General features: G+C 71.0%; 48 protein-coding genes and 1 pseudogene (1 of these 49 only partly in view). 22 read left to right on the top strand and 27 right to left on the bottom strand.

What is annotated here, in order from left to right; translation table 11 throughout:
• The 4 genes in view from AB0K28_RS06225 to AB0K28_RS06240 are tightly spaced (each overlapping or abutting the next) and all read right to left on the bottom strand, a layout consistent with a single transcriptional unit that may run on beyond the window.
• A protein-coding gene (locus AB0K28_RS06225) for a DUF6807 family protein (RefSeq protein WP_364365744.1) crosses the window boundary here: on the bottom strand, window positions 1-1,917 show its 5' portion. 12 nt of this gene lie to the left of the window's left edge; only the first 1,917 of its 1,929 coding nucleotides appear in the window; the start codon lies at window positions 1,915-1,917; the stop codon falls past the left edge of the window.
• Window positions 1,917-2,969, bottom strand: a complete 1,053-nt coding sequence (locus AB0K28_RS06230) for a mandelate racemase/muconate lactonizing enzyme family protein (RefSeq protein WP_364365747.1) — start codon at window positions 2,967-2,969, stop codon at window positions 1,917-1,919. The genes AB0K28_RS06225 and AB0K28_RS06230 overlap by 1 nt, the downstream gene beginning before the upstream one ends.
• The gene (locus tag AB0K28_RS06235; RefSeq protein ID WP_345397176.1) at window positions 2,966-3,838 is read right to left on the bottom strand and encodes a 5-dehydro-4-deoxyglucarate dehydratase; all 873 of its coding nucleotides are present in this window, start codon (window positions 3,836-3,838) and stop codon (window positions 2,966-2,968) included. Before AB0K28_RS06235 ends, AB0K28_RS06230 begins: the two co-directional genes overlap by 4 nt.
• Window positions 3,838-4,728 carry an NAD(P)-dependent oxidoreductase gene (locus tag AB0K28_RS06240; protein WP_364365750.1) on the bottom strand — a complete coding sequence of 297 codons (891 nt, stop codon included), beginning with the start codon at window positions 4,726-4,728 and terminating at the stop codon, window positions 3,838-3,840. The genes AB0K28_RS06235 and AB0K28_RS06240 overlap by 1 nt, the downstream gene beginning before the upstream one ends.
• 192 nt (window positions 4,729-4,920) lie before the next feature.
• Here AB0K28_RS06240 and AB0K28_RS06245 point away from each other — a divergent pair, with 192 nt between their 5' ends.
• The 6 genes from AB0K28_RS06245 (at window position 4,921) to AB0K28_RS06270 (ending at window position 11,612) form a co-directional block, all read left to right on the top strand.
• Window positions 4,921-5,874, top strand: coding sequence for a LacI family DNA-binding transcriptional regulator (locus AB0K28_RS06245; protein WP_345397178.1), 954 nt, complete (start codon window positions 4,921-4,923; stop codon window positions 5,872-5,874).
• A 194-nt stretch (window positions 5,875-6,068) separates the two neighbouring features.
• Window positions 6,069-7,031, top strand: coding sequence for a sugar ABC transporter permease (locus AB0K28_RS06250; protein ID WP_364365753.1), 963 nt, complete (start codon window positions 6,069-6,071; stop codon window positions 7,029-7,031).
• Window positions 7,015-7,881, top strand: coding sequence for a carbohydrate ABC transporter permease (locus AB0K28_RS06255; protein WP_345397181.1), 867 nt, complete (start codon window positions 7,015-7,017; stop codon window positions 7,879-7,881). The genes AB0K28_RS06250 and AB0K28_RS06255 overlap by 17 nt, the downstream gene beginning before the upstream one ends.
• Before the next feature lie 43 nt (window positions 7,882-7,924).
• Complete coding sequence (locus tag AB0K28_RS06260) at window positions 7,925-9,208, top strand: extracellular solute-binding protein (RefSeq protein ID WP_364365757.1); 1,284 nt, start codon at window positions 7,925-7,927, stop codon at window positions 9,206-9,208.
• Window positions 9,209-9,216: 8 nt separating this feature from the next.
• A complete protein-coding gene (locus AB0K28_RS06265) occupies window positions 9,217-10,497 on the top strand; it encodes a Gfo/Idh/MocA family oxidoreductase (protein ID WP_364365760.1) in 1,281 nt (426 codons plus the stop codon).
• 50 nt (window positions 10,498-10,547) lie between these two features.
• Window positions 10,548-11,612 (top strand): hypothetical protein, encoded by a 1,065-nt coding sequence (locus AB0K28_RS06270; RefSeq protein ID WP_364365763.1) that lies wholly within the window; start codon window positions 10,548-10,550, stop codon window positions 11,610-11,612.
• Here AB0K28_RS06270 and AB0K28_RS06275 read toward each other — a convergent pair.
• Genes AB0K28_RS06275 through AB0K28_RS06300 form a run of 6 tightly spaced genes read right to left on the bottom strand, consistent with a single transcriptional unit; the run spans window position 11,584 to window position 17,552 of the window.
• Window positions 11,584-13,368, bottom strand: coding sequence for an ABC transporter substrate-binding protein (locus AB0K28_RS06275; protein WP_364365766.1), 1,785 nt, complete (start codon window positions 13,366-13,368; stop codon window positions 11,584-11,586). The genes AB0K28_RS06270 and AB0K28_RS06275 overlap by 29 nt on opposite strands.
• An 18-nt stretch (window positions 13,369-13,386) precedes the next feature.
• Window positions 13,387-13,662, bottom strand: a complete 276-nt coding sequence (locus AB0K28_RS06280; protein WP_345397202.1) for a DUF2160 family membrane protein — start codon at window positions 13,660-13,662, stop codon at window positions 13,387-13,389.
• Window positions 13,663-14,484, bottom strand: a complete 822-nt coding sequence (locus tag AB0K28_RS06285; protein ID WP_364365769.1) for a carbohydrate ABC transporter permease — start codon at window positions 14,482-14,484, stop codon at window positions 13,663-13,665. It abuts the gene before it with no gap.
• Window positions 14,485-14,489: 5 nt separating this feature from the next.
• Window positions 14,490-15,404: a sugar ABC transporter permease gene (locus tag AB0K28_RS06290; RefSeq protein ID WP_345397208.1), complete on the bottom strand. Its 915-nt coding sequence runs from the start codon at window positions 15,402-15,404 to the stop codon at window positions 14,490-14,492.
• On the bottom strand, window positions 15,401-16,495 hold the full coding sequence (locus AB0K28_RS06295; RefSeq protein ID WP_364365772.1) for an ABC transporter ATP-binding protein: 1,095 nt from the start codon (window positions 16,493-16,495) through the stop codon (window positions 15,401-15,403). Before AB0K28_RS06295 ends, AB0K28_RS06290 begins: the two co-directional genes overlap by 4 nt.
• Window positions 16,488-17,552 carry an ABC transporter ATP-binding protein gene (locus tag AB0K28_RS06300; RefSeq protein WP_364365775.1) on the bottom strand — a complete coding sequence of 355 codons (1,065 nt, stop codon included), beginning with the start codon at window positions 17,550-17,552 and terminating at the stop codon, window positions 16,488-16,490. Before AB0K28_RS06300 ends, AB0K28_RS06295 begins: the two co-directional genes overlap by 8 nt.
• 338 nt (window positions 17,553-17,890) lie before the next feature.
• Here AB0K28_RS06300 and AB0K28_RS06305 point away from each other — a divergent pair, with 338 nt between their 5' ends.
• Window positions 17,891-19,030: an FAD-dependent oxidoreductase gene (locus tag AB0K28_RS06305; protein ID WP_364365778.1), complete on the top strand. Its 1,140-nt coding sequence runs from the start codon at window positions 17,891-17,893 to the stop codon at window positions 19,028-19,030.
• Between the two features lie 25 nt (window positions 19,031-19,055).
• Here the strand turns inward: AB0K28_RS06305 and AB0K28_RS06310 are convergent, their stop codons facing one another.
• The gene (locus AB0K28_RS06310; RefSeq protein WP_364365780.1) at window positions 19,056-19,484 is read right to left on the bottom strand and encodes a MarR family winged helix-turn-helix transcriptional regulator; all 429 of its coding nucleotides are present in this window, start codon (window positions 19,482-19,484) and stop codon (window positions 19,056-19,058) included.
• A gap of 64 nt (window positions 19,485-19,548) precedes the next feature.
• Between AB0K28_RS06310 and AB0K28_RS06315 the strand changes: the two genes are divergently transcribed.
• Window positions 19,549-19,923 (top strand): VOC family protein, encoded by a 375-nt coding sequence (locus tag AB0K28_RS06315; protein ID WP_364365783.1) that lies wholly within the window; start codon window positions 19,549-19,551, stop codon window positions 19,921-19,923.
• Between the two features lie 5 nt (window positions 19,924-19,928).
• On the opposite strand, the gene AB0K28_RS06320 is transcribed toward AB0K28_RS06315, so the two are convergent.
• Entirely contained in the window at window positions 19,929-20,753 is an 825-nt protein-coding gene (locus AB0K28_RS06320; RefSeq protein ID WP_364365786.1) for an SDR family oxidoreductase, read from the bottom strand.
• Window positions 20,754-20,836: 83 nt separating this feature from the next.
• Here AB0K28_RS06320 and AB0K28_RS06325 point away from each other — a divergent pair, with 83 nt between their 5' ends.
• The 3 genes from AB0K28_RS06325 (at window position 20,837) to AB0K28_RS06335 (ending at window position 23,994) form a co-directional block, all read left to right on the top strand.
• Window positions 20,837-22,399 (top strand): hypothetical protein, encoded by a 1,563-nt coding sequence (locus tag AB0K28_RS06325; protein ID WP_364365789.1) that lies wholly within the window; start codon window positions 20,837-20,839, stop codon window positions 22,397-22,399.
• A 69-nt stretch (window positions 22,400-22,468) separates the two neighbouring features.
• On the top strand, window positions 22,469-22,765 hold the full coding sequence (locus tag AB0K28_RS06330) for a hypothetical protein (protein WP_364365791.1): 297 nt from the start codon (window positions 22,469-22,471) through the stop codon (window positions 22,763-22,765).
• Window positions 22,765-23,994: a DUF6745 domain-containing protein gene (locus AB0K28_RS06335; protein WP_364365794.1), complete on the top strand. Its 1,230-nt coding sequence runs from the start codon at window positions 22,765-22,767 to the stop codon at window positions 23,992-23,994. Before AB0K28_RS06330 ends, AB0K28_RS06335 begins: the two co-directional genes overlap by 1 nt.
• A gap of 6 nt (window positions 23,995-24,000) precedes the next feature.
• Here AB0K28_RS06335 and AB0K28_RS06340 read toward each other — a convergent pair whose 3' ends face one another.
• The 10 genes from AB0K28_RS06340 to AB0K28_RS06385 all read right to left on the bottom strand — a co-directional run bounded on the left by AB0K28_RS06340 (window position 24,001) and on the right by AB0K28_RS06385 (window position 34,462).
• Window positions 24,001-24,828 carry an STM4011 family radical SAM protein gene (locus tag AB0K28_RS06340; RefSeq protein WP_364365797.1) on the bottom strand — a complete coding sequence of 276 codons (828 nt, stop codon included), beginning with the start codon at window positions 24,826-24,828 and terminating at the stop codon, window positions 24,001-24,003.
• A complete protein-coding gene (locus tag AB0K28_RS06345; protein ID WP_364365800.1) occupies window positions 24,822-26,090 on the bottom strand; it encodes an STM4012 family radical SAM protein in 1,269 nt (422 codons plus the stop codon). The genes AB0K28_RS06340 and AB0K28_RS06345 overlap by 7 nt, the downstream gene beginning before the upstream one ends.
• A complete protein-coding gene (locus tag AB0K28_RS06350) occupies window positions 26,077-26,913 on the bottom strand; it encodes an STM4013/SEN3800 family hydrolase (RefSeq protein WP_345397232.1) in 837 nt (278 codons plus the stop codon). Before AB0K28_RS06350 ends, AB0K28_RS06345 begins: the two co-directional genes overlap by 14 nt.
• Window positions 26,900-27,946, bottom strand: a complete 1,047-nt coding sequence (locus AB0K28_RS06355; RefSeq protein WP_364365803.1) for an STM4014 family protein — start codon at window positions 27,944-27,946, stop codon at window positions 26,900-26,902. The genes AB0K28_RS06350 and AB0K28_RS06355 overlap by 14 nt, the downstream gene beginning before the upstream one ends.
• A 70-nt stretch (window positions 27,947-28,016) precedes the next feature.
• Window positions 28,017-29,069, bottom strand: coding sequence for an STM4015 family protein (locus tag AB0K28_RS06360; RefSeq protein WP_364365806.1), 1,053 nt, complete (start codon window positions 29,067-29,069; stop codon window positions 28,017-28,019).
• A 6-nt stretch (window positions 29,070-29,075) separates the two neighbouring features.
• Window positions 29,076-30,041: an STM4015 family protein gene (locus tag AB0K28_RS06365; protein ID WP_345397243.1), complete on the bottom strand. Its 966-nt coding sequence runs from the start codon at window positions 30,039-30,041 to the stop codon at window positions 29,076-29,078.
• 72 nt (window positions 30,042-30,113) lie between these two features.
• Window positions 30,114-31,481 (bottom strand): cellulase family glycosylhydrolase, encoded by a 1,368-nt coding sequence (locus AB0K28_RS06370; RefSeq protein WP_364365809.1) that lies wholly within the window; start codon window positions 31,479-31,481, stop codon window positions 30,114-30,116.
• A 4-nt stretch (window positions 31,482-31,485) separates the two neighbouring features.
• A complete protein-coding gene (locus AB0K28_RS06375; protein ID WP_345397249.1) occupies window positions 31,486-32,334 on the bottom strand; it encodes a carbohydrate ABC transporter permease in 849 nt (282 codons plus the stop codon).
• Window positions 32,331-33,203, bottom strand: coding sequence for a sugar ABC transporter permease (locus AB0K28_RS06380; RefSeq protein ID WP_345397252.1), 873 nt, complete (start codon window positions 33,201-33,203; stop codon window positions 32,331-32,333). Before AB0K28_RS06380 ends, AB0K28_RS06375 begins: the two co-directional genes overlap by 4 nt.
• 83 nt (window positions 33,204-33,286) lie before the next feature.
• Window positions 33,287-34,462: an extracellular solute-binding protein gene (locus tag AB0K28_RS06385; RefSeq protein ID WP_364365813.1), complete on the bottom strand. Its 1,176-nt coding sequence runs from the start codon at window positions 34,460-34,462 to the stop codon at window positions 33,287-33,289.
• Between the two features lie 251 nt (window positions 34,463-34,713).
• Here AB0K28_RS06385 and AB0K28_RS06390 point away from each other — a divergent pair, with 251 nt between their 5' ends.
• Entirely contained in the window at window positions 34,714-35,724 is a 1,011-nt protein-coding gene (locus AB0K28_RS06390; protein WP_345397261.1) for a LacI family DNA-binding transcriptional regulator, read from the top strand.
• Window positions 35,725-35,788: 64 nt separating this feature from the next.
• Window positions 35,789-36,535, top strand: a complete 747-nt coding sequence (locus AB0K28_RS06395; protein ID WP_364365817.1) for a maleylpyruvate isomerase family mycothiol-dependent enzyme — start codon at window positions 35,789-35,791, stop codon at window positions 36,533-36,535.
• Window positions 36,536-36,625: 90 nt separating this feature from the next.
• Here AB0K28_RS06395 and AB0K28_RS06400 read toward each other — a convergent pair whose 3' ends face one another.
• Entirely contained in the window at window positions 36,626-37,057 is a 432-nt protein-coding gene (locus AB0K28_RS06400; protein WP_364365820.1) for a MarR family transcriptional regulator, read from the bottom strand.
• A gap of 50 nt (window positions 37,058-37,107) precedes the next feature.
• Here AB0K28_RS06400 and AB0K28_RS06405 point away from each other — a divergent pair, with 50 nt between their 5' ends.
• From AB0K28_RS06405 to AB0K28_RS06415, 3 genes are all read left to right on the top strand, one after another.
• Window positions 37,108-37,464: a nucleotide pyrophosphohydrolase gene (locus AB0K28_RS06405; RefSeq protein ID WP_364365823.1), complete on the top strand. Its 357-nt coding sequence runs from the start codon at window positions 37,108-37,110 to the stop codon at window positions 37,462-37,464.
• Window positions 37,465-37,667: 203 nt separating this feature from the next.
• Window positions 37,668-40,235, top strand: a complete 2,568-nt coding sequence (locus AB0K28_RS06410) for a hypothetical protein (protein WP_364365826.1) — start codon at window positions 37,668-37,670, stop codon at window positions 40,233-40,235.
• Between the two features lie 30 nt (window positions 40,236-40,265).
• Window positions 40,266-43,424 (top strand): BTAD domain-containing putative transcriptional regulator, encoded by a 3,159-nt coding sequence (locus AB0K28_RS06415; RefSeq protein WP_364365829.1) that lies wholly within the window; start codon window positions 40,266-40,268, stop codon window positions 43,422-43,424.
• Here AB0K28_RS06415 and AB0K28_RS06420 read toward each other — a convergent pair.
• Window positions 43,413-43,826: an SRPBCC domain-containing protein gene (locus AB0K28_RS06420; protein WP_345397282.1), complete on the bottom strand. Its 414-nt coding sequence runs from the start codon at window positions 43,824-43,826 to the stop codon at window positions 43,413-43,415. The genes AB0K28_RS06415 and AB0K28_RS06420 overlap by 12 nt on opposite strands.
• Window positions 43,827-43,923: 97 nt before the next feature.
• Here AB0K28_RS06420 and AB0K28_RS06425 point away from each other — a divergent pair, with 97 nt between their 5' ends.
• Genes AB0K28_RS06425 through AB0K28_RS06435 form a run of 3 tightly spaced genes read left to right on the top strand, consistent with a single transcriptional unit; the run spans window position 43,924 to window position 46,941 of the window.
• Entirely contained in the window at window positions 43,924-45,138 is a 1,215-nt protein-coding gene (locus tag AB0K28_RS06425) for an amidohydrolase family protein (protein ID WP_364365832.1), read from the top strand.
• Window positions 45,139-45,195: 57 nt separating this feature from the next.
• On the top strand, window positions 45,196-46,242 hold the full coding sequence (locus tag AB0K28_RS06430) for an alpha/beta hydrolase-fold protein (protein ID WP_364365835.1): 1,047 nt from the start codon (window positions 45,196-45,198) through the stop codon (window positions 46,240-46,242).
• A gap of 9 nt (window positions 46,243-46,251) precedes the next feature.
• Window positions 46,252-46,941 carry a helix-turn-helix domain-containing protein gene (locus AB0K28_RS06435; protein ID WP_345397291.1) on the top strand — a complete coding sequence of 230 codons (690 nt, stop codon included), beginning with the start codon at window positions 46,252-46,254 and terminating at the stop codon, window positions 46,939-46,941.
• A gap of 10 nt (window positions 46,942-46,951) precedes the next feature.
• Here the strand turns inward: AB0K28_RS06435 and AB0K28_RS06440 are convergent, their stop codons facing one another.
• Together AB0K28_RS06440 and AB0K28_RS06445 are read right to left on the bottom strand one after the other, a co-directional pair.
• On the bottom strand, window positions 46,952-47,593 hold the full coding sequence (locus AB0K28_RS06440; protein ID WP_364365878.1) for an alpha-ketoglutarate-dependent dioxygenase AlkB: 642 nt from the start codon (window positions 47,591-47,593) through the stop codon (window positions 46,952-46,954).
• Between the two features lie 129 nt (window positions 47,594-47,722).
• Window positions 47,723-48,412, bottom strand: a complete 690-nt coding sequence (locus AB0K28_RS06445; RefSeq protein ID WP_364365838.1) for a 2OG-Fe(II) oxygenase — start codon at window positions 48,410-48,412, stop codon at window positions 47,723-47,725.
• 134 nt (window positions 48,413-48,546) lie between these two features.
• Here AB0K28_RS06445 and AB0K28_RS06450 point away from each other — a divergent pair, with 134 nt between their 5' ends.
• The 3 genes and pseudogenes from AB0K28_RS06450 (at window position 48,547) to AB0K28_RS06460 (ending at window position 51,141) form a co-directional block, all read left to right on the top strand.
• Window positions 48,547-49,353: a lysophospholipase gene (locus tag AB0K28_RS06450; protein ID WP_364365841.1), complete on the top strand. Its 807-nt coding sequence runs from the start codon at window positions 48,547-48,549 to the stop codon at window positions 49,351-49,353.
• A 780-nt stretch (window positions 49,354-50,133) separates the two neighbouring features.
• A pseudogene (locus AB0K28_RS06455) lies at window positions 50,134-50,322 on the top strand (maleylpyruvate isomerase N-terminal domain-containing protein); the annotation flags it as partial.
• A gap of 582 nt (window positions 50,323-50,904) precedes the next feature.
• Window positions 50,905-51,141 carry a hypothetical protein gene (locus AB0K28_RS06460; protein WP_364365880.1) on the top strand — a complete coding sequence of 79 codons (237 nt, stop codon included), beginning with the start codon at window positions 50,905-50,907 and terminating at the stop codon, window positions 51,139-51,141.
• A 643-nt stretch (window positions 51,142-51,784) separates the two neighbouring features.
• Here the strand turns inward: AB0K28_RS06460 and recQ are convergent.
• Window positions 51,785-53,608 (bottom strand): DNA helicase RecQ, encoded by a 1,824-nt coding sequence (gene recQ, locus AB0K28_RS06465; RefSeq protein ID WP_364365844.1) that lies wholly within the window; start codon window positions 53,606-53,608, stop codon window positions 51,785-51,787.
• Window positions 53,609-54,025 lie beyond the last annotated feature (417 nt).

Genomic DNA, 54,025 nt, shown 5'->3' on the forward strand with positions numbered 1-54,025 from the left:
GGCGGACGCCAGCTCCCCAGCCTCGCCCGCTGTCAGCCGGCCGTCCGCCACGACCGTGACCACCCGCCGCGACAGCGTGTGCTCGAAGGTCAGCGGCGTGTCCCAGGCCAGCGCCTGACCCACCCCCGGATAATCCGCCACCCGGACGAACCACGGGTCCCCGTCGGCCTGCACGAAGACCAGCGTCCAGCCGCGTCCGTCGGGCGTGGTGCCCGACATGGCCACCCACGGCTGCCGGCTGCCGTGCACGGCCTGCTCGTCGCCGGGCAGCGTGACCCGGTCCACGGAGGTGCCGGGCGCCCGCCAGAAGAAGCCGCCGTACCCGGCGCCGGCCCGGCCCTTGGTGGCCGAGCTCTCGATCGTCAACGGCGCCCCGGTGAGGTTGGTGAGCGTGAACGCGAAGTCCAGCGCCCACGCCTCGCCCAGCGGCCGGGCGGCCACCGTGCGCTCCTCTCGGACCAGCGGCCCGCCGGGACCCGCCCACTCCAGCAGCTCGGTGAAGCCGCCGTCGTCGAGCCGGGTGAAGGCCAGGTGCCGCTGGGTGCCGTGATTGTCCAGCCAGGTCGGCCCCTGGTCCCTGACATACGTGCGCCCGCCCCAGAAGTTGGCCCCGCCGAGGTCGGAGATCGCGACTCCGGCCCCCAGGTGGTGCACGTGGTCGTCGGGCCTGACCTGGGTGACCTCCACGCCGCCGAGCGTACGGACGTCGTGCAGGTAGGGGCGCGGCGAGTCGGTGGCGGGCAGGTCGGGACGCCAGTCGTAGGCGGCCACCTCGGCGCCCGGCACCAGCAGCGCCACCCGCGTCCACGGCGCGTCCAGCTCGGAGTAGAGCGCCAGCTCGTCGGCGCTGCGCCGGGTCAGCTCGACCACGCCGGGCAGGACCCGGCCGGCCACCTCGCCGTCGGCGTCCCTGAGGACGAGCTGGTGCCGCTCGGGGATCGGCACCGGCTCGGGCGAGAGCCTGATCGCGTCCACCACTTGGGTGAACCGCTCGGTCACGGCCAGCGGCGCCAGCAGCTCGGCGCCGGTGCGGACGTGGTCGATGAGGTTCTCCAGCAGCCCCGCGCGGCCGTGCACGGTCGTGGTGACCGAGCCGTCGGCCAGCTCCACCTTGAGCCGGTCGTTGGTGTACGTCAGCGTCGCCCGCCCCCGGTCACCGTGCACCACCAGGTAAGGCTCGTGCCGCGGCACCGACTCGGGCGCGCACAGCGTGACCGCGATGGTGATCACGAGCCCGTCCTCCAGCCGGATCCGTACGCAGGAGGTGTCGTCGGACTCGATGGGGTGGGCGTGGTAGAGCTCGGTCTCGATCGCGGCGATGGGGGCGTCCACGAGGGCCAGCGCGGTGGCGGTGGCGTGCGCGAACGGGTTGGTCAGCGCGCCGTCCATCACGTCCACGCCGTTCAGCCGGCGCCGCCCCGACCAGGGGGCGCGGGTGAAGTACGCGGAAGGCCGCTCCCACGCGCCGGACCCGCCGATGCCGCGTACCCGGCCGAGCGAGCCGCCCGCGATCAGCCGCCGCAGGGCGGGCACGGCGGCCGAGCCGAGCGACTGGAAGCCGACCTGGCAGGCCAGCCCGGTCTCGGCGACGACCTCGGCGATCCTGCGCTGCTCCTCGATGCTCGGCGCGGGCGGCTTCTCCAGCAGCACGTGCGAGCCGCCGCGCAGCGCCGTGATCGCGAGGTCGGCGTGGGTGTTGATGGGCGTGCAGATGATCGTGAACTCCGCGCCGGTCTTGGCGATCAGCTCGCCCAGGTCGGGCGACTGGAGCGGGGTGCAGAAGTCCACCTCGGCGGGCCGCAGGTCGCACACGCCCGCCAGCTCGACCAGCCCGCGCGCGGTCAGGTCGCGCAGGATGCCGAGGTGGTGGCGGCCGTGCCCGTTGGCTCCCGCGAGGACGACCTTGGCCGGCGCCATCACGACCACCTCAGCCCGAGCCCGGCGTGCCCGCCGGCGCGCAGCACGCCGTCCGACACCGCCACCGGGTACGGCTCCGCCAGCAGCCCGAGCCGGGCGAAGGAGGCGTCCTCGACGTCCTCCACCATGACCGGCAGCGGCAGCGAGAGCGCGAGCTGCCCCGACACCTCGCTCAGCAGGTGCGGATAGACCGGCACGTCGTAGGTGCGCGCCAGCTCCGCGATCCGCAGGAACGGCGTGATGCCGCCGACCCGCACCACGTTCGGCTGCACCACGTCGCACGCCCCGGCGGCCAGCAGGTCGCGGAAGCCGTAGGTGGTGTAGACGTTCTCACCCACGGCGATCGGCACGTCGATCGAGCGGCGCAGCTCCACGTGGGCGGCCACGTCGTCGGCGGGCAACGGCTCCTCGATCCAGTGCGGGCCGAACTCGCGCAGCGCGGCCATCGCGCGCCGGGCCCTGTGCAGGTCCCAGCGCTGGTTGGCGTCGATCATCAGCAGCCGGTCGGGGCCGATCACCTCGCGGACGGCGGCGACCCTGGCGACGTCCTCGGCCAGGTCGGGGCGGCCCACCTTGATCTTGACGCCGCGGAAGCCGGCCGCCACCCAGCGCCTGGCCTGCTCGACCAGCTCCTCCATCGGGTAGTGCAGGTTGACGCCGCTGCCGTAGACCGGCACCTCGTCGCGCCGCCGCCCGAGCACGTCGGGCAGCGCCGCGTCGCCGCAGCGCAGGTCCCACAGCGCGAGGTCCACGCCGGCCAGCGCGATCGTGGTGATCCCGCCGGGCCCGGCCTCGCGCAGGCGCCGCCAGAGCAGGTCCCACACCACCTCGGGGTGGGCGGGCGCGCCGATCAGCGCCTCCCGGATGTCGTGGTCGAGCAGCGCCTTGACGGCGTGCGCGCCGATCTGCGGCGTCCATGAGAACCCGGTGCCGGTGCGCCCGTCCTTGAGCGTCACGTGGGTGAGGATCACATGGTTGTACGGCACGTCCGCGCCCCAGGGGCGGGGCAGGGGAGCCGTGCGCAGCTCGGTACGCAGCTCCGCGATCGTCATGACGCCACCCGGTCCAGCCCGATCTTGATCAGCTCGGCCAGCTCGGCGAGGTGCTCGTCGGTCACGTCGACCAGCGGCGGGCGTACGCGGCCGACGTCGAGGCCGCGCAGCCGTACGCCGGCCTTGACCAGCGACACGGGATAGCCGGGCACCTTGCCGCGCAGCCGGACGAGCGGCGCGTAGAACGCGGTGAGCAGCCGCTCGTCGCCGTTCAGGTACGCCAGCGCGATCTCCGGCGCGAACGCGAACACCGCGCTGGAGTACAGGTGCACGCCGATGCCCCGGTAGGCGGGCATGGTCAGCTCGGCCGTCGGCAGCCCGTTGAAGAACAGGAAGCCGGGGTGGCTCTCGCGGACCGCGAGCACGATGCGCTGCATGCGGTCGATGTCGCCGACGCCGTCCTTGAGCCCGATCACGCCGGGGATCTCCGCCAGCCTGACCACGGTCTCGGGTTCGAGCACGACCGAGCCGCGCTGGTAGATGATCACCGGCAGCACCTCGGCCACGGCCCGCACGTACGCCTCGAAGCCGTGCCCCGGGCCCTGCGCCAGGTAGGGCGGCATGAGCAGCAGCCCGTCCGCGCCCGCGTCACGAGCGGCCCGCGCCTGGTTCAGCGCCGCGCCGATCGGCCCGCCCGCGCCCGCGAACACCGGCGCGCGGCCCGCCACGACCTCGGTGCTCACCCGCACCACCCGGGCGTGCTCGTCCTCCGACAGCGCGGAGAACTCGCCGGTGCCGCAGGCCGCGAACACGCCGCCGGGGCCGTGCTCCATGCCCTTGCGCACGTGCTCGGCCAGCACGTCCTCGGCCAGCGCGCCGCCGGCGTCGAAGGGGGTCACGGGGAAGAACAGCACACCGCTGAGTTTCATCAGGTCTCATCCTTGAGTTCGGTACGCCAGCTGCGCTTGGGCTGCCAGCCGAGCAGGCGCTCTGCCTTGGCGGTCGAGAAGGCGGGGGTGGTGCCGGTGAGCCCGTCGGCGAAGCCCTCGGTGCCGGGCACCACCTGGGGGAGCAGGTCGGCCAGCGGCTTCCTGGCCAGCGCGTCGGCGGCGCCGGCGAAGAACACCTCGCCGTTCGGCAGCTCGGGCAGCGCCTCGGCGAGCACGGTGATCATCTCGGCGGCGTCGCGGGAGTCGATGTAGTTGAACAGCGACACCCCGCCCAGCTCGGGCCGGTCGAGCCGCTCGCGTACGGTGTGGCCGGACTGCGTGGGCGCTCCCGCCCACTCCTCGGGCGGGATCACGAAGCACGGGCGCACGGCGGCCAGCTTGGTCGTGCCGGCCGCCGCGAACGCCTTCATCGTCTGCTCGGCGGTCACCTTCGACAGGTTGTAGGCGTTCCAGGGCAGGACCGGGTGCTCCTCGTCGATGGGGAGGTAGCGGGGCGCCCAGCCGCCAGGGGCGCCGTACCCCATGACGGTGGGGCTGCTGGCCACCACCACGCCGGCCACGCCGAGGGCCACCGACGCCTCGCACACGTTGAACGCGAGCTGCGTGTTGACCTTGAAGATCACCGACTCGGGATGGCTGAACGGCGTGGCGATGGCGGCCAGGTGGATCACCGTCTCGGGACGGAACCGCGCCATCACCTCGAACGCCTCTCCCGTGTCGGTGAGGTCGGCCGGTAACGTGGCGGCTGCCTCCTCTGGTGTCCCTGGGATCCTGTCGACCCCGATGACCTCGTGCCCGGCCGCCGCGAGCGTGGTGACCACGCTGCGGCCGAGGCGTCCTGCGCTTCCGGTGACGAGGACTCTGCTCACCGTGTGGGGCTCCTTCAAGACTGCAAACAGTTGCACTAAACCTTTGTGTCAGGAAGGGTGAGGCGTCAAGAGGGGATTTCGTCACCGGGCGTCTAGCTGGGGATTCCTTCGGGCGTTCCCGTACCAGCCGCGTGGCAAGCGCTTTCACCGGTCTAGCGGGCCCTGCAAGCGGTTGCGTTAGGGTGGGCGACTGTGACAGTGACGATTCGCGATGTGGCCCGGGCGTCCGGCGTCCACGTGTCGACGGTCTCCCGGACGTTCTCCGCGCCGCACATGGTCAACGCGGCCACCCGCACCAGGGTGCTGACGGTGGCCGAGGAGCTGGGCTACCGGCCCAACCGGGCGGCCAGGGCGCTGACGACCGGGCGTACGCACAACCTCGGGCTGATCGTGGCCGACATCGCCAACCCGTTCTTCCCTCCGCTGATCAAGGCCGCGCACGCGGCGGCCAGGCAGCGCGACTACCACCTGTTCGTGGCCGACACCGACGAGGAGCCGGCCGTGGAGGAGGAGCTGGTTCAGGCGTTCTCCAAGCAGGTGGACGGCGTGGTGCTGTGCAGCCCGCGCTCGTCGAACAAGGCGCTCGAACGCTTGGCCGAGCGGGTGCCGTTCGTGGTGATCAACCGGCGGCTGCGCGGCGCGGCCACCGTGCTCATGGACGTCGGCCACGGCGCCAGGCTGGCGGTCGAGCATCTCGCCGGGCTCGGGCACCGCAGGATCGCGCTGGTGTCGGGCCCCGCGGGTTCGTGGACGAGCGCGGAGATCCGTACGGCGGCCGAGCAGGTGCCGGACGTCGAGCTGATCGTCGTCGGGCCCAACGCGCCCACCGAGCGCGGCGGGTTCGCGGCGGCGGCGCGGGTGCGCGACTCGGGCGTGACCGGCGTGCTGGCCTACAACGACCTGGTGGCCATCGGGCTCATCGAGGGCCTCGGCGACCTCGGGCTGTCCGTGCCGCAGGACGTCAGCGTGGTGGGGATTGACGATATCGTGCCGGGGCGGCTCAACCGGCCGAAGCTCACCACGGTGGCCATGCCGACGGCCGCGGCCGGGCGGCTCGCGGTCGATCTGCTCATCCAGGAGGTGAGCGCCACGACCTCGCTGGAGACCCGGCTCGTGATCAGGGACTCCACCGCGGCTCCCCGGTGACATGGGGTCTGCAAACGGTTGTACTAAACCGTAACGAAATTCGTCAGACTTCTGCGATGGACAAGCGTGCTACCTGCAGAAACGCCGAAAAGATATATCGGTAACGGCTATGTAACGCCTGCAAAGGGTTGACGTAACTTTCCTGCCAGCTATAGGAAAGCGCTATCCGTTCACTACTCGCCGGAAGGTCCGTGATGACTGAAGTTTCGGTGGCGGTGAAACCCCGGCGGGCGGCGCCTGATGCCCCTCGCGGTGGACACCGCTCCACGAAACGGTCCCGTCGGGAGGCACGGGCCGCCTACCTCTTCCTGGCCCCCTGGTTCGCCGGCCTGCTCGTCATCACGGTCGGCCCGATCCTCGCCTCCCTGTATCTGTCGTTCACCGACTACAACCTCCTCGAAGAGGCCAAGTGGGTCGGGTTCGACAACTACGCCAAGATGTTCACGCAGGACCCGAGGTTCCTGAACTCACTGAAGGTGACCACCATCTACGTGGTCGTCTCGGTCCCGCTGCAACTGGCCTTCGCCCTCGCGCTGGCCCTCGTGCTCGACCGCGGCCTGCGCGGCCTGTCGATCTACCGCTCGATCTTCTACCTGCCCTCGCTGCTCGGCGGCAGCGTCGCGATCGCGATCCTGTGGCGCAAGGTGTTCGGCGCCGACGGCCTGGTGAACGCGGTGCTCGCGATCTTCGGCATCGAGGGCCCCGGCTGGGTGGGAGACCCGGACACGGCGCTGTCGACGCTGATCCTCCTGCACGTGTGGACCTTCGGCGCCCCGATGATCATCTTCCTGGCCGGTCTGCGGCAGATCCCGAGCAGCTACTACGAGGCCGCCGCCGTGGACGGCGCCGGGCCGCTGCGCCAGTTCAGGTCGATCACGGTGCCGCTGCTGACGCCCATCATCTTCTTCAACCTGGTGCTGGAGCTCATCAAGTCGTTCCAGTCGTTCACGCAGGCGTTCATCGTCAGCGGCGGCAGGGGCGGCCCCGCCGACTCCACCCTGTTCTACACGCTCTACCTCTACCTCAACGGCTTCAAGAACTACGACATGGGCTACGCCGCCGCGATGGCCTGGGTCCTGCTGCTGATCATCGCCGGGCTGACCGGGGTGAACTTCCTCGCTTCCAAGTATTGGGTCTTCTATGGCGACACCAAGTAGGCCGACCCCGGTCCTGTTCCGCCCCTTCCGCGGCGGGCCGGTCGTCAAGCACATCCTGCTGATCGGCTTCGGCCTGATCATGCTCTATCCGCTGTTCTGGATGATCTCCAGCTCGCTCAAGCCGGAGGAGCTGATCTTCCGGGAGCCCGGCCTGTGGCCGAGCACGGTCACGCTGGAGAACTACACCGAGGGCTGGTACGCGCTCAAGCACCCCTTCGGCTATTACCTGTGGAACTCCGCGGTGGTCACCGTGCTGTCGGTGGTGGCGAACCTCGTGGCCTGCTCGCTGGCCGCCTACGCCTTCGCCCGGCTGAACTTCCCGCTGAAGAAGCTCTGGTTCGCGCTCATGCTGGGCACGATCATGCTGCCGGCGCACGTGACGATCGTGCCGCAGTACATCATGTTCTCGAAGCTCGACATGATCAACACGATCTGGCCGCTGATCATGCCGAAGGTGCTGGCCACCGACGCGTTCTTCATCTTCCTGATGGTGCAGTTCATCCGCACGCTGCCGAGGGAGCTGGACGAGGCGGCGGAGATCGACGGAGCCGGCTATTGGCGCATCTTCATCAGGGTCGTCATGCCGCTCTGCATGCCCGCGCTGGCCACGACGGCGATCTTCACCTTCATCTGGACATGGAACGATTTCCTCAGTCAACTCTTGTATCTCAACAACCCCGACAACTTCACCGTACCGGTAGCGTTGCGCACGTTCCTGGACGCCAGTAGCGACTCGTCGTGGGGCCCGATGTTCGCCATGTCGATCATCGCCCTCGGTCCTATCTTCGGGTTCTTCCTGGCAGGCCAGAAATACCTGATCCGTGGTGTCGCCACCACGGGACTGAAGTAGTTCCTCCACCCCCCGACAGCGAACACCCATAGGAGGTAGAGCCGTGAGCTCTGGCAAGAAGATGTGGTCGGCGGCGCTGCTCGCCACAGCTGTGCTGGCGGTCACCGCGGCCTGCGGCAGCGGAAGCGGCGACGAGGCCGCCGATGGCAAGGTCAAGCTGCGCTTCTCCTACTGGGGCAGTGACGCGCGGCAGAAGATGACCGAAGAGGCGATCAAGAAGTTCGAGGCCAAGAACCCGAACATTGACGTCGAGGGCGAGTTCTCCGACTGGGCCTCCTACTACGAGACGCTGTCCACCAAGGTCGCCGGCAGCGACGCCCCCGACGTCATCAGCCTGGAGATCCGCGGCCTGCGCGAGTACGCCGACCGCGGCACGCTCGCCGACCTCGCCAGCAAGGTCAACACCGCCGACATCGACGGCAAGGTGCTGGCCACCGGCGCGATCGACGGCAAGCAGTTCGCCATCCCCACCGGGGTGAACGCCTTCTCCCTCCTGGTCAACCCCGGCCTGGTCAAGGAGGCCAAGGCCGAGATGCCCGACGACACCAACTGGACCTGGCAGGACTACGTCGACCTGTCCGCCAAGATCACCTCGGGCAGCGGCGGCAAGATCACCGGTACGCAGCTGAGTTGGAACCCCGCGTACCTGCAGATCTACGCCGCGCAGAAGGGTGAGCCCTTCTACCAGGGCAACAAGCTCGGTCTGTCGCCCCAGACCATCAAGGACTGGTGGAAGATCATGCAGGACCTGATCTCCACGAAGGGCGCGCCCGAGGCGGCCAAGAGCTCCGAGATCGGCGCCACCAGCATCGACCAGTCGCTGCTCGGCACCAACACCGGCGCGATGGGCATGTGGTGGAGCAACCAGCTCGGCGCGGCGGCGAAGGCGTCCGGCCAGGAGCTGGAGCTGCTGCGGATGCCGAAGATGGAGGGCGCGACGACCGGCGGCATGTTCCTGCAGCCCGCCATGTTCTACGCCGCCTCCTCCAAGTCCGAGCACGCCGCCGAGGCCGCCAAGTTCATCGACTTCATGGTCAACGACCCCGAGGCCGGCGCGATCATCCTCAGCGACCGCGGCCTGCCGGCCAGCTCGAAGGTGCTGGCGGCGGTCAAGGACAAGCTGCCCGACGCCGACAAGAAGACGCTGGCCTTCCTCGACGAGGCCAAGGGCGAGCTGACCGACCCGCCCGCCGCTCCGCCGAAGGGCGCGAGCGCCATGGAGGACATCCTGACGCGCTACTCGGAGGAGGTCATGTTCGGCCGCATGACCCCCGATGACGCCGCGCAGAAGTTCATCACGGAGGCCAACGCCTCCATCGCCGGCTAAGGAGAGTCATGAAGTACGCGTTCGTCGGGCTCGGGCACCGCGCGCAGATGTACGTCGACGCGCTGCTCGGGGAGTGGCGCGACGCCGGCACCATCGTCGCCCTGTGCGACACCAACCGGACCCGCATGGACTACTACGTCGAGCGGATCGGTCAGCAGGTGCCGTGCTTCGCCCCCGATGAGTTCGGCAAGGTGCTAGAGCTCGCCGACGCGGTCATCGTCACCACCGTCGACGCCGCGCACGCGACGTACGTGTGCGCGGCGCTCGACGCGGGACGTGACGTCATCGTGGAGAAGCCGCTCACCATCGACGCCGACGGCTGCGCGGCCATCGCCGCGGCCGCCGAGCGCAGCAGCGGCAAGCTGATCGTGACCTTCAACTACCGCTACTCGCCGCGCAACTCCGCGGTGCGCCGCCTGCTGCAGCGGGGCGCGATCGGCGAGGTCACGTCGGTGCACTTCGAGTGGACGCTGGACACCATCCACGGCGCCGACTACTTCCGCCGCTGGCACCGCGACAGGGTCAACTCGGGCGGCCTGCTGGTGCACAAGTCCACCCACCACTTCGACCTGGTCAACTGGTGGCTGGGCGCGGCGCCCGAGATGGTCTTCGCGCAGACCGGGCTGCGCTTCTACGGCGCCGAGAACGCCGGGAAGCGCGGGCTCGGCGAGCGGCCCGAGCGCGCCCACGGGGCGCCGGGGCTGGGCAGCGACCCGTTCCTGCTCGACATCTCCGCCGACGAGCGGCTCAAGCGGCTCTACCTCGACGCCGAGCACGAGGACGGCTACCTGCGCGACCAGGACGTCTTCGGCGAGGGCATCACGATCGACGACAACATGTCGGTCATGGTCCGCTACACCAACCGGGCCGTCATGACGTACTCGCTGCACGCCCACGCGCCGTGGGAGGGCTACCGGGTGGCCTTCAACGGCACGGCGGGCCGGCTGGAGCTGGACGTGGTGGAGCGGGAGTGGACGCCCGTGCACGCCGCCATCGACCCGAGCGCCGCCTCCAAGGAGCACGCCACCGGCTCGTCCGAGCGGCTGCTGCTGCGCCCGCACTGGGGGCCGCCGGAGGAGATCCCGATCGAGAACGGCGCGGGCGGCCACGGCGGCGGCGACCGCCTGCTGCTGAACGACGTCTTCCGCGGTCCGGGCGACGACCCACTGGCCCGGCAGGCCGGCTACCGCGACGGCATCCGCAGCGTGCTGACCGGCCACGCCGCCAACGTCTCCGCCAGGACCGGCGCCCCGGTCCTGCTCGGGGACGAGGGCACCCGTGTTCTCTGAGCCGGCCCGCAGGGATTTCGCTGGGCCGGCCCGCATCGGCGAGGCACCTCGTGTTCTCTGAGCTGGCCCCCATCGCCGCCGCGCAGCGCGGGCTCTACCCGGCGCTGCCGGGGCCCGAGCTGCGCGCGGCGGCCCGCGACGCCATCGGCGTGCTCGACCTCACGGCGGACGACGTCCGCGTCGAGCGCACCTGGAACTCGGGCGACCTGTACGGCGAGGAGCTGTCCTGGTCGTTGGGCTTCGGCCCGCGCACGCGGGCGTACCTGCTGCGCCCTGCGAAGGCCGAAGGCCCGCTGCCGGGGGTGGTGGCGCTGCACTGCCACGCCGGCATGAAGTGGGCGGGCAAGGACAAGATCGCCGACGGCCCCGAAGAACCGGCCCCCGAGGTCCGCCGCCTGCGCGACGAGCTCTACGGCGGCCGGGCCTTCGCCGACGAGCTGGCCAGGCGCGGCTTCGCGGTGCTGGCCCACGACGTGTTCGTGTGGGGCAGCCGCCGCTTCCCCCTGGAGCTGCCCGAGGCGGCCGGGCTGAGCGAGGCCGACCGCTACGACCTGGCCGCCCGCGACCACGAGCACGTCGTGGCCAAGCGCTGCGCCGCGCTCGGCACCTCGTTCACCGGCGTCGTCGCGGGCGAGGACCTCGCGGCGGCCGCCTACCTGCGCTCGCGCCCCGACGTGACCGAGGTCGGCTGCGCCGGCCTGTCGGGCGGCGGGCTGCGGGCCGCGCTGCTCGGCGCGTTCGACCCGGAGATGCGCGCGGTCGTGGTCGCCGCGATGGCCTCCTCCTTCCGCGACATGCTCGGCGGGCACGTCGAGAAGCACACCTGGATGTTGTGGCCGCCCGGACTGCCGCGCCTCGGCGACTACCCCGACCTGGTGGCCGCCCGCGCGCCCGCGCCGCTCATGGTCCAGTACGCCATGCGCGACCGCCTCTTCCCCGAGCAGGGCATCAGGCGGGCGCACGCCGTCATCGCCGAGCGCTACCGCGACGCGCCCGGCGCGTACGAGGCCGTCTTCGCCGACGTGCCGCACAGCTTCGACGTGCCCATGCAGGAGCGGGCCTTCGACTGGCTGGCCGCCAACCTCGCTAGTTCCCCTGCTTCCACGTCGCGATGAGCTTGTCGTAGTCCACGGTCTCCGGCTTGCCCCGCTCGTCGGCCAGCTTCGGCGCGGGCGCGCCGGGCTGGTCGAACCAGTACTGGGCCGGCTGCTCCGGGTTCAGCTTGGGCGCGCACTGGCCGCCGTATCCCTCCCGCTCGCGCGAGAGCCGCTCCAGCCGGGCCATGATGTCGTCCTGCTGCTTGGCCAGGTTGTCCATCGACTGCTGCGGTGTGGTCTCGCCGGTCACCGCCGTCGCCACGTTCTGCCACCACAGCTGCGCCAGCTTCGGGTAGTCGGGCACGTTCGTGCCGGTCGGCGTCCACTGCACGCGGGCCGGTGAGCCGTAGAACTCGATCAGGCCGCCGTACTTGTCGGCGTTGTCGGCGAAGTAGTCGCTCTTGATGTCCGACTCGCGGATGAAGGTCAGCCCGACGATCGACTTCTTCAGCGACACCGTCTTCGAGGTGACGAACTGCGCGTACAGCCAGGCCGCGGCGCGGCGGTCCTGCGGGGTGCTCTTGAGCAGCGTCCAGGAGCCGGCGTCCTGGTAGCCCAGCTTGTGGCCGTCCTTCCAGTACGCCCCGTGCGGGCTCGGCGCGATGCGCCACTTCGGCGTGCCGTCCTCGTTGACCACCGGCAGGCCCGGCTTGGTCATGTCGGCGGTGAACGAGGTGTACCAGAAGATCTGCTGGGCGACGTTGCCCTGGGCCGGCACCGGGCCCGCCTCGCTGAAGTTCATGCCGGCCGCCTCGCGCGGCGCGTACTTCTTCAGCCAGTCCACGTATTTGGTGAGCGCGTAGACGGCGGCCGGGCCGTTGGTGTCGCCGCCCCGGGTGACCGAGGAACCGACCGGGCGGCAGTTCTCCACCCGGATGCCCCAGTCGTCCACCGGCAGGCCGTTGGGGATGCCGGGGTCGCCGTTGCCCGCCATCGACAGCCACGCGTCGGTGAAGCGCCAGCCCAGCGACGGGTCCTTGCGGCCGTAGTCCATGTGGCCGTAGACCTTCTGGCCGTCGATCGTGCCGTTGCCGTTGACCTTGGTGGTGAAGAACTCGGCGATGTCCTCGTAGGCCGCCCAGTTGACCGGGACGCCCAGGTCGTAGCCGTAGGCGTCCTTGAACTGCTTCTTGATCGCCGGGTCGGTGAACCAGTCGTAGCGGAACCAGTAGAGGTTGGCGAACTGCTGGTCGGGCAGCTGGTAGATCTTCTTGTCCGGGCCGGTCGTGAAGCTGATGCCGATGAAGTCGTCGAGGTCGAGCGTGGGGGAGGTGACGGTCCTGCCCTCGCCGGCCATGTAGTCCGACAGCGGCACCACGTAGTCGCCGCGCGAGTGGGTGCCGATCAGGTCGGAGTCGTTGACGTAGGCGTCGTAGATGTTCTGCTCACCCTGGATCTGGGTCTGCAGCTTCTCGACGACGTCGCCTTCCTGGATCAGGTCGTGCTTGATGCGGATGCCGGTGATCTCGGTGAACGCCTTCGCGAGCCGGCGCGACTCGTACTCGTGGGTGGTGATCGTCTCGGAGACCACGTTGATCTGCATCCCCCGGTACGGCGCCGCGGCCTTGATGAACCAGTCCATCTCCGCGAGCTGCTGCTCCTTGCTCAGCGTGCTGGGGGTGAACTCCTGCGACACCCACCGCTCGGCCGCCGCCTCACCGCCGGCCTCCGTGTAGTCGGAGGCCGGCCGCTCGGCGCCCTGCGTGCAGCCGGCCGCCATCACCACCATCGCGGTGAGACCTGCGATCGCCGACCTGCCTGCCCGATGCCTCATCGTTCGGCTCCTTCTCTGTCATCCCCATATGCCGATCACGACCGCCACCAGCACCGCGCAGCCGAGCGCGAGCCACATGGACAGGTCGGTGATCGCGATCCAGCCGGCCAGCACGACGGCGGCGCTGATCAGGCCGATGTAGAGCCGGTCACCGCGATCGGTCTCGATGCGCAGAAACCCCCGCCTCGCGACGGGCGGCGAGATGCGCGCCCACACCGCCATGACGACCAGCAGCAGGGCCAGCCCGGCGAACACCAGGGCGGTCGGGACGGTCCAGACCATCCACTCGAGCATCTAGACCCTCCCCAGCGCGAAGCCCTTGGCGATGTAGTTGCGCACGAACCAGATGACGACCGCGCCCGGCACGATGGTGAGCACCCCGGCCGCGGCCAGCAGCGCCCAGTCCACGCCGGCCGCGCTCACCGTGCGGGTCATCGTCGCCGCGATGGGCTTGGCGTCGACCGAGGTGATCGTCCGCGCGATCAGCAGCTCGACCCAGCTGAACATGAAGCAGAAGAACAGCGTGACGCCGATCGCCGAGCGGATCATCGGCAGGAAGATCCTGATGAAGAAACGCGGCAGCGAATAACCGTCGACGGCCGCGGTCTCGTCTATTTCCCGTGGAATTCCGGACATGAATCCCTCCAGGATCCACACCGCCAGCGGGACGTTGAACAGCATGTGCGCGATGGCCACGCCGAGATGCGTGTCGAACAGGCCGACGCTCTGGTAGATCTGGAAGAACGGCAGCAGGAAAACCGCCGGCGGCGCCATGCGGTTGGTCAGCAGCCAGAAGAACAGATGCTTGTCGCCGGCGAAGCGGAACCGCGAGAACGCGTACGCCGCGGGCAGCGCCACCAGCAGCGACAGCACCGCGTTCAGCGAGGTGTAGATGATCGAGTTGAGGTAGCTCGAATACCACGCCGGGTCGCCGAAGAAGGCGGCGTAATTGTCGAGCGTCACCCGCTGCGGAATGAGCGAGAAACTGCCGAGGATGTCCTCGTTGGGCCTGATCGACATGCCGAACATCCACAGCAGCGGCAGCATGAGCGTGGCCACGTACAACCAGAAGACCGTGCGCGCCCAGGGGAGCCGCCGGCCGGTGGTCCGCGCCATTCGCCTCACCTCCCCGACCTGGTGAGCACGGTGAAGAAGACGTAACAGAAGACCTGCACGATGAGGAAATAGAGCAGCGAGAACGCGCCCGCGGGGCCCAGGTCGAACTGGCCGACCGCGATCTTCGACAGCAGGATGCTGAGGAACGACGTCGCGTTGCCCGGGCCGCCGCCGGTCACCACGAACGGCTCGGTGTAGATCATGAAGCTGTCCATGAACCTGAGCAGGATCGCGATCGTCAGCACCCCGCGCAGCCGGGGGAGCTGGATGTGCCGGAACGTGGCCCACGCCGAGGCCGCGTCGATCTGCGCGGCCTGGAAGTACGGCTCGGGGATCGAGCGCAGCCCCGCGTACGCCAGCAGCGCCACCAGCGGCGTCCAGTGCCACACGTCCATGACCAGCACCGTGATCCAGGCGTCGGTCGAGTCGAGCGTGTAGTTGAAGTTGACGCCGAGCACGTTGTTGACCGCCCAGCCGCCCAGCCCGATGTCGCCGCGGGCGAAGATCTGCCAGATCGTGCCCACCACGTTCCACGGGATGAGCAGCGGCAGCGCGACCAGCACCAGCGCCACCGACACGCCGACGCCCCTGCGCGGCATCACCACGGCCAGCGCCACGCCGAGCGGGATCTCCAGCAGCAGCACCTGCGCGGAGAACAGCAGCGTGCGCAGCAGCGCCCCGCGCACCTCCGGGTCACGCGCGATCGACCGGAACCACTCCAGGCCGACGAACACCCGGTCGTGCGGGCCGAAGACGTCCTGCACGGAGAAGTTGACCACGGTCATCAGCGGGATCACCGCCGTGAACGCCACCGACACCACCACCGGCAGCACCAGCCACCAGGCCCGGTTGTCGCGGCGCTTGGGGGTGACGCGCGGCTCGTCCGCCACCTCCGTCGCGACCGCCGCCTGTTCGCTCACGCCAGGCCCCTCTCATGCAGGGGTGCGAGCGAGCCGCACCTGACCTGGTCCCTGAACAGGAACGTGCGTTCGGCGGGAAAATGCAGGTGGACGCCGTCGTCCGGCCGGTAGGGCGCGCCTGCCTCGGTCTTGACGATCACGCGGTGCTCACCGGCCACCGTGTGGACGAGGTCGTACGCGCCCATCCTGTCCACCCCGGTCACCCTGGCCGGCACGCCCGGCGACGTCTCAGGCCCGCCGATCTCCACGAACTCCGGCCGCACCCCGATCCGCACCGGCCCGGGCGGCAGGCCGTCGTCGGCCGCGCCCACGTCGCCGCCGTTCACGCGGACCACGCCGCCGGCGATCTCGGCCGGCACGACGTTCATGCCAGGCGAGCCGATGAAGTGCCCGACGAACTCGTGCGCCGGCGACAGGAACAGCTCCGCCGGCTCCCCGGCCTGCACGATCTCGCCGTCGTTGACCACCACCACCTCGTCGGCGAACGTCAGCGCCTCGGTCTGGTCGTGGGTGACGTAGATGAGCGTGTGGCCGGTGTCGCGGTGGATCTCCTTCAGCTTGCTGCGCAGCGTCCACTTCAGCGCCGGGTCCACCACCGTCAGCGGCTCGTCCAGCAGCACCGCGGCCACCTGGGCGCGGACGAGGCCCCTGCCCAGGCTGACGATCTGCTGCCGGCCCGGGTCGAGCCGGCGCGACCTGCGGCCCAGCACCTGGTCGAGGCCGAGCAGCTGCGAGACCTGCCGGACCCGCCGGTCCACCTCCTGCTTCGGCACCTTGCGGTTGCGCAGCGGGAAGGCCAGGTTGTCGTAGACCGACATCTCCTCGTACAGGACGGGGAACTGGAAGACCTGCGCGATGTCGCGGCCAGCCGTCGGCACGCCCGTGACGTCGCGCTCGTCGAAGTAGACGCGGCCCACCGTGGGGGTGATGAGGCCGGAGATGATGTTCAGCAGCGTCGTCTTGCCGCAGCCGCTCGGGCCGAGCAGCGCGTACGCCCGCGCGTCGCGCCACGTCCAGGTCATCGGCTTCAGCGCCCAGGTCTTCCCGCCGTCATAGCTGTGGCCCACGCCGTCGAGCCGGATGTCAGCCATGCCGGCCCACCTCCGCCGTGCTCGTGCCGGCCAGCCGGCCGTCCTTGTCGAAGACGAGGACGTGGGCCGGATCGATGTAGGCGCGCGTGGTCTCGCCGGGCGTGAACCGCTGGGTGCCCGGCAGGTGGGCGACCAGGTGGCGGCCGCCCTGGAGGAGCAGGTGCAGGAACGTCGCGCTGCCCGTCACCTCGGCGAGCCTGATCTCGGCGGGCAGTTCCAGCGCGCCGGGCCGGCCCCGGCCGATCGTCACCTGGTGGGGGCGTACGCCGAGCACGACCTCCTGCTCGCCGCCGGTGCCGAGCACCTCGACGCGGCCGTCCCTGACGACGCCTGGCAGCACGTTGAGCGGCGGGTCGCTGAGCGTGGCGGCCACGGCCAGCGTGGGCGGGCGGGCGTACATGTCGGCGACGTCGCCGACGTGCCGCACCCTGCCCTCGCCGAGCACCACGGTCGGCGCGGCGAACGTCAGCGCCTCGGCCGGGTCGGCGGTGGCGTAGAGCACGACGCCGGGCGAGCCGGCGAACATGCTCTTCAGGTCGGCGCGCAACTGCTCGCGCAGCTTGAAGTCCAAGTTGGCCAGCGGCTCGTCGAGCAGCAGCAGGTCGACGGGGCGGGCCAGGGCGCGGGCGATGGCGGTGCGCTGCTGCTGGCCGCCCGACAGCTCGGCGGGCCTGCGCCGCAGCAGGTTCTCGATGCCCATGAGCTCGGCCACCTCGCGCACCCGGCGGTCCACGCCGTCGCGCCGGAAACGGGGGTCGAGGCGGAGCGGTGAGGCGATGTTCTCGTAGACGGTGAGCGACGGATAATTGATGAATTGCTGGTAGACGAAGGCCACCGAACGTTTGCGCACCGACATTCGTGTGAGGTCTTTACCGTTGACCAGCACGCGGCCCGCGTCGGGGGTCAGCAAACCGGCTGCGACCCGCATCAACGTCGTCTTTCCCGCCGTCATCGGGCCGATCAGGGTGGTCATTCCAGGGGATAATTCGAGGTTGACGTCGGCCAGCCAGACCTCGCCGTGCGAACGCACGGAGACGCCGTCGAGAATCACCGTCACGGTGCCCGGTCCTCTCTGCTTCCCTCCCTTCTAACATGATCTGAATGGGCCTGCAAAGGTTGTTGTCGTGGTTTGTGAGGCTGCTGTTACTCGGGTTTTCTGTTCATTGTCAAGCTCCCGGAAATGGTGAACGGGAAGTTCTATCGCGGTGGCGACTTCTGCGCTGGTCATTGTCGGCGGCGGAGGAAATCTCGGGACATGTGGTCATAGGGGCGCGGAGGATCGGCCTTCGCCGTTGCCAACATGTGTTGGCCTACAGGTGTTGACCACCCCGGAGTGGCGGCGTAGTGTCAACAGGTGTTGGCCAACAAGTGTTGGCAACGTTCCGAGGAGGAGACATGAATGCCACGGACGTGATCGTCGTCGGCGCCGGCCCCGTCGGGCTCACCGCCGCTCTGGTCCTCACCCAGCGCGGGCACCGCGTCGTCATCGTGGACGGGCAGGCCGAGGGTGCGAACACCTCGCGCGCCGCCGTCGTGCACTCGCGCACGCTGGAGCTGCTGGAGCCGTACGGGGTGACCGGCGACCTGGTCACGCGGGGGGTGCCCACGCCGCGCTTCACCGTCCGCGACCGGGACCGGGTGCTGGTGCCGGTGCCGTTCGAGGGGCTGCCGACGCGGTATCCGTACACGCTGATGATCTCCCAGGCCGACACCGAGGCGTACCTGCTGGCCCGGTTCGAGGAGCTGGGCGGGCGGGTGCTGCGGCCGGCCCGCGTCACCGCCGTCGCCCAGGACGACTCCGGCGTCACCGCCACCCTCGATGACGGGCGCACGCTGCGCGCTTCCTACCTGGTCGGGGCCGACGGGATGCACAGCACCGCCCGCGAGCAGGCCGGGATCGGCTTCGCCGGCGGCACGTACGCCGAGTCGTTCGTCCTCGCCGACGTGCGGCTGCACGGCGGGGTGCCCAAGGGCGAGGTCATCCTGTACTTCTCGCCCGACGGCCTGGTGGTCGTCGCGCCGCTGCCCGACGGCATGTACCGGATCGTCGCCACCGTGGACGAGGCGCCGCGCGAGCCCGACGTCGCGTTCGTGCAGCGGCTGCTCGACACGCGCGGGCCGGAGTCCGAGCCCGCCGTCGTCGAGGAGATCGTCTGGGGCTCCCGCTTCCGCGTCCACCACCGCATCGCCGGCACCTACCGCGACCGCCGCGTCCTGCTCGCCGGCGACGCGGCCCACGTGCACTCACCGGCCGGCGGGCAGGGCATGAACCTGGGCATCGAGGACGCCGTCCAGGTGGGCGAGGCGCTCTCAGAGGTTCTGGACGGCGCCCCGGACGAACTGCTCGACGCCTACGCGGCGGCCAGGCGCCCGGTCGCGGAGGAGGTGGTCGCCCTGGCCTCCCGCCTTACCCGGCTGGCCACCGCCCGCGCCGCCGCCCGCCCCCTGCGCAACGCCGTCCTCGCCCTGGCCGGCCACCTTCCGGCGGTCCGCCGCCGCCTCGCCTGGCAACTGTCCGGCCTCGACCGCCGCTGACCCCCGCCGCTGACCCCCGCCGCTGTCAGTGGGTGAGGACCTTGGTGACCAGGGCGTGCAACTGCCGGCGTTCCGCGTCCGTCAGCGGGGCGAGGGTCTCGCGTTCCACTTCCGTCACCAGAGCGCGTGCCCGGGTGAGGGCGTCGCGGCCGGCAGGGGTGAGGGTGAGGCGGTAGCGGCGGCGGTCGGCGGGGTCGCGGTCACGTACGGCCAGCCCCGCCGCGATCAGCCCGTCCATCAGCCGCACCATGTCGCTCGGGTCGAGCCCCAGCCGGTCACCCACCTCGCGCTGCGCCGAGGCGCCGAAGTCGGCGAGCGCCGCGAGGACCGCGAACTCCCACAAGCTCACCCCCGCCTCGTCCGACAGCCGCCCGGCCAGCGCCCGCCGGCTGCTCGTCCCGACCTTGTGCAGCACGAACGTCGTGGCCGCCATGAGGGTGGGAGGAAAGTCCATGGGACCAAGTGTAGGGTTCTACCAATCATTGGTTCTCACCAACTATTCAGACGGGAGGATCCCCATGGACGCCCTCTACCCCCGGCTCCTGGTCCGCGACTTCGACACGAGCCTCGCCTTCTACCAGGCCGTCCTGCGCGACCTGCACGGCGTCGAGCCGGTCAAGGTCCTGCCCGGCTACGCCAACTGGGACATCTCAGGAGAGGCCGGACTGGTCCTGTTCGACAGGAGCCGGCTGGACGTGCTCACGGACGGCGACGGCGACCGGGCCATGCTGGTCATGAAGGTGGACGACGTGGACACGGCGGCCGGCTGCCTGGAGCGGCACGGCGCCACCGTGGCCGCCCCGCCCCAGGACCGCCCGGCTTGGGGCCCCACCCTGCGCACCGCGCACCTGCGCGACCCGGAAGGCACCCTCATCGAGCTGCAGTCGTACTGAGACCGTCAGGGAATGATCGAGTCCACGTAGCCGCCGTCCACCCGCACGGCCGCCCCCGTCGTGGCCGAGGCGAAGGGCGAGCTGAGATAGACGACCAGGTTCGCGATCTCCTCGGGCTCGATCAGGCGCTGGAGCAGCGACTGCGGCCGGTGCAGCCGCATGAACTCGCGCTGCGCCTCCTCCCACGGCAGGTCGCGGTCCACGAGCTGGTAGACGAAGTCCTCGACGCCGCCGGTGTGGGTCGGCCCCGCGATCACCGAGTTGATCGTGACCCCGCTGCCCGCCGCCTCCTTGGCGAAGCCCCGGGAGACGGCCAGCAGCGCCGTCTTCGACATGCCGTAGTGGATCATCTCGGCCGGGATGACGACGGCGGAGTCGCTCGCGATGTACTGGATGCGGCCCCAGCCCCGCTCCCTCATGCCAGGCAGGTACGCCCGGGTCAGCCGGACCGCGGCCAGCACGTTCACCTCGAAATAGCGCCGCCACTCGTCGTCCTCGATCTCCAGCGGCGGCTTGGCGCCGAAGATGCCGAGGTTGTTGACCAGGATGTCGACGTGCGGCAGCATCCGCAGCACCTGCTCGCAGCCCTCGTCGGTCGAGACGTCGCCCGGCGCGGCCACCAGGTCGTAGCGCAGGTGCTCGCCGGCTTCGCGCCCGGCGTCGATGCGCTCGTCGTCCATCCGTTCGATGGCCGCCGCCACCGAGCCCTCGCCGCGGCCGTTGATCCCCACGCGGGCGCCGGCCCGCGCGAGCCCGGTGGCGATGGCCGCCCCGATGCCCTGGGTCGAACCGGTGACGAGAGCGGTTTTGCCTGTGAGATCGATGCGCACTGTGGTGTACCCCCTTGCCGGCCATTCTCCGTGATCGCCGGTGATCGCCCGCATGCGGGGGTGCTGCGTAGTCTGGAGGGTGCGTGGAAGGGGTGTGGGTGCACCGGATCCTGTGGCTGGTGGTGGCGGCCGCCTTCGTGGCCGGCCTGGTCGTGCCCGACGAACCGGTGCGGAAGGACGACGCGTGCCCGCCGCGCGACCTGCGGGTGTCCGCCCCCTACGCGGTGACCGGCTACTGGGTGATGCCGCGCGCCGACCCGTGCGTCACGCGGCGGATGGTCGAGGCGATCCACGCCATCGGGGGCGACACGCTGATCACGTTCGGGCCCAGGTTCGCGGTCGGGCCGCCCGATCCCGACTTCGCCGCCTGCCGGGTGGACGGGCGGCCGTGCGCGGAGGTGCCCGGGGTGCGGCGCGTCTACACGTACGTCACCAGCGAGGAGTTCGGCGAAGGGCTGCTGCGCTGCCCCGGCCTCGACCGGCGGGTGGAGAGCGACGGGCGGATCTTCTACCGGCTGACGCTGGCCGGCTCGTGCGCCGCTCCCACGCACGACCTGGTGCTGGTCGCCACCGACGGCGACGGGCTCGGCAACCTGATGCGGGAGGCGGCCGCGTACGGGATGACCGTCTTCCCCGGGCTGCCCGCCGCGCCGCAGCGCGCGGGCAAGCCGTGGGAGCCCGACCTCGCCCACACCGCCGCGCTCAACGCGTTCACCGCGCGCGTGCTCGCCGACTACCGGACGCGGTTCGGGGCCGCGTTCGGCGGGGTGTACCAGTCGTTCGAGCTGGCCGCGCGGGCCCGGTCCGACCGCGATCCGATCATCTCCCTGTACGCCGCCCAGCACGCCGTCGTCGCCGATGCGCTGCCGGGCAAGAAGATCGTCGTCAGCCCGTACATCGACGCGCGGCGCGGGCGCGGGTTCCCGCCGTCGCAGGTGCCTGAGGGCATCGCGGACATCGCGGGCACCCGGCACGGGCTGCCCATGGCGATCGCCGTCCAGGACGGGCGCGGCACGGGCAAGGTGCCGGTGCACGGCCCGCACGAGGCCGAGGCCGCGGTGGCCGCGCGGCTGGTGCCCGTCGTCGGCGCGGTGCGCAATGGGCAGGCCTATTACGGGTCCACGGCCTCCTACGTGGAGGCGGCGGCCCGCGAGGTGCCCGAGGGGGTCGAGCTGTGGGTGAACGTGGAAGGCTTCGAGCCCACGCCCGCCGCGGGGGAGTGCGGCCGGGTGGACCCGCTGCCGCTGCGCGGGCGTACCACGAAGGCCCGGCTCGACCAGCAGGTCATGGCCGCCGGGCGGCACCCCGCCAAGATCATCTCGTACGGCTGGGACCCGTTCTTCACCTGCCAGGCCCGCCACGACACGCCCTCGCTGGCCGACGACATCGCGGCCGGGTGGCAGCAGCCGATCATCGTGGCGGCGTACCGGAAGGCCGTGAACGGGCGGCCAGGCGTGCAGGTGGAGGGCTACAACCTGCGGGGCGGCACGCTGACCTTCGGTGAGACGTCGGTGCGGCAGGAGTGGTACGCCCGCTCCCGCCTGGAGACGGCCTGGGCCCCCTACGAGCCCACGTCCCCCTGGACTCCGGTCACCGCCACGAACGCGGCCGGCCACACCAGCACCACCCCCTACGTGATGCCCTGAGGGGTCCCGGGTTTTGTCGGTGGGGCCCGCTAGTTTTCGATCATCCCCCCGAACGATGGAGGTTGGTCGATGTACCGACAGGGCGACATCCTGCTCGTCCCCGTGCCAGAGGCGTCCGCGCCCGCCAAGACGCGTCCCGAGCCGCGTGACGCGCGCGGGCGGCTGGTGCTGGCCTACGGCGAGGCGACCGGGCACGCGCACGCCATCCCCGGTCCTGGCACGCTGTCCCACGGGTTTCTGCACCTGCCCGACGGCGGGCGGCTCGAGCACGAGGAGCACGCGGCGATCTCGCTGCCCAAGGGCTGGTACCGCGTGGTCAGGCAGCGCGAATACGTGCCCGGCTCCTACCGGGTGGTGGCCGACTGATGGCCACGCTGACATGGGAGCAGGTCGCGCTCGCCACCGGGCCGGGCGACGGGGCCGAGGCGGCGGTGCGTCAGGCGTACAGGGAGGCAGGGCTGGCCGAGCCCGAGCTGATCCTGGTGCTGCCGTCCCCGGCGGCGGGCGCGGTCACGGCGGCCTGGCTGACGGGCGACCCGCAGGCTCGCGCGGCGCTCGCCGCGGCAGGGCTGGGGCCGTCGAGCCGGGCCGGTGCTCAACTTGGCACTGCGGCGGGGCTGGGGCCGTCGAGCCGGGCCGGTGCTCAACCCGGCACTTTGGCGGGGCTGGGGCCGGAGAGTCCTGCGGGGGCCTTTCCGATCCCGGACCTGCCCGCCCTGCTGCCCGACGGCCCCGGACGTTCGGTGCGCGACGACCTCCGCACCCAGCCGTGGGCGCGTGCCAGAGCGGCGGTCTACGCCGAGTGTGGCCCGGCCGGCTGGGCAGCCCTCTGGGCCGACACGGGCGGCCGCCTCTGGCCCCAGGCCCAACGCCTGATCAACGACATTCGCCGCGCGATCGGCGAGCTGAGCGGGCATGGCGAGCAGGACGGCGCGGCCCAGGGCGAGGGCGGGCGGGAGCTTGGGGCGGTGTTGCGTGAGGTGACGCTCGACGCCGTGTTCGGGCAGCACGACGCGCCCTGGTTGTCGGCCTTCGACGGGCACGACGGGCTCGACGGGCTCGACGGGCTGAAGCGGGTGGCCGAGCAGGCGGGATGGTGGTGGCCGTACGAACGGGTGGCCGTCGTCACCGAGCGTCCCGTGGAGCTGCACCTCGACGACCTCGGACGGCTGCACCGCGCCGAGGGCCCGGCCCTGGCGTTCGCCGACGGGTTCGCCCTGCACGCCTGGCACGGCATGCCCGTGCCGGCCGGCTTCGGCGCCGCGATGACCGCGCTCACCCCCGAGCGCATCCGCGCCGAGCCCAACGCCGAGCTGCGCCGCGCCATGCTGGAGCACTTCGGCCCCGAACGCTACCTCGCCGAGTCCGGCGCCGAGCCGCTCCACTCCGACGAGACGGGCGTGCTGTGGCGGGTCGAGCTGGCGGGCGACGAGCCGCTGACCATGGTCGAGGTGGTCAACTCCACCCCCGAGCCCGACGGCACCCGCCGCACCTACTTCCTCCGCGTCCCGCCGTGGACCGAGCGGGCCCGGCAGGGCGTCGCCTGGACCTTCGGCGTCGCCGAGGACGACTACCACCCCGAACGAGAGACCTGACCATCCTCACCAGGCGTGCGGAATGCGTTCGAGGACGCCGCCCGTGAAGACGTCGTACAGGCCCAGCGGTTCCAGGTGCACATAGCCGATGTGGCAGTCGCACAGGGCCGCGGGGCAGGGGCGGGGGCGTAAGGCGGCGCGGTATGAGTCGTCGTACAGGTTGCCCAAGACGTCCGGGACGAAGTGGCAGCGGCGGACGGTGCCGTCACCGTTCACCGAGATCACCGTGTCGCCGGTGCGGCAGGGAAGGCCGGCGCTGGCGTGGGGGAAGCGGCTGTGGCGGAAGAGGGGGTCGATGGCCGTCCAGTCGGCGGCCTCCTCGTCGGTGTAGTGGCGGCCCTCCTCGGCGTTGACCCACAGGTACGTCTCCGTCGGCAGGTCGGCCCGCAGCCGCCGGGCGTCCGGCAGGTGGGCGGGGTCGCCGACGATGCCCACGCTGTGGCGCACCGGGAGTGAGCGCACCTTGGCCAGGAAACGCTCGTACGGCACCTGCGTCGGGTGATACGTCACCCACAGCGCGGCCCGCTCCGACGCCTCGGCCAGCCACTCGGTACGGCAGCTCAGGTTCGTCTGGATGGCGACCCTGGCGACGTTGGGCAGCCACGACAGCTCGACGAGCGCCCGCCGGTACCACGACCTGACCAGCCCCTCGCCCCACGGCGTGAACAGGATCGACAGCTCGCCGTCGTGCCCGGCCGCCCAGCGGGTGAAGCGTTCGAGCGCGGCCCGGTCGGCGCGCAGCTGCTCGGGGGTGTCGCGGCGCTTGGCGAACGGGCAGTAGGCGCAGTCATAGTCGCAGCTGGCCAGTGGACCGCGATAGAGGATGGTCAGCATGCCTCGTACGCCTCCATGAGGGCCCGCACGCGCGGCGAGAACAGGGCGGGGCCGATCGCGTCGGAGTGGGCGAGCCCTTCGGGGGTGAGCGTGATCGTCTCGCCGGTGATCGTCAGCCAGGAGGCGAACGCGTCGAGCGGGAAGTCGTCGAGCACGTCGGTGCCGAAGCGGGCGGCGTACTGGGGGCGCGACATGCCCTCGGCGCGCAGCAGCGACTGGATGAGGTGCCGCCGCCTGCGCTCGGCGGGAGTGAGGGCGAAGCCGACGTTCGCGACGTCGAAGTCGGTCCTGGTCACGTAGTCGTCGATGATCGAGCGGACGTGGCGGGCGCCGACGGCGTACTCGAAGGAGTAGTGCAGGCCACCGGTGTACGAGCGGGCGCCGCAGCCGAGGCCGACCATGCCGTCGGTCTGGCAGCAGTAGCCGGTGCCGGCGGACGGGGTGCCGGGCAGGCGGAACATGCGCATCGAGACCTGCTCGTACCCGGCGGCCATGAGGTGGTCGCGGCCCTCCCGATAGAGCTCCAGCCGCTGGTCGTCCCAGGCGCGGCCCTGCCTGCCCAGCCCGGTCAGCGGTCGCACGTAGAGCGGGTAGAGGTAGATCTCCTCGGGACGCCAGCCGAGCGCCGTGTCGAGCGAGTACCGCCACGATCGCGGCGTCTGTCGGTCGATGCCGTAGATGAGGTCGATGTTCAGGACGGGCACGCCGGAGGCCCTGATCGCGTCGAGGGCGGCGTCCACCTCGGCCCGTTTCTGCGGGCGTACGGCCGAGCGCGCCTCCTCCGGTACAAAGCTCTGCACGCCGATCGAGACCCGCGCGGTGCCGCGCTCCGCCAGCACCGACAGGCGGTCAGGGGTGGCGGTGCCGGGCGACGTCTCGACCGACAGCGGCACCCGCGCCAGGTCCACGCCCATCGCCTGCTCGGTCAGGTCGAACAGCCGGGTCAGCTCGCGGGCGCTGAGGTAGGTGGGGGTGCCGCCGCCGAAGGCCGCCGTGCCGAACGCGGTCTCCTCCAGGCACTCGCGCACCTGGCGGGCCTGGCGTTCGAGCGTGTCGAGGTAGGCGGTCACCAGCTCCTCGGGGGCGCCGGTGCGGGTGAACAAGTTGCAGAAGCCGCAGCGCATCTCGCAGAACGGGATGTGCACGTAGAGGGCGCCGGGGCGCTCGCCGGCCCAGACCTCCTTGAGGTGCGGGCGCGGGTCGAGGGGGCGGTAGGCGGTCTTGTGCGGGTAGGCGTAGACGTAGCCCTCATACGGCCGCATGACTCTCCAGGACGAAGTGGGTGTAGGGGACGGTCCAGACGACCTCGTGGCCGATGCGGTGACCGGTGTGCCCGTCCTCGCCGTACGCGGTGCCGTGGTCGGAGCAGACGATGGCCAGGCAGGGACGGCGGCGGCGCATGAGGGCGTAGAGGCGGCCGATGTGGCGGTCGACGTGGCGCAGGGCGGCGGCGTGGCTGTCGAGGGAGTCTTCCCCGGCGCCGGGCAGGTAGAAGTGGTTGGGCTGGTGCAGGGCCGAGACGTTGAGAAAGAGCATGACCGGGCCGGGCACACGGGCCAGCACCTCGGCGGCGCGGTCGATCTGGCGCTCCAGCGACTCGGGGTTCGTCACGCCGAACTCCGGCTCCCAGTGACTCTCCGCGAACAGGCCGGGCAGCGCCGACCCGAGCGGGGTCAGCTTGTTGAAGAACCCGACCCCGCCGATGCAGACGGTGTGATAGCCCGCCCGCGCCAGCCCGGTGGGCAGATCGGGCGCATCGAACACCCACGTGCCCTTCCCGGTCGTCTCGCTCCCGGGGAAGGTGGCCGCGAACAACCGCGGATGCGGCCCCGGCGTGACCGGCGTGGGCAGAAACCCGGCGAACATGGCGGCGTGGGCCGCATAGGTGAAGCTCCCCGGACTGTGCCGCCGCTCCCACCGCACACCGTCCGGCAGCAGATCGGGCAACAGCCCAGCCTCTGCCTGCGCAACGGCCACGTCGTAGCGCAGCGTGTCGAGGGTGACCATGAGCAGATCGTGCGTCCCCACGACGGCGTTCATGTCGATGCCGGTGGCAAGGTGCCCGCCGCGGTCAGTGGTGGTCATTCAGGACCGCCTCGACCTGTTCGGCGTACGTGTCGCGACCATGTCCGGAAATATCCCCCAGCCTCGGGAGAAGGTCGCCGAACGCGTTGACCTCCGCCACCACCACGGACCGCCAATCGGTCCCCACCATCACGTCGACCCCCGTACTCAAACTCCGCGGAAAGCACCGTGCCGCAGCGGCGCACACCTCCAGCACCCGCTCCCACAGCCCGGCCCTCCGGCGTACGACATCGAGGTCGCCCCGCGCGCCCCCGAGGTGCAGGTTCGTCATGGGGAAGCGGCTCGTGCGGACGACGGCGTGCGTCGGACGGCCCGCCACCGTCACCACCCGCAGGTCGAACGCCCGCCCGCCGGTCATCGCCTTCGGAAACCACCGTTCGACGTGCAGCCCGCCGGGCGCCAGCACGTTCACCAGCCGCCGCACCTCGGCCTCCTCGGTCACGGTCCTGACCTGGAGGGAGTTGCACAGCACACCGTCCAGCCAGACGGCCGAGGTGACGGCGTGGACCCGGCTGCCATGGGTCTGAAAGGCGATCACGCCGGACGCCGACGAGCCGTGGGCGGGCTTGACGAACACCCGCTGCCAGCCCCGCCGCGCCATCTCCTCCCGCAGCCCGTCGTACGAGCGGGCCTCGAACGCCTCCGGCACCGGCACCCCGGCCGCCGCCAGCACCGCGTGGCAGCGCCGCTTGTCGAACATCACCTTGATCTCGCCCACGTCTCCCAGCAGCCGCACGCCGGGGATCGCCGCGACCCGATCGAGCCCGGCACAGAACGACGCGTACCAGGCCGCGCCACCTCCTGCCCGCGCCGGATCGCCGGGGCCGCGCAGCAGCTCGTCCGCCCGCGCGTCCTCCCCTGGCGAGTCGATGCGCAGCAGCGTCCCCTCGGGCACGCTGATCTCCCGCCCGGCAAGCACGTCCTGCCACGGCACGACGTGCGGCTCCGCAAGCCCCCGCGCCACGACCGCGTCACGAAACAACGTGACCCGCCGATCGCCCGGCGTGCCGACCACGGCAAAGCGCACCGTCATGCCCGCTCCGCGAGGTGGAGGGTGTCCCGCCGTCGGTCGTCTGGCGTGCCGGCGAGGGCGACGTGCGCCGTCATTCCCACTCCGCGATGTAGGGCTGGTCGAGGGCGCCGGGTGGGCGTGTCAGATCGAGGGTCACGCCGGGGAGCGCCCGGCGCACCCGCGCCACCATGGGGTCGCTGAGGAAGTGGTGGTGCAGGTCGAGCACCCGCAGGTGGGTCAGCGGCTGCCCGCTGAGCAGTGCCTCCATGCCGTGGTCGGTGAGCGCGCCCCGGCCCAGGCTGAGCTCGTCGAGCCCGGCCACCACGGGCGCGGCGGCGACGGCGGCGGCGATGTCGTCCTGGTATTCGCTGTTGCGCAGGCCGAGCCGCCTGAGCGCGGGCAGCCGGGCGCCGGACAGCGGCTCGTCGAGGTCGCCGATGGTGTTGTCGCCGAAATAGGCGGGGGTGCCGAGCCACATCTCCAGGTGTTCCAGGGCGGGGAACGAGCTCGCGCCCACCGCCCTCACCACGGCGCCGGGCAGGCCGCCGCTCTCGAAGCGCAGCACCCTGAGGCGGTCGTGGGCGACCGGCCGCAGCGCCAGCTCGTCGGAGCCGCGCACCTCCAGGCGCTCCAGCAGCGGGTACGCCTCCAGGACCGGCGTGATGTCACCGTGGCCGATCCAGGAGATCTCCCACCGCTCGGTGGGCGTGAACCCCAGGAAGACGGCGCGCAGCGCGGGCAACCGGTCGGCGTAGCGGGCGAGGATCTCCGGCGCGTGGGACACGCTGCAGCCGCTCACCGCCAGGGCCCGCACACGCTCGGGCCCCACGCGGTCGAGCAGCGCGTCGAGCTCACCGGGCAGGGCGCTCTCACCCCGCTCGCCTGGCTCGACGGAGTCGGTGACATCCCAGGCGACCAGCTCGGGGGACAAGGGGACGGTCTCACCCACCTGCTCGACCGGCAGACCGGCGAACCGATCGCCCCCGTAGAGGTCGGGATCGGCGAGAAAGCTCGCCCCCGGGTCGGTGGGGGAGGTGACGCCCGGATCGGTGGCCGTGCCGCCGGAGGAGGTGCGGCCAGGGCCGGTGGGCGTGGCGGTGGGGGATGTGGCCCCCGGGGTGATGGGGGTGGGATCGGTGGTCACGTGGGGTTACTCGCTCACCGCGACGTAATGCCAGTCCTCTTCGCGGCTGCGGCGGTCGTCGAGGCGGAGCTCGACGCCCGGCAGCGCCGCCGGCAGGCGGGCGGCCATGCTTTCGCTCAGGTAGTTGTGGTGCAGGTCGAGGCGGCGCAGGTGGGTGAGGGGCTGGCCGCTGAGCAGGGCCGTCGCGCCCTCGTCGCCGAGCGAGCCCATCGACAGGCTCAGCGTCTGGAGCCGGGCCACGACGGGGGCGGCCGCCACGGCGCCGGCCAGCTCGTCGGCGTAGGGGCAGTTCTGCAGGCCGAGGTGACGCAGAGCAGGCAGGCGCTCACCGCTGAGGATGCCCGCGACGTCGGCCACCGTCGAGTCGCCGCCGTATCTGTCGACGCCGAACCAGAGCTCCAGGTGCTCCAGCGCGGGCAGGTCGGAGGCGCCGACCCCGCGGACGACCTCGGCGGGCAGCCCGCCGGTCTCGAACCTGAGCACGCTCAGCGACTGGTGGCGCACCGCCGGGAACTCCAGCCCCGTACCGCCGCGCACCTCCAGCCGCTCCAGCCGGGGGAAGGCGGCCAGCAGCGGGGTGACGTCGGCCTGCTGGATCCAGGAGATCTCGGACTGCTCGGGCGACATCGCGCCGAGGAACACCGAGCGCAGCTCGGGCAGCCGGTCGGCGTTGCCGGCGAGCGCCGCGATGACCGGCTCGCAGCTGTCCTCGTAGTTGTCCTCCCACTCGCCGAGGACGATCGCCGTGACCTTCGTGGTGTCGACGTGCTCGAAGAACCACTGGACACTCGCGGCGATCTCCTCGGGGGCGTCGTCGTTCCACTCGCTCGCCTCGAGCTTCCAGGCGACCGCCCCCGGGTCAGGGGGCGGCGCCTCGACCTCGCTCTCCTCGCACAGCACGGTGAACACCGGCAGCCCGGCGTAGGAGTCGTGGTAGGTGTCGTAGTGGCTGGGCTGGTCGTCGAAGGTCACGGACGGTCCTAGATGTCGGGGGGATGCAGCGGCTCCTGTTCTACTAGATCCACCCGACAATTCCGCATCGGCTCAGCCCTGGAGGTTCGCGGACAGCAGGTCGAGCAGCGGCTCCCTGCGTACGCACCGCTCCAGCAGGAACGAGTCGGCCAGCTCGGCCAGCTCGTCGTCGCTCAGCCCGCGGAAGCGCTCGGCGTACTCCGGCAGCAGCGCCTGCGCCATCAGGATGTGCCTGATCAGGTCGTCCGTCTGGTAGCGGGCGCCCCACGGGTAGGGGTCCCAGCCGGAGAACTCGCCCTCGATGAGCGTGTGCAGCGGAGCCAGCACGTCGGCCGCCTCCTCCATGGTGGAGCCCCAGCGGTCCACGCCGAGCCGCCGCTTCTTGGCGATGACGTCGCCGAACCGGTCCAGGTACGCCCCCGAGGCGTGTACCAGGCCCTGCAGGCCGACGTCCTTGTACGTCCACAGCGACCAGCCCACGTCCTGCGCGTCGTAGATCGCGAGCTGGTCGCGCAGGATCTGGTAGCGCTGCCCGTCCACCTCGGGGTCGCCGGTGTAGACCGGCCCGAACTCGCCCACCCACAGCGGCGTCCCGGTCTCCCGCTGGAAGCGGGAGCGCTTGGCGAAGGTGCGCTCCAGCTCGTCGCGGTCGCACCACTCGCCGCGCGTGTAGCCGGGGTACGGGCCGCCGTGCGCGAAGCCGGCCAGCGCGTAGTCGTGCAGGACGAAAACCGTGTTCTCGTACACCTCCCGAAATATCGAGAAATCGGTGGCGTACGTGTTGCCGTCCAGGAACAGCACGTGCTTCGGATCCGCCGCCCTGATCGCCTTCACCAGCCGGTCGTAGAAGGGCCCGATCACCTTCCCCGACACGTCACCCGGCTCGTTGACCGGGTTGTATCCGGCGACCCACGGATTCTCGCGGTAGTGGTCGGCGATGACCTCCCACAGATGCACCGCCCGGTCCTGGAAGTGCCGGTGCTGCCAGAACGCGGCGACGTGGGTGGGATTGTCGCTGTGCCAGTGCTGGTTCTGCGAGCCCGGCAGCGCGTGCAGGTCGATCACGCTGTAGATGCCGCGCTCGCCGAGCAGCCCGATCACCCGGTCGAGATGGCGGAAGCCGCGCGGGTCGATCTCCATCGGCCGGTCGTCGGACTCCCAGTGGCGGTAGTTGACCGGGATGCGCACGCAGTTCATGCCGAGTTCGGCCAGCAGGTCGGCGTCGCGCTCGGTGAAGAACGAGGTCAGCAGCCGGTCGAAGAACAGCTCCGCCCGGTCGTCGCCGAGCACGCCGCGCACGGCCTGCCGCATGGCGGACTCGTTCGCCGGGTAGCCGGTGATGAAGTTCTCCATGTTCATCCAGCCCCCGAGACCCACCCCCCGCAGTCGTACCGGTGCGTCGTCCTCGGTGACGAGCTGGGTTCCGGACACATGCAGCATGGACTCACCCCTTAGTCGCGCCGGCGGTGAGCCCACCGACCAGGTGTCGTTCGGCAATGGCGTAGAAACCGAGCGCGGGCACCATGGCCAGGATCAGGAAGGCCAGGATGCGCGCGGTGTCGGAGGCGTACTGGCCCTGGAACTGCTGGATGCCGAGCGGCAGCGTCCAGCTCGCCTCCTCGCTGAACACCACCAGCGGGAGCATGAAGTTGTTCCAGCTCCCCACGATGGCCAGCACGGAGACGGTGGCGATGGCGGGCCTGGCCATCGGCAGCAGGATGCGCCAGAAGAACCCGAACGGCGAGCATCCGTCGATCGTGGCGGCCTCCTCGATCTCACCCGGGATGCTGCGGAAGAAGCCGCGCAGGATGATGATCGTCAGCGGCAGGCCGAAGGCCGCCTGCGTGAGGATGACGCCGAGCGGGCTGTCCAGCAGCCCGAGCGTGCGCAGCAGGACGAAGATCGGCAGGATCGCCACCGCGAACGGGAACATCAGCCCCGCCGTGAACAGCATGAAGAACAGCTCCCTGCCGCGGAAGGCGAACCGGGCGAAGACGAACCCCGCCAGCGCCGACACCGCCACGGTCAGCACGGTCGTGGCGACCGCGATGAACGTGCTGTTCCACACCTGCCGCCAGAACGCGCCCGAGGCGAGCACGTCGGTGTAGTTCGCGGTGATCCACGCCTCGGGCAGGCCGAACGGGTTCTCCGACAGCTCGCTGTTGTCCTTGAAGCCGCCGAGCAGCGCGTAGATGACCGGGGCCACCATGAAGGCGCCCACGATCACCGCGATCACGTGCAGGGGCAGCGTGTTGCGGCGCCGTTTGAGCGGTCTGCGGGTCCTGTGGTTCATCGCCGGCCTCCCATCGAGGTCGTCGCGCCCTCCAGGTCACGGCGCATCACGAAGCGCTGGTAGAGAAGGGCGAAGATGAGGCTGAGCGCGAACATCACGACGCTGATCGCGCTGGCGTAGCCGACCTGGGAACGCTTGAAGCCCCACTCCATCATGGTGACCGCCATCGTCTCCGAGGAGTGCGACGGGCCGCCGCCGGTCAGGATCCAGACCAGGTCGAACAGCTGGATCGTGTAGATGACCGACAGGAAGACGCTGATCCTGATCGTCGGGCCGAGCAGCGGCAGCGTCACGTACCTGAAGGTCTTCCAGCCCGTGGCGCCGTCGATCTGGGCGGCCTCGATCAGCTCGTTCGGGATGTTCTGCCGCCCCGCGAGGTAGATCATCATGTGGAAGCCGAAGTACTTCCACGTCATGACCACGAACAACGACGGCATGACGGTGTCGGGGTTGGCCAGGAACTCCGACTCCAGCCCGACCAGTCCCAGGATCTGGTTCGCCATGCCCGAGCCGGGCGAGAGGATCAGCGAGAACAGCACGCCGGTGATGACCTCGCTGAGCACGTACGGGGCGAAGAACAGCACCCGGTAGAGCGCCCTGCCACGGATGCGCTGGTTCAGCAGCATGGCGATGGCCAGCGAGAACGGCAGCTGGACGAGGATCGAGAAGAGCACCAGGACCAGCAGGTGCCACAGGTCCTGGGCGAAGATCTCGCTGGTGAGCAGCCGGGTGAAGTTGTCCAGCCCGATGAAGTCGGTCGGCAGGCCGCCGAAGCCGTTCCACTTGAAGACGCTGGCGTACAGGGCCACCAGCATCGGGGTCACGACCAGCATCAAGAACAGCACGAGCGCGGGGAGCAGGAACAGCATGATGCCCACCCAGCGCCCGCGGCGCCTCCCGACAGGGGCGGGGGCCGGAAGCTTGACCGCTTCCGGCCCTCTCGTGAGTGTCGTCATCCTTCGCTCTTGGCCACTTCGGTGATGGCGGCGCCGACCTCTTCCGGTGTCTTCGTCCCGGCGAACAGCTCGGCCACGCTGTCATTGACCTGCTGTCCGACGGCCGGCGGGTAAGCCTGGTCCAGGTAGAGCTGGTAGCCGGTGGCGCTGGCCAGCTGCGTCGCCACCTCCTTGAGGTTCGCGTCCTTGACCGCGCTCTCCTCGCCCTTGAGCACCGGCAGCACGGCGCCGGACTCCACGGCCTCGGAGTGCTTGTCCATCTGGGTCATGAACTTGACGAAGTCCACGGCCTCCTTCGGGGCGTCCGCGCCCACGGCCAGCCCGCCGCCGCCGCCGAACGCGTCGTCGATCGAGCCCTTACCGCCCTCGACGGCGGGGAACGGGAAGAAGCCGAGGTCGTCGCCGAGGCCCTTGCCCGCGTCCGCCTGGGTGACGGGCGCCCACTGGCCCATCAGCTCCATGGCCGCCTTGCCGTTGCTGACCAGCGCGGCCTGGCCGTCGGGGGTCGAGTAGGCCGCGCCGAGGAAGCCCTTCTGGAACGGCTGCAGGTCGGCCAGCGCCTTCGCCTGCTGGCCCGCGGCGATGAAGTCGGGCTTGGTGAAGTCATGGTCGGTCTCCGCCTGCTTGAGCCCTTCGATGCCGGCGATGCGCAGCGCGAGGTAGGCCCAGTAGTAGTGGCCCGGCCACTTCTCCTTGCCCGCGAGGGCGATCGGGGTGATCCCGGCCGCCTTCAGCTTCTTGACGGCGTCAAGGAACGCCGACCAGGTGGCGGGCGGCTCCGTGATGCCCGCCTGCTCGAAATGCTTTTTGTTGTACCAGAAGCCGACCAGGCCGATGTCGGTCGGCAGCCCGTACGTCTTGCCGTCCACCTGGTACGCGCTCAGCGACGCGGGGGTGAAGTTCGGCAGGACGTCGGCGACGTCGGCCGAGATGTCCTTGACCAGACCGGCGTCGATCTGCTGCTTGAGCACGCCACCGCCCCAGGAGGCGAAGATGTCGGGCGCCTTGCCCGACTGCGTGATCGTGGTGAGCTTGGCCTTGTACGCCTCGTTCTCCAGGACCGTCGCCTTGATCGTGACGTGCGGGTTCGCCGCCTCGAACTCCTTGGCCCGCTTGGCCCACAGGGTCTTGAGCGGGTCGGCCGTCGACAGGTGCCACCACTCAAGCGTCACCTTCTGGGGAGCTCCGCCACTCTCCTGAGGAGCGGACTCCCCTCCACCGCTACCGCAACCGGCCACGAGCACGGCGGTTGCGATCACCACCAGACTGCGTTTCATGGGGTTCCTTCCTCAGCTGACTGTTGAAAGTTTCGAGAACCCCCCGATAGTTTCGCTGCCGTGATCGTAGGTAAACGCCAGGTAAAGCGTCAACACCCCCTTTGGGAGCGATCCCAAACCGAAACTTTCGGATACACTCCCGATTTGTGTCAGCGAAGAGGCGGGTCACGATCGCACTGATCGCGGAAGAGGCCGGCGTATCCATCCCCACGGTCTCCAAGGTCATCAACGGGCGCCCGGAGGTCGCTCCGGCGACCCGCCATCGTGTCGAACGCCTGCTGCAGGAGCACGGCTACCAGCGGCGCATCAGCCAGGACGACACCCCGGCCGGCCTGGTCGACCTCGTCTTCGCCGAGATCGAGTCGCCGTGGGCCATGGAGATCGTCCGCGGGGCCGAGAGCGCCGCCCACGACGCCGGCGCCAGCGTCGTCATCTCCGTTCTGCACACCCATGCCGGTCCAGGGCGCGACTGGCTCGAACGGCTCGCCGCCCGGCGGACCGACGGCGTCGTCATCGTCGCCTCCCGGCTGTCCACCGGCATCCAGGCCCAGCTCAGCGCCCGGTCGCTGCCGTTCGCCGTCGTCGATCCCGAGGGCGAGCCCGCGCCCGGCGTCGTCTCCGTCGGCGCCACCAACTGGAACGGCGGGCTCGCCGCCACCCGCCACCTCATCGAGCTGGGCCACCGCCGCATCGGCATGATCAGCGGGCCGTCCGACATGCTGTGCAGCCAGGCCCGCATCGACGGCTACCGCGCCGCGCTCGAGACCGCCGGGCTGCCCGTCGAGCCCGAGCTGATCAGGCGCGGCACCTTCCTCGTCGAGTCCGGCCACGACGAGGGCCACGCCCTGCTGTCGCTGTCCGAGCCGCCCACCGCCATCTTCGCCGCCAGCGATTTAATGGCCTTCGGCGTCTTCGAGGCCGCCCGGCAGCGCGGGTTGCGCGTCCCCGAAGACCTGAGCGTCGTCGGCTTCGACGACCTGCCGCTGGCCAAGTCCGCCTGGCCGCCGCTCACCACCGTCCGCCAGCCGCTCCAGGAGATGGCCGCGCTGGCCACCAAGACGGTGCTCGCCATGGGTCATGGAGAGGTGCCGGAGACCAAGCGGGTCGAACTCGCCACGGAGCTGATCGTCAGGGAGAGCACGGCCCGCCACGGGTAGTCCCGTTTCCGGGTGTCGCGGAGAGCGTCGCGCGCTGACTCGATCATGTGTTTGAATTCTCCGCATGGACTTCCCGCGATACCTCGAGTTGCTCGACGCCGACTGCGCTCTCCTGCGGGCCGCCGCCGTGCGTGATCTCGCCGCGCCCGTGCCGTGCTGCCCCGGATGGACGACCTCCGACGTGCTCTTCCACACGGGGGAGGTGTTCCTGCACAAGATCGAGGTCATGCGGACCGGCGCCTGGCCCGACCCGTGGCCGCCGGAGCCCGACCCCGCCGAGCCCGCCGGATACTTCGACCGCGCCGTGCGGGAGCTGAAGGCGGAGTTCGCCGCGCGCAAGCCCGAGGATGCCACGCCTACCTGGTACAACCCTGACCAGACGGTCGGGTTCTGGATCCGCAGGATGGCGCAGGAGGTGGTCGTGCACCGGGTGGACGCCGAGCTGGCGGCGGGCGGCCCCGTCACGCCGGTCCCCGACGACCTGGCGCTCGACGGCATCGACGAGGTGCTGGTGGCCTTCCTGGCCTACATCTCGGCCTCCTGGCCCGAGGAGCTGGGCGACGCGCTCAAGGCCGTCGACGGCCGGTCGGTGGCGATCGAGGCGGGCGGGCGGCGGTGGGTGGTCCGCATGGCTCCGTCCGGCGTCGAGGTCGCCCAGGGCGACGGGGAGGCGCAGGCGTCGGTCACGGGCGCTCCGCAGGAGACGCTGCTGTGGCTGTGGGGGCGCGGCGACGCCTCTTCGCTGAACGTTTCAGGCGACGTGCAGCTGATCGCCCACCTGCGCGACCTGCTGCGAGCGGCGACGCAGTAGGCGACCAGGGCGGGCGGTGCCGACCGGCGCAGCGCGGCGGTCGGGGATCGGCCGGAGGTCGGGTGCGGCGGTCGGGGATCGGCCGGGGGCTCAGGTGCGGCGGTCGGGGATGAGGTCGTCGGCGAGGGCTTCCAGGGTGGCGACCGTCTTGCGCACGCGTTCGGGGTCGTCCGTCCGCAGGGCCGCCGCCAGCGCGTGGTCGATGGGGGTGTCGCGGACCCGGGTCACGCGCTCCGAGACCTCGGGGGCCTCGCGGATGATCGTGCGCCGGCGGTCGCGGGGGTCGGTGGCGGTCGTCACGGCGCCCGCCGTGCGCAGCCGGGCGATCGCGGCCGAGACGGCACTCTGCGGCAGGCCCGTACGCGCGGCGATCTCGCCCACCGTCGTGTCCGGGTGCGCCCGCAGATCGCTCACCACGATCAGCACCGTACGCATGCTCGTCGGCTGATCACCGATCCCCTCCGTCGGCATCGCCTCTTCGCCGATCTTCATCAGTGCCCGGCCCAACAGGAACAATTCCACCCCATTCACGCTCAGCAACATACAGGTACGGCTCGGTAGGGTCCTGAGACGTGACGAGCGAGTTGGAGTGCCTTGCCGCGCGGCTGCGCGAGTTCGCCCGGGTAAGGGAGTGGGAGCAGTTCCACACGCCGAAGAACCTCGCGATGGCGCTGGCCGGCGAGGTCAGCGAGCTGGTGGCCGAGTTCCAGTGGCTGACGGCGGAGGAGTCGGCGAGCCCCGATCGGGAGACGCTCGACCGCATGCGTACGGAGCTGGCCGACGTCACCCTCTATCTCGTACGCCTGGCCGACGTGCTGGGCGTCGATCTGATGGCGGCGGCGCAGGCCAAGCTGGAGGACAACGACCGCCGCTACGACGCCGAGCGTTACCGCGGCTCGGCCAGAAAAGCGCCACCGAGCGGTCCGTGACCGTCCGGAATTGCCTTCCAACGGAGCAATTATGCCAACGGGTATTTTTACGGCATATATCTGACCTTGGCGCTATAGGCTCGACCACATAAGTGCGACAGTCATATTCGATCGTCAAGGCTGCGACATGCGGAGGCGCGACTTGAGTAGCCTCGTTCCACCGAGTCGCGCAGGCGAGCATCAATGGGGAGGATTGATCGCTCATGGCATATGCCCCCGCATATCCCCTGATAGTAGACGCCGTACGCCGCCCCTCCCCACTGGCCAGAGAAGACGGCCGCCCGATCCTGGTCTTCACCGGCGACCTGCGCGCGGCCGACGAGGCCGTTGACGACGTCGACAAAGTCGGCCGCTGGGCGCCCCATGCGCGCATAGAGGCGACGGCCGCCTCCGACGTCGCGGGCGTCATCGAGAAGCTGACCTTTCGCGACGGCCTTTTGACACGGTGGGTCGGGGGCACGCTGCTTCCGCCGCCCCGTTTTCTGCTGACCCGATTCATTCTCTGGGCCTGGCGGGAAGCGCACCCAGCGGCGAGCGGAGAACACCGGGAAACGCCGACCCGCGAAGACTACGCGCGCTCCCATGCCGCGTGGCGAAAGGCGGAGACGTTCACCGGGCCCGCGCTGCGCAGCTGGGCCGACTACGTCAGCCGCACCATGACCACGTGGCTGCCCGCCTCGGGGCTGACGGCCTTCGGGCTGCAGCAGTTCATGGACGGCGTCAATCTGCTGCTCTGGCTGATCAGCCCGGCCGTCGCCGTCGTCCTCGCCCTGCTGCACGCCACGCTGCTGGTCAGGGGCCTGCTCTCCTACCGCTGGTTCCGCCGGGCGCCCTACCTGCCGCGCCGGGCGGGCGAGCCGCTCATCGACTACGCGATGCGCATCGCGGGCACCGAGCTCCCGCCTGGGCACGAGGACGAGCACGGGGAGCAGGCAGAACGCCTGCTCGTCGCCGCGCTGCTGGAGGACCTCCGCCAGGCCTACCGGCGCCGCCTGTTCCCGTGGGCGTGGCCGGGCTGGGGCCGCCACACCTATCCCGTGGTGGGCATCAAGCACGCCGACCCCGGCACGGCGGGGCGCCGGTTCGTCGAGCTGGTCGAGGAGATCAGGGTCGGCACGGGCCAGCGGGGCCCGCTGCTGCTGGTCGTCTCCACGTCGGTGCCGCCGCCCGCCCACCATGCCCGCTTCGACGGCGGGGGCATCGACGCCCCGGCCGAGCTGTACGCCGAATGGGGCAGGGCCATGCGCCGGTTCCAGCCCAGCCCGTACCTCGTGATCGACACGACGCGTCCGGTGGAGCCGGGGACGGTGCGGCGGCGTCCCGAACGGCGGCTGCATCCCGTCAGGGCGATGGTGTTCTGGGCGTTCGTGCTGACGCTGGTGGCCGCCCCGGTGACGGTCACCGCGGCGAACGCGCTGGGCTGTGGCTCCGGCCTGCACGAGCTGGCCGACCAGTGCGTGGGCATGGGCTCGCTGGACAAGATCACCCCGCACGCGACCCTGCGGCCGGTGACGGAGAAGATCGAGCAGCAGAACGCCGCCATCCCCTTCGGCGCCAAGGTCATCAAGGTCGCCTATCTAGGCCCGCTGACGACGCAGCCGGGCGCCCAGTTCAAGGACGGCCAGATGACGGCGGTCGCGGGCGAGCTGACCGGGCTCGGGGCGTACCAGGCGGAGTTCAACAAGAGCAAGTCCGACTGGAAGATGAAGGTGCTGTTCGCCAACACCGGCCAGGACTTCCTCGGCGCCGAGCTCGCGGCCGGCGAGATCGCCGGGCACGCGAAGAACGATCCCTCCCTGGCAGCCGTCGTCGGGTTCGCCTGGAGCAGGGACGAGGTGCGGCGGGCCATCACGCGGCTGACGAAGGTCGACATGCCGATGGTCGGCACGGTCAGCACCGTGCACCAGATCGCGGTCGACGACAAGGGAAGGCGCTCGCCCTACTTCTACCGGCTGGCGGTCGTGGACACGCTGCAGGTGAAGGCCACCGTCCACTGGCTGGAGCAGATCGGGCTCGACCCTGAGGTGGGCACGAGACCCGAAGTGGCCGTCGTCTGGCAGAACCAGCCCGGCGAGCTCTACAGCAAGGACCTGCGGGACCTGTTCTGGGCGGCGTACCAGGGGGAGAAGACCGAGCACTCCTTCACCGACGACGCCTCGCTCGAAGCGGCGGTGCGCAAGGCGTGCCGCACCAAGGCGAAGGTGCTCTACTACACCGGCAGAGCCGATTTCCTGGCCATAGTCCAGCGCAGTTGGGGCACGGCGTGCCAGCGGCGCGGCGTACGGCTGCTGGCGTCCGACGACGTGACCGGCGCGATCGCGAACGACGTGCACAGCAACCCCGGCAAGCACACCGTGACCATGTCGTTCGTCTCCCTGACCGACGCCAGGAACCCCTCCGACAACCAGAGCCAGGAGGTGCTGTGGCGATGGGCGGACAAGACGTCGAAGACCTTCTCGTACGTGCACGCCGCCTTCGCCTACGACGCCGTCCAGGCCGTCGCCATGGCGTTCAACACCTACCGCGACCAGAGCCCCGACGCCCTCGCCGTACGCGCCGGCGTGCACTACAACCTGCGCGGCCTCAGCTTCGACGGTGCGACGGGCGCGGTGGCCTTCTCCTCCGACGCCACCGACCACGACGCCCAGGGCCGCGCGATCTGGCTCATGACCGTCGAGGCGGGCGAGGAGATCAAGGCGGTACGCGAGTGCCACCCCACCGCCAAGACGCACGGATGCGGGCAGTCACGCGACCCCGGGGACACGACCTGACGGCCCCCGCTCCCGCATAGGGTGACGGGCATGCGATTCGGCGTGCTCGGCCCGCTGGCCGTGTGGACGGATGCCGGGCAGAGCGTCACGATCCCCGGGCTCAAGGTACGCGCGCTCCTCGCGGACCTGCTGGTCCACGAGGGGCATCCCGTGTCGGTTGACCGGCTGGTCGACGACCTGTGGGGCGAGGACCCGCCCGCCAACCCGGCGGGCGCGCTGCAGGTGCGCGTGTCGCAGCTGCGCAAGGCGTTCGAGGACGCCGAGAGCGGCGGCAAGAACCTCGTCGTCTCCCGCGCGCCCGGCTACCTGCTGCGCGCCGACGAGGGGGCGGTGGACGCCGTACGGTTCGCTGAGTTACTGGCCAGGGCCGAGGCCGCCGACAGCCCCAAAACCAAAGCGGGGCTGCTGGCCGACGCGCTGGCGCTGTGGCGCGGCCCGGCGTACGCGGACTTCGCCGACGAGGAGTTCACCAGGGCGGCCGTGCACCGCCTGGAGGAGCAGCGGCTGTCCGCGCTGGAGCAGCACGCCGAGGCCCGGCTGGAGCTGGGCGAGCACGGGCTGCTCGTGGGCGAGTTGAGCGACCTCGTACGCCGCCATCCCCTGCGCGAGCGGCTGCGCGCCGTGCACCTGCGGGCCCTGTACCGCGCAGGCAGGCAGAGCGAGGCCCTGGCCGGTTACGCCGAGCTGCGCGACCGGCTGGCCGACGAGCTGGGCCTCGACCCCGGCCCCGAGCTGGTGGCGCTGCACCAGGCGATCCTGCGGCAGGACCCGGCGCTGAGCGTGCCGGCCGAGCGGCCGTCCACCAACCTGCCCGCCCCGGTCAGCAAGCTCATCGGACGTGACGCGGCGCTGGCCGAGATCGGCGCCCTGCTGGGCGAGGAACGCCTGGTGACGCTCACCGGCAGCGGCGGCGTCGGCAAGACCAGGCTCGCGCTTGAGGTGGCGAACCGGCTGGCGGAGGAGTTCGCGGGCGGCGCCTGGCTGGTGGCGCTCGACCAGGCGTCCCGCACCCCGGCCGAGGCGGTGATGGCCGCGCTGGACATCAGGGAGGACGCCGGCCCCGAGGCCGCGCCCGCCAGACTCGCCACGGTGCTGCGGCAGCGGCGCACGCTGCTGGTGCTGGACAACTGCGAGCACCTGGTCGAGCAGGTGGCCGAGCTGGCGGAGTCGCTGCTGCGCTCCTGCCCCGACCTGCGGATCCTGGCCACCAGCAGGGAGCCGCTGGCGGTCGAGGGCGAGGTGCTGTGGAATGTGCCGCCGCTCGGCGTGCCCACCGGGGAGGACCTCGCGGCCATGGCCCGCTCCGACGCCGTACGCCTCTTCGTGACCAGGGCCGCCGCCTCCGCCCGCGGGTTCGTCCTCGACGCCGGCAACGCCCCCGCCATCGCGCAGCTGTGCCGCAGGCTCGACGGCATCCCGCTGGCGCTGGAGCTGGCCGCCACCCGGGTGCGCGCGCTCGGCGTCCACGGCGTGGTCGCGAGGCTCGACGACCGGTTCAGGCTGCTGGCCTCGGGGCAGCGCGGCGCCCCCGCCCGCCAGCAGACGCTCACCGCGGTCATCGACTGGAGCTGGGACCTGCTGTCGGAGGACGAGCGCGTGGTCCTGCGCCGCCTGGCCGTCCACGCCGACGGCTGCACGCTGGAGGCCGCCGAGTCCGTCTGCGGGCTGGACCCGCTCGACGTGCTGGACCTGCTGGCCAGGCTGGTCGACCGCTCGCTGGTGACGGTCGTGGACGCCCCCGGCGGGGTGCGCTACCGGCTGCTGGAGTCGGTGTCGGCGTACTGCCTGGCCAGGCTGGCCGACGCGGGCGAGCTGGACGGGGTACGCCAGGCGCACCTGCGCCACTACCTGGAGCTGGCCCTGCGCGCCGAGCCCGAGCTGTACGGCCACGACCAGCGCGAATGGCTGCTGCGCCTCGACGCGGAGTCGGCCAACCTGCGCGCGGCGCTCGACACCGCCGCGGCGGCGGGCGACGCGGACGGCGCGGCCCGGCTGGTCAACGCGCTGACCTGGTACTGGTTCCTGCGCGGCCGGCTCACCGAGGGCAGGCGGGCCCTGGCGACGGCGCTCGCCGTGCCGGGCAGCGGGCAGGGGGATGAGCAGGGGGACGAGCAGGGGGACGAGCGGGCCAGGGCGGCGGCCTGGGAGGCGGGTTTCGCGCTCATGATGGGCGAGGAGCCCGACTGGCAGCCGGTCGTGGCGGCCATCGCCGACCCCGGGGCGCGGGCCAGGGCGGAGCTGTTCATGTCCCTGCACGTCGGAGACATGACGACGGGGCAGGAGCTGGGGGAGCGGGCGCTGGCCACGTTCAGGGAGGTCGGCGACCGCTGGGGCGTCGCCACCGCGCTCACCAGGCAGGCCATGGACGCCTTCACCCTGCGCGACACCGAGGCGCTGCGACGCGTCGCGGGGGAGAGCGCCCGGCTGTTCACCGAGCTGGGCGACCGGTGGGGGCTGCTGCGCGCCACCGAGTGGCTGGCCTCGCTGGCGCAGATGGAGCACGACACCGAGGAGGCCGACCGGCTGTTCGGCGCGAACCTGCGGATGGCCGAGGAGCTTGAGCTGTGGCCCGAGGTGGTCACGTACATCGCCTGGCTGGGCTGGACCGCGCTGGAGAGCGGCGCGTACGAGCGCGCCATCGAGCTGAGCGAGCGCGCGCTCGCCCAGGCCACCGCCCAGGGATACAGCAAGGGCGCGACGATGGCCGAGATGGGCATGGCCTTCGCCGCGCGCCGGTCGGGCCGGCTCGACCTGGCCGAGCGGCACCTGCGCCACCTGCTCGACGGCGTGTCCAGAGACCCGTCCGCCGAGCCCGCGATGCACCTGCCCGACGTCCTCGTCGAGCTGGGCCGGCTGCTGGAGCTGCGCGGCGACCGGGCGGGGGCGCTGCAGCTGCACGCCGAGGCGCTGGCCGCGATCCGCAGGATCGGTGACCCGCGGACGGCGGTGAACGCGGTGGAGGCCGCCGCGTCCGCGGCCGGGCCCACCGAGCAGGGGGCGCGGCTGCTGGGGCTGGCCGCCGCCGCCCGCCGGCACCACCAGCTGGCCGCGTGGCCGGCCGAGCAGGAGGACGTCGGCAGGACGGCCGCGCGGGCGCGGGAGGCGTTGGGGGAGGAGGCGTACGCGGCGGCGTACGCGGAGGGGGAGACGTACAAGCTGGAAGACGCACTCACCCTGCTAGGGCTCTAGGTACGCGGCCAGCCGTGCACAGAACTCCTCCCACCCCTCACGCCCGACGCCCACGCCGATCTCGCGTACCCGCAGCTCGGTCCCCGCGCCCGCCGCGACGAACACCACCGTCACCACGGACGCGGCCCGATCGCCCGCACCGGTCGTGAACACCAGCCGCTCCGGCGCCACCACCTCCCGATAGCGCCCGCCCACCGCCATCTCGAACCCCTCCTCGCCGACCAGCGTCACCCCCCACGCCCCGCCCGCCCGCACGTCGAGGGTGACCCGCCCCAGCGGCGTGGCCATCCAGGCGGGCCCGAACCAGCGGCAGAACCGCTCGGGCTCGGTCCAGGCGGCCCACACCAGCGGGCGTGGCGCGCCGAGGAGATGGACGAGGTCGTAGGCGACGGTCACGGACATGCGCTCTGCCCTCCGGAGGTGACGATGCTCCCAGAGTGCGACGCCGTTCTTACGATCCCCTTCTCGCCGCCTTCAGGCCCGTGGCACGCTGGGACGCATGCGGATCATTCGGGCGGCGAAGGTGCTCACCGGACGTCCAGGAGAGGTGATCGAGAACGGCGAGATCCTCATCGACGGGCCCCGCATCGTCTCCGTGGGGCCACGCGGCAGCGCCGGAGAGGCAGGCGAGGTGCTCGACCTGCCGGGACACACCGTCCTGCCAGGACTGGTCGACGCGCACGTGCACCTGGGCTTCGACCCCCAGGTCGACCCGGTGACGCGGCGCAGCGCCGAGAGCGACGCCCACCTGCTGCTGCGCATGGCCGAGAACGCGCGCAAGCTCGTCTCCGCCGGCGTCACCACCGCCCGCGACCTCGGCGCGCGCGGCTTCCTCGACCTGGCGCTGCGCGACGCCGTCGAGGAGGGCCTGGCCGTCGGCCCGCACATCGTGGCCGCCACCAGGCCGATCACCATCACCGGCGGCCACTGCTGGTACATGGGCGGCGAGGCCGACGACGAGGCCGCCATCCGCCGCGTGGCCAGGGAGAACCTGCGGGCCGGCGCCGACTGCCTCAAGGTGATGGCCTCCGGCGGCCAGATGACGCCGGGCGCGCCGCCGAGCTGGGTCCCGCAGTACGGCACCGAGCAGCTCCGCGCCGTCGTCGAGGAGGCCGCCACGCGCGGCAAGGGCGTCGCCGCCCACGCCCACGCGCACGCCGCCATCCGCAGCGCGGTCGAGGCCGGCGTCACCACGATCGAGCACTGCACGTTCTTCACCCCGTCGGGCCACCGCTACGACCCGAAGCTGGTGGAGCTGGTGGCGGCCAGCGGCACGTACGTCTGCCCGACCGTGCACGGCGTCTTCGACCGCCTCAGGCGGGTGCACGGGCAGGAGACGCTCGACGCATGGCTGTCGGGCGTCGCCCGCATGCGGGAGGCGGGGGTGCGGCAGATCGCGGGCACCGACGCCGGGTTCGCGGTGGGCGAGGTGGCCAACCCGACCGACGGGTACGTGGGCGGGCTCGAGGTGTTCGCGATGGCCGGCTACCGCAACGCCGAGATCATCGAGCTGGCCACCGTGCTGGCCGCCGACGCCTGCGGGGTGGGAGAGGTGGCCGGCAGCCTCGACCCCGGCAAGCGGGCCGACCTCATCGCGGTCGCAGGCGACCCCCTCGAACGCATCGCCGACCTGCGCAACCTCTCGCTCGTGCTGGTCTCGGGCCGGTCCGTGACCCAGGCGGGCGTCGACACCACCACCTTGTCGGTCGGCTGAACTGTCGGTGCCGTACGGCATCCTGATCTCACCACACGTTCCCCGAGGAGAGCCCGCATGCTGCCCTGGTCCGCCGACCTCGCCGGTCGCCTCGACCACCACGTCGTCGACAGCGCGCTGCTGCGCGACAATCCCCTCGGCGACCCGCACGAGCGGCCGCTGGTCGTCTACGTCCCGCCCGGCTACGACGACGCGCCCGACCGCCGCTACCCGACCATCTACGTCCTGCTCGGCTACACCGGCCACGTCGCGATGTGGTTCAACAGGACCCCGTTCCGCCAGCCCTACCCCGAGCTGACCGACGCCCTGTTCGCGGCGGGCGACGTGCCGCCCGCGATCGTCGTCTACGTCGACGCCTGGACCTCGCTCGGCGGCAGCCAATATCTCGACTCGCCCGCCACCGGCCGCTACCACTCCTACCTGCGCGACGAGATCGTCCCCTACGTCGACGCCCATTACCGCACGCTCGCCGACCGCGACCACCGCGCGATCACCGGCAAATCCAGCGGCGGCTACGGCGCGATGGTGACCGCCATGCTGGCGCCCGACGTGTTCGGCGCGCTGGCCACCCACGCCGGCGACGCGCTGTTCGAGGTCAGCATGCGGCGCACGTTCCCGGTGCTGGCGCGGCGGCTGCGCGACATGTACGACGGCTCCTACGACGCCTTCCTCACCGACTTCCGCGGCCGGCCGGCCGGCACGAAGGAGGGCGACCTGGAGCTGCTGGAGATGTACGCCTACGCGGCCGCCTACTCCGCCGACGACGACGGCACCGTGCGGCTGCCGTTCGACGACACCGGCGCGGTCGTGCCCGAGGTGTGGCAGCGCTGGCTCACCCACGACCCGGTCGTGATGGCCGGCGAGCCGCGCCACGCCGAGGCGCTGCGCTCCCAGCGGGCGATCTGGATCGACGCGGGCCGCCGCGACGAATACTTCCTCGACTTCGGCGCCGTGGCCTTCCGCCGCGCGGTCGAGGCGGCGGGCGTGCCTGCCGACCGGGTCGCCTTCGAGCTCTTCGACGCAGGTCACGGGGGCATCGAATACCGCTATCCACTTGCCCTTGCCTGGCTCGCCCGCCGCCTCACCGCAGACGAGGTCCAGTAGGCTGCCGCAATGGAACTGAAGGACCAGGTACGCGAGCTGCGCGAGCAGGGCATGTCGCCCAAGCAGATCGCGCGGGCGCTCAAGGTCTCGCCGTCGGTCGTCGCGCCGCTGGTGCGCGCCATCGCCGAGGAGACCGCTCAGGCCACCGGCCCCGGCGAGGCCGAGGTGATGGGCTGCTGGATCAACGTCGGCTGGAGCGAAGGGCTCGGCGTCGACCCGGCCCGCGGGTGGGTCGACGAGGCCCCCGGCTCCGGCGGTGGCGGCAACGTGTGCGTGCTGGTCGCCCGGCGCTACAACTGGGACCGCCTGACGGTCTGCGGCTACCTGGCCGACGTCTACTGCCAGGGCGTCAAAGCCGTCATCGGCCCCGACGTGCTCGACGACCGCGACCTCGCGCGCTTCCGCGAATACTTCTTCGGCGAATACGCCGGCTGGCAGGAGGCCCCGATCGAGCTGGCCAGGCACCTGGTGTTCGGCTCCATCGACTACGCCCAGTCGCTCGGCTTCGAGCCCAACGACCTGTTCTCGCTCGGCGCCGACGTGCTGGGCAAGTGGGAGGAGGAGCCGGCGATCACGTTCGGCCGCGACGGCAGGCCGTTCTACGTCGAGGGCCCCGACGACGACACCGCGAAGGTGCTGCGCACGCTGCGGCGCCGCTTCTCCGACGACGAGTTCGGCTACGTCCCGGCGAGCCAGTGATCCAGGCGCGTCAGCCCAGGCCGGTGACGCGCATCGTGAGGTTGAGCCGGCCGGCGGCCAGGCCCGTGGCCGGGTCGCCGGTGCCCGGATAGACCTTCGGCACCCCGTGATAGGCCAGCCGCGACGGCCCGCCGAACACGAACAGATCACCCGATTCGAGGCGCACGTCGGTGTAGGGCTTGCCGCGCGTCTCGGTGTTGCCGAACCGGAACAGGCAGGCGTCGCCGACGCTGAGCGAGACCACGGGGGCGTCCGCGCGCTCGTCCTTGTCCTGGTGCATACCCATCCGCGCCTGACCGTCGTAGAAGTTGATCAGGGCGGTGTCGGGGTCGTACGGCATCTCCTTCCCGTACGCGTCGGCCAGGGCCCGCCGGCCCAGCTCCTTGAGCCACGCCGGGAACTCCGCCACCCGTCGGCCGTTCACGTCGTGGGCCAGGCGGGTGTAGCGGTAGGGCTGCCAGTGCCAGCCGACGCAGACCGTCCGCACGGACATGACGCCGCCGCCGGGCAGCACGGTGTGCCGGATCGGCACAGGGCCCTTCGCCCATTCCCGGCATGCTTGGACGAGGTGGCGTTGCTGGTCGAGGCTGAGCCAGCCGGGCACGTGCACCGCGCCCGGGGCGATCTCTCGGAACGGCAGCGGGATCACGATATTTCCTGATCTGGGGTCGTAACTCGGTGGGGGCTCGTGCACCACATGCCCCCATTCTCCCGGGGACGCCCTATGCAACCCGCTCGGCCTCGTGGGGCCCGTCCCATTGGCGTGAGGAGTGACGGGGGCTTATGTGGCGTCGTGGAGGACGAGGCCGAGAGTGTGGCGCAGGCCGGAGCGTACGGTGCTGACGCCGTGCCGAACCGGCGCGGCCGACCAGCCGCGCGACGACCGCACCGGCCGGTCGCGCGTGGTGAAGACCAGCCCGTGACCCTGGGGCAGCAGCGTCACCGTGCCCCGCGACTGCGCCCGCGGCCGCTGCTCCACCAGCAGGAACTCGCCACCCGTGTAGTCGTGACCGGGCCGGTCGAGCCCGATCACCACCTGCAGCGGGAACACCAGGTCGCCGTAGAGGTCGCGGTGCAGGGCGTTCCAGTCGTTCTCGCGGTAGCGGAGCAGGATCGGGGTCGGCCTGGTCTGCCCAGCGCGGTGGCACATGTCCAGCCATTCACCGAAATCGTCTGGCCAGGGCGCGGGCTGCCCCAGCCGGGCCGCCCAATCCCGGGCGATCGGCAGCAAGCGGGCGTAGAACGCGGCCCTCAGCCGTGCGATCACAGGAGGGATCGGGTGACCGAAATATCGGTACTGCCCGGCGCCGAAGCGGTGCCGTTCCATGTCGATGGTGGCGCGGAAGTGCCCGCGTTCGTCGTACAGGCCGGCGATCTGCACGCACTCCTCCGGAGTGAGCACCTGCGGGGTCAGCGCGCAGCCGTACGCGTCGAGCTCGCGCGCCAGCCGCTCGTCCGTCACGATGTCCATGCCTTTCCCAACACCGCCGCCTCGCCGGAACTCGGCAGTTTTCGGACCTCGCGCCCGGCTATTTGATCGCGGGGGCCGGACGTCGTACGCTCACCGCACTCCGGACCCAGGAGTGAACACCCAGGGGAGTAGGCATGGCCGCGTCGCGCGAGTACACCTTCACCGGCACCCGAGTCGTCAACCACGTCCGCGAATGGCCCCATGACCGGCCGCGCTACGTCGCCCTCCTCGTGCACGGCTACGGCGAGCACATCGGACGGTACGAGTACGTGGCCGACCGGCTCGTCCGCCACGGCGCCGCCGTCTACGGGCTCGACCACATGGGTCACGGCAGGTCCGAGGGCGACCGGGTGCTCATCGCGGACTACGAGGACGTGGTGGCCGACGTGCACACCCTCGAGGAGCAGGCCAGGGCGGCGCATCCGGACGTACCGGTGGTGATGATCGGCCACTCCATGGGCGGCCTCATCGCGGCCCGCTACGCCCAGCGCTACGGCACCGGCCTGGCCGCGCTCGTCCTGTCGGGGCCGGTGCTCGGGGAGTGGGCGGTCGTGCCGCAGCTGCTGGCCTACCCGGAGCCGCCCGACACGCCCATCGACCCGGCCACGCTGTCCCGCGACCCGGCGGTGGGGGAGGCGTACGCGGCCGACCCGCTGGTCTGGCACGGCCCGTTCAAGCGGGCCACGCTCGAAGCCCTCGCCACGACCCTCGACGTCATCACCAAGACCGGCCCCCTCGGCCCCCTCCCCACCCTCTGGGCCCACGGCGAGGACGACCAGCTAGTCCCCCTGGAAGGCACCCGCACCGGCATGACCGCCATCCGCGGCACGAACCTGACCGAACGCATCTACCCAGGCGCCCGCCACGAGATCTTCAACGAAACGAACAAGGACGAGGTGCTGGACGACGTCACCGCATTCATCGACCAGTCCCTGTCATAACACCATCAACATCCAGTACGAACAGTCACCATCACGCCAGGGGCGCCGCTCCACGCCGGCACACGGAGGCGATCGGGCATGGCGGAGCCGGGGTGTCATTCCACCGGAAGCCAGACATGTCCTGAGCCACGCGTGCGGCTGAGCTCGATCTTCCAACACCCCGCCTTCGGGAACACGAACCCGGTGCCCCACTCCTGCCCCGGCCTGCGCCAAGTGGACCCGCCATGCTCCTCAGGCCCCCAGACCAGCTTGGCGTGAGTACCGTCGCCCAGGCCGGCCCGAACCTCCAGTGGCCCCTCCCCGGTCATCCGCCACACGATCTTGACTTCGCCCCCACGCTTCAACGGAGTCTTGGCCACGAACAACAACCCCCACAACTCAGCCCCCTGAGCGGTCCCTCGCACCTCCGGATACCCCTTACCGAGGAACACCGGCGTCCCCTGACACCCCACCCCAGTCCGCGCCGGACTGGCCACCACCCGCTCCGACTCCCCGTCCTCCGCCATCACCCCCGTAGCCGGAGGGCCACCACCAACCTCACCCTTCGGATCAAGACCCTGCCCCGCACACCCACCCGCCACCATGGCGACCGCAACGCCCACAACCCCGCACCACACTCTCACTGGGCCCTCCTCTACTCGCTGTCCGTGTCGTTCGTACCACCCCCACTACTCCGAATCCCGCCACAAGGTTCCAGCCCCGGCCGAGCTCACGACCCGCCCTGACCGGTCCCCGATGAGTTCTGGCCTCGCCACGGGTCTCCCTCTACGAGGAGGCGATATGAGCGAGCATGAGCAGGCGCTGAAAGCAGGGGTGGCACTGCTGGAAAGAGCCATCACGTACGCCCTCGGCAGCCTGCGCCTGGTCACCCCGGCCACCCTCTGCCGCCCCACCCCCTGCACAGGTTGGACCCTGCACCACCTACTGACCCACCTGACGGACTCCTTCCAAACCCTCGCCGAAGCCGCAGGCACCTCTGTCTCGCTCACACCCCAGAGCAAGGAACACGAACGCCCACCCCTGACCCCCACCCCCCACCGCCCAACCCCACTCCCCGCCCCCGGCTTCGGCCCCAAGCTCGGGCCGGGGCTCGGAGCCGGCCCTACATCCGGGAACGGGCACAGGCGTGGGCCGGGGGACGGACGCGGGTTCGGTCGAGCGCATGGATACGGGCCGAGGGCCGGTCGCAGCTCTGACCCTGTGCACCAAGCCGGGCCTGAAGAGGGGCGCGGGTTGGGCGTCCTGCACGGCTATGAGCCGGGGCCTGGCCAAGGCCCAGGGCTTGCGCACGGACTGGAGCCTGGAGACAGGCTTGCGCAGGGACTGGAGTTTGGAGACAGGCTTGCGCAGGGACTGGAGCCTGGAGACAGGCTTGCGCAGGGACTGGAGCCTGGAGACAGGTTTGGGGATGAATGTCCGCCCGGGTCTCGCAACCCGGCTCTGCTGCTGAGGGACAGCGCCACCGAGGCGCTGGGGCGGTGGGTCGCTCTGTCGGGGGACGCCCTCATCGCCGTCGGCGACCGCAGGTTGACCCGTCCGATGGTGGCGGCGGTGGGCGCGATCGAGATCGCCGTCCACGGCTGGGACGTGGCCATGGCGTGCGGTGAACGCCACCCGCTTCCGCCTCTCCTGGCCGAAGAACTGCTCGACCTGGCCCGGCTGTTCGTCACCGCTCAGGAGCGCCCGGCCCGCTTCGCCCTACCCCTCGCCGTCCCTCCGCACGCCCCCGCCCAGGACCACCTCCTCGCCTACCTCGGCCGCGACCCCACCTGGACCCCTTTCCACTGACCACCTGTGCCGAAGCCCTTCGCCACCTGCGTTCTCTGCCACCTGTGTAAAGGGTCTCCGTCGTGGCTGCGGCGTCTGCATCAGTGGCTTCGTCCACGGGCTTGGAGAGCGCGGGTTTGGGCCGGAGGTTCCGCTTGTGGGCTCTGCTCCGAAGGGCCCAAGGTGGCGGGTTTTTGCTGGCTGGGCGTTCGAGGAGGCTGTGGCGCGGTGGGTGGTGAGGGGGCTCGTGGTGGTGGCGACGGCCGCACGAAGAACGGTCGTCGCCACCACGTTGGCCGGCCGGTCCGCGGTGGACGAAGGGGTCGCCTCGCGGACTCAGACCGGACGGGTTACCGTCCCTCCGGCACGGTGTGGCTTGGGTGGCCTTCCAGCCGTGGCTGGATACCTTAACCGATCTTCTCACCGTATCGGTCGGAACGTCGTCGGGTTCTACCAAGAGCCGCGTCACGGTGTGCGGTTTGACATTTCCGTACAAAGTGATCGTACGACGTGTGGGGTGGTGTTGTGCAGCCGGGTTCCGGTGGCTGAACGCTCCTCACGTCACTGTCCGTGGTGGGGTCGGTTGGTTGGGCGATGCGCTGGTGGTCGGCCTAGGGGCTCGGCCCCCGAGTGTTGTGGCCGCGTGGCTTCCGGACGCTCGCGGTTACGGAGCGGGGGTGTCCTCCTGCAGGACTTCCAGGACTTGTTCGCCGTACTTCGCGAGTTTGTTCTCGCCTACGCCGTTGACCTTGCTCAACTCTGCCAGGGACGTGGGACGGGCGGTGGCGATCTCGCGGAGGGTCGCGTCGTGGAAGATGACGTAGGCGGGGACGCCCTGCTCCTTGGCGGTGGCGCCGCGCCATGCGCGGAGGCGTTCGAAGAGGGGGGCGGCTTCGGCGGGCAGCTCGACGGCCGCCTTCGCGGACTTCGCCGAGCCGGCCACCTTGGCGCGGGCCGGGCGGAGGGTGTCGCGGCGCAGCCGCACCTCGCGCCGGCCGCGCAGCACGTCGGCGCTGGCGTCGGTGAGCACCAGGGCGCCGTAGTCGGACTCCACCGCCAGCAGACCTTGGGCGAGGAGCTGGCGTACGACGCCGTGCCACTCCGCGTTGCCCAGGTCGGTGCCCACGCCGAAGACCGTCAGCGTGTCGTGGTCGTGCTGGATCACCTTGGCGGTCTTCTTGCCGAGCAGGATGTCGACCACCTGCCCCACCCCGAACTTCTGCCGCCGTTCACGTGCCAGCCGCAGCACGGTGGACAGCACCTTCTGGGCGGGGACCGTGCCGTCCCACGACTCGGGCGGGGCCTGGCAGGTGTCGCAGTTGCCGCAGGGCTGCGAGCCCTCCTGGCCGAAGTAGTCGAGCAGCATCGTGCGGCGGCAGCCGACCGTCTCGCACAGCGCGAGCATCGCGTCGAGGTGGAGCACCTGGCGGCGGCGGTGGGCGTCGTCGCCTTCCATGGCCATGCGCCGGTGCTGGACGACGTCTTGCAGCCCGTACGCCATCCACGCCGTCGCCGGCAGCCCGTCGCGCCCTGCCCGCCCGGTCTCCTGGTAGTAGCCCTCCACCGACTTCGGCAGGTCGAGGTGAGCCACGAACCGCACGTCAGGCTTGTCGATGCCCATGCCGAACGCGATCGTGGCCACCACCACGAGCCCGTCTTCGCGCAGGAAGCGAGCCTGGTGGTGGGCGCGCGTGCGCGCGTCGAGTCCCGCGTGGTAGGGGACGGCGGCGATGCCGTTGTCGGCCAGGAACTCCGCGATCTTCTCCACGGACGAGCGGGACAGGCAGTAGACGATGCCGGAGTCGCCGTCGTGCTCGGTGCGCAGGAACTCCAGCAGCTGCCGCTTGGGGTCGTTCTTGGCGGTGATGCGGTAGTGGATGTTGGGGCGGTCGAAGCTGGCCACGAAGTGGCGGGCCTGGTCGAGGTTGAGCCGGGAGGAGATCTCGCGGTGGGTGGCCGGCGTGGCGGTGGCGGTGAGCGCGATGCGCGGCACCTCCGGCCACAGCTCGTGCAGCCGGGAAAGCTCCAGATAGTCGGGACGGAAGTCGTGGCCCCACTGCGCCACGCAGTGCGCCTCGTCGATCGCGAACACCGAGATGTCGCCCTTGGCCAGCAGCCGCTGCGTCGCCTCGACGCGCAGCCGCTCGGGGGCGAGGTAGAGCAGGTCGAGCTCGCCGGCCAGGAACTCCGACTCGACGAGCTGGCGTTCGTCGAAGTCCTGCGTCGAGTTGAGGAACCCGGCGCGTACGCCCAGCGCTCTGAGCGCGTCCACCTGGTCCTGCATCAGGGCGATCAAGGGGGAGATGACCACGCCGACGCCTCGGCGCACCAGGGCGGGGATCTGGTAGCACAACGACTTGCCGCCGCCGGTGGGCATCAGGACGAGCGCGTCACCCCCGGCGACCACGTGATCGATGATCTCCTGCTGGCCCTCGCGGAAGGAGTCGTAGCCGAACACGCGGTGCAGGACGTCGGTGGGGGTATCCATGCGGCTACCTTACGTGTTCGGTGGCGGGCGGATGGCCGGTTCCGCCGACGGCGGAGCCGGGCAGCAGCCTACGAAACCGCCCAAATACGGGGGTCTCGACCTCCCCGGAGGCCGAGACCGTCACGAGGGGCGGTACGGCCCCACCTGTCGACCAGGGGTGGCCGAGGGATCGTGCTGCACGTCTACCGTACTCAGGCGGTCGCCTCTCCCGTACGCCCTGCGCCGGTCGATGCATGCGATCGAGCGCGCCGTAGCCGACCGTCCGAGTGATCGCCGGTGTGCCGATCAATCGTTTGTGGAACGTCCCACCGGTGATCGCGAACTAGGGCGCGTTTCAGAAGTGGTGGGCTCATAGCCAGGTGTCGATCACGGCGATGTGGACGGTCGCTTCGTAGCGCACGGCCAGCTTGTCGAACC

This window comes from Nonomuraea sp. NPDC049504, assembly GCF_040676845.1.
Lineage (GTDB): Bacteria > Actinomycetota > Actinomycetes > Streptosporangiales > Streptosporangiaceae > Nonomuraea > Nonomuraea salmonea.

What these genes read in the sequence shown, in the direction of transcription:
- AB0K28_RS06230 (WP_364365747.1), bottom strand. Translation starts at nt 2,969, where the DNA reads ATGACGATCGCGGAGCTGCGTACCGAGCTGCGCACGGCTCCCCTGCCC.
- AB0K28_RS06235 (WP_345397176.1), bottom strand. Translation starts at nt 3,838, where the DNA reads ATGAAACTCAGCGGTGTGCTGTTCTTCCCCGTGACCCCCTTCGACGCC.
- AB0K28_RS06250 (WP_364365753.1), top strand. Translation starts at nt 6,069, where the DNA reads ATGACTGAAGTTTCGGTGGCGGTGAAACCCCGGCGGGCGGCGCCTGAT.
- AB0K28_RS06255 (WP_345397181.1), top strand. Translation starts at nt 7,015, where the DNA reads ATGGCGACACCAAGTAGGCCGACCCCGGTCCTGTTCCGCCCCTTCCGC.
- AB0K28_RS06265 (WP_364365760.1), top strand. Translation starts at nt 9,217, where the DNA reads ATGAAGTACGCGTTCGTCGGGCTCGGGCACCGCGCGCAGATGTACGTC.
- AB0K28_RS06275 (WP_364365766.1), bottom strand. Translation starts at nt 13,368, where the DNA reads ATGAGGCATCGGGCAGGCAGGTCGGCGATCGCAGGTCTCACCGCGATG.
- AB0K28_RS06280 (WP_345397202.1), bottom strand. Translation starts at nt 13,662, where the DNA reads ATGCTCGAGTGGATGGTCTGGACCGTCCCGACCGCCCTGGTGTTCGCC.
- AB0K28_RS06285 (WP_364365769.1), bottom strand. Translation starts at nt 14,484, where the DNA reads ATGGCGCGGACCACCGGCCGGCGGCTCCCCTGGGCGCGCACGGTCTTC.
- AB0K28_RS06295 (WP_364365772.1), bottom strand. Translation starts at nt 16,495, where the DNA reads ATGGCTGACATCCGGCTCGACGGCGTGGGCCACAGCTATGACGGCGGG.
- AB0K28_RS06305 (WP_364365778.1), top strand. Translation starts at nt 17,891, where the DNA reads ATGAATGCCACGGACGTGATCGTCGTCGGCGCCGGCCCCGTCGGGCTC.
- AB0K28_RS06310 (WP_364365780.1), bottom strand. Translation starts at nt 19,484, where the DNA reads ATGGACTTTCCTCCCACCCTCATGGCGGCCACGACGTTCGTGCTGCAC.
- AB0K28_RS06315 (WP_364365783.1), top strand. Translation starts at nt 19,549, where the DNA reads ATGGACGCCCTCTACCCCCGGCTCCTGGTCCGCGACTTCGACACGAGC.
- AB0K28_RS06330 (WP_364365791.1), top strand. Translation starts at nt 22,469, where the DNA reads ATGTACCGACAGGGCGACATCCTGCTCGTCCCCGTGCCAGAGGCGTCC.
- AB0K28_RS06335 (WP_364365794.1), top strand. Translation starts at nt 22,765, where the DNA reads ATGGCCACGCTGACATGGGAGCAGGTCGCGCTCGCCACCGGGCCGGGC.
- AB0K28_RS06340 (WP_364365797.1), bottom strand. Translation starts at nt 24,828, where the DNA reads ATGCTGACCATCCTCTATCGCGGTCCACTGGCCAGCTGCGACTATGAC.
- AB0K28_RS06345 (WP_364365800.1), bottom strand. Translation starts at nt 26,090, where the DNA reads ATGCGGCCGTATGAGGGCTACGTCTACGCCTACCCGCACAAGACCGCC.
- AB0K28_RS06350 (WP_345397232.1), bottom strand. Translation starts at nt 26,913, where the DNA reads ATGACCACCACTGACCGCGGCGGGCACCTTGCCACCGGCATCGACATG.
- AB0K28_RS06355 (WP_364365803.1), bottom strand. Translation starts at nt 27,946, where the DNA reads ATGACGGTGCGCTTTGCCGTGGTCGGCACGCCGGGCGATCGGCGGGTC.
- AB0K28_RS06370 (WP_364365809.1), bottom strand. Translation starts at nt 31,481, where the DNA reads ATGCTGCATGTGTCCGGAACCCAGCTCGTCACCGAGGACGACGCACCG.
- AB0K28_RS06375 (WP_345397249.1), bottom strand. Translation starts at nt 32,334, where the DNA reads ATGAACCACAGGACCCGCAGACCGCTCAAACGGCGCCGCAACACGCTG.
- AB0K28_RS06380 (WP_345397252.1), bottom strand. Translation starts at nt 33,203, where the DNA reads ATGCTGTTCCTGCTCCCCGCGCTCGTGCTGTTCTTGATGCTGGTCGTG.
- AB0K28_RS06395 (WP_364365817.1), top strand. Translation starts at nt 35,789, where the DNA reads ATGGACTTCCCGCGATACCTCGAGTTGCTCGACGCCGACTGCGCTCTC.
- AB0K28_RS06410 (WP_364365826.1), top strand. Translation starts at nt 37,668, where the DNA reads ATGGCATATGCCCCCGCATATCCCCTGATAGTAGACGCCGTACGCCGC.
- AB0K28_RS06415 (WP_364365829.1), top strand. Translation starts at nt 40,266, where the DNA reads ATGCGATTCGGCGTGCTCGGCCCGCTGGCCGTGTGGACGGATGCCGGG.
- AB0K28_RS06420 (WP_345397282.1), bottom strand. Translation starts at nt 43,826, where the DNA reads ATGTCCGTGACCGTCGCCTACGACCTCGTCCATCTCCTCGGCGCGCCA.
- AB0K28_RS06425 (WP_364365832.1), top strand. Translation starts at nt 43,924, where the DNA reads ATGCGGATCATTCGGGCGGCGAAGGTGCTCACCGGACGTCCAGGAGAG.
- AB0K28_RS06430 (WP_364365835.1), top strand. Translation starts at nt 45,196, where the DNA reads ATGCTGCCCTGGTCCGCCGACCTCGCCGGTCGCCTCGACCACCACGTC.
- AB0K28_RS06435 (WP_345397291.1), top strand. Translation starts at nt 46,252, where the DNA reads ATGGAACTGAAGGACCAGGTACGCGAGCTGCGCGAGCAGGGCATGTCG.
- AB0K28_RS06445 (WP_364365838.1), bottom strand. Translation starts at nt 48,412, where the DNA reads ATGGACATCGTGACGGACGAGCGGCTGGCGCGCGAGCTCGACGCGTAC.
- AB0K28_RS06450 (WP_364365841.1), top strand. Translation starts at nt 48,547, where the DNA reads ATGGCCGCGTCGCGCGAGTACACCTTCACCGGCACCCGAGTCGTCAAC.
- recQ (WP_364365844.1), bottom strand. Translation starts at nt 53,608, where the DNA reads ATGGATACCCCCACCGACGTCCTGCACCGCGTGTTCGGCTACGACTCC.